This window comes from Bacteroides sp. 1001136B_160425_E2 (assembly GCF_015559655.1).
Lineage (GTDB): Bacteria > Bacteroidota > Bacteroidia > Bacteroidales > Bacteroidaceae > Bacteroides > Bacteroides luhongzhouii.
Genome location: NZ_JADMQH010000027.1, coordinates 1 through 57,671 on the forward strand (window position 1 = coordinate 1; position 57,671 = coordinate 57,671).

Annotated in this window: 57 protein-coding genes and 1 pseudogene; 46 read left to right on the forward strand and 12 right to left on the reverse strand. The window is 47.2% G+C overall.

Features of this window, described 5'->3' with window-relative positions:
• Positions 1-743: 743 nt before the first annotated feature.
• Genes I2I04_RS21120 through I2I04_RS21135 form a run of 4 tightly spaced genes read right to left on the reverse strand, consistent with a single transcriptional unit; the run spans position 744 to position 3,143 of the window.
• On the reverse strand, positions 744-1,205 hold the full coding sequence (locus I2I04_RS21120; protein ID WP_008650602.1) for a lipocalin family protein: 462 nt from the start codon (positions 1,203-1,205) through the stop codon (positions 744-746).
• Between the two features lie 20 nt (positions 1,206-1,225).
• Positions 1,226-1,552: a DUF5640 domain-containing protein gene (locus tag I2I04_RS21125; RefSeq protein ID WP_229127023.1), complete on the reverse strand. Its 327-nt coding sequence runs from the start codon at positions 1,550-1,552 to the stop codon at positions 1,226-1,228.
• Positions 1,553-1,585: 33 nt separating this feature from the next.
• Positions 1,586-2,044 carry a lipocalin family protein gene (locus I2I04_RS21130; RefSeq protein ID WP_117808984.1) on the reverse strand — a complete coding sequence of 153 codons (459 nt, stop codon included), beginning with the start codon at positions 2,042-2,044 and terminating at the stop codon, positions 1,586-1,588.
• A gap of 28 nt (positions 2,045-2,072) precedes the next feature.
• On the reverse strand, positions 2,073-3,143 hold the full coding sequence (locus I2I04_RS21135; RefSeq protein ID WP_229127024.1) for a hypothetical protein: 1,071 nt from the start codon (positions 3,141-3,143) through the stop codon (positions 2,073-2,075).
• Between the two features lie 577 nt (positions 3,144-3,720).
• Between I2I04_RS21135 and I2I04_RS21140 the strand changes: the two genes are divergently transcribed.
• Positions 3,721-4,854, forward strand: coding sequence for a site-specific integrase (locus I2I04_RS21140; protein WP_151928107.1), 1,134 nt, complete (start codon positions 3,721-3,723; stop codon positions 4,852-4,854).
• Between the two features lie 304 nt (positions 4,855-5,158).
• Here the strand turns inward: I2I04_RS21140 and I2I04_RS21145 are convergent, their stop codons facing one another.
• Both I2I04_RS21145 and I2I04_RS21150 read right to left on the reverse strand, forming a co-directional pair.
• Positions 5,159-5,914 carry a LytR/AlgR family response regulator transcription factor gene (locus I2I04_RS21145; protein WP_195655823.1) on the reverse strand — a complete coding sequence of 252 codons (756 nt, stop codon included), beginning with the start codon at positions 5,912-5,914 and terminating at the stop codon, positions 5,159-5,161.
• Complete coding sequence (locus I2I04_RS21150) at positions 5,895-6,986, reverse strand: sensor histidine kinase (protein ID WP_195655824.1); 1,092 nt, start codon at positions 6,984-6,986, stop codon at positions 5,895-5,897. The genes I2I04_RS21145 and I2I04_RS21150 overlap by 20 nt, the downstream gene beginning before the upstream one ends.
• 289 nt (positions 6,987-7,275) lie before the next feature.
• Here I2I04_RS21150 and I2I04_RS21155 point away from each other — a divergent pair, with 289 nt between their 5' ends.
• From I2I04_RS21155 to I2I04_RS21370, 44 genes and pseudogenes are all read left to right on the forward strand, one after another.
• Positions 7,276-7,806, forward strand: coding sequence for a sigma-70 family RNA polymerase sigma factor (locus I2I04_RS21155; protein ID WP_229127025.1), 531 nt, complete (start codon positions 7,276-7,278; stop codon positions 7,804-7,806).
• A 64-nt stretch (positions 7,807-7,870) separates the two neighbouring features.
• Entirely contained in the window at positions 7,871-8,689 is an 819-nt protein-coding gene (locus I2I04_RS21160) for a FecR family protein (RefSeq protein WP_195366357.1), read from the forward strand.
• The gene (locus I2I04_RS21165; RefSeq protein WP_195366356.1) at positions 8,686-11,286 is read left to right on the forward strand and encodes a TonB-dependent receptor domain-containing protein; all 2,601 of its coding nucleotides are present in this window, start codon (positions 8,686-8,688) and stop codon (positions 11,284-11,286) included. The genes I2I04_RS21160 and I2I04_RS21165 overlap by 4 nt, the downstream gene beginning before the upstream one ends.
• Positions 11,287-11,292: 6 nt before the next feature.
• Positions 11,293-12,270: a DUF4249 domain-containing protein gene (locus I2I04_RS21170; RefSeq protein WP_195366355.1), complete on the forward strand. Its 978-nt coding sequence runs from the start codon at positions 11,293-11,295 to the stop codon at positions 12,268-12,270.
• Positions 12,271-12,297: 27 nt separating this feature from the next.
• Positions 12,298-12,945: a hypothetical protein gene (locus I2I04_RS21175; RefSeq protein WP_195366354.1), complete on the forward strand. Its 648-nt coding sequence runs from the start codon at positions 12,298-12,300 to the stop codon at positions 12,943-12,945.
• A gap of 30 nt (positions 12,946-12,975) precedes the next feature.
• Positions 12,976-13,650 carry a porin family protein gene (locus I2I04_RS21180; RefSeq protein ID WP_195366353.1) on the forward strand — a complete coding sequence of 225 codons (675 nt, stop codon included), beginning with the start codon at positions 12,976-12,978 and terminating at the stop codon, positions 13,648-13,650.
• Between the two features lie 32 nt (positions 13,651-13,682).
• Positions 13,683-14,510 carry a hypothetical protein gene (locus tag I2I04_RS21185; RefSeq protein WP_195366352.1) on the forward strand — a complete coding sequence of 276 codons (828 nt, stop codon included), beginning with the start codon at positions 13,683-13,685 and terminating at the stop codon, positions 14,508-14,510.
• Between the two features lie 5 nt (positions 14,511-14,515).
• The gene (locus I2I04_RS21190) at positions 14,516-14,668 is read left to right on the forward strand and encodes a hypothetical protein (RefSeq protein ID WP_167371343.1); all 153 of its coding nucleotides are present in this window, start codon (positions 14,516-14,518) and stop codon (positions 14,666-14,668) included.
• Between the two features lie 205 nt (positions 14,669-14,873).
• Positions 14,874-15,446 carry an Ig-like domain-containing protein gene (locus I2I04_RS21195; protein ID WP_007655484.1) on the forward strand — a complete coding sequence of 191 codons (573 nt, stop codon included), beginning with the start codon at positions 14,874-14,876 and terminating at the stop codon, positions 15,444-15,446.
• 432 nt (positions 15,447-15,878) lie between these two features.
• Positions 15,879-16,016 (forward strand): hypothetical protein, encoded by a 138-nt coding sequence (locus I2I04_RS23340; RefSeq protein WP_229097317.1) that lies wholly within the window; start codon positions 15,879-15,881, stop codon positions 16,014-16,016.
• A gap of 266 nt (positions 16,017-16,282) precedes the next feature.
• Complete coding sequence (locus tag I2I04_RS21205; RefSeq protein ID WP_195655825.1) at positions 16,283-18,565, forward strand: outer membrane beta-barrel family protein; 2,283 nt, start codon at positions 16,283-16,285, stop codon at positions 18,563-18,565.
• Positions 18,566-18,723: 158 nt separating this feature from the next.
• Positions 18,724-20,517: an LTA synthase family protein gene (locus I2I04_RS21210; protein ID WP_195655826.1), complete on the forward strand. Its 1,794-nt coding sequence runs from the start codon at positions 18,724-18,726 to the stop codon at positions 20,515-20,517.
• Between the two features lie 246 nt (positions 20,518-20,763).
• A pseudogene (locus tag I2I04_RS21215) lies at positions 20,764-21,303 on the forward strand (GNAT family N-acetyltransferase); the annotation flags it as partial.
• Between the two features lie 464 nt (positions 21,304-21,767).
• On the forward strand, positions 21,768-22,625 hold the full coding sequence (locus I2I04_RS21225) for an IS3 family transposase (RefSeq protein ID WP_195655827.1): 858 nt from the start codon (positions 21,768-21,770) through the stop codon (positions 22,623-22,625).
• A gap of 319 nt (positions 22,626-22,944) precedes the next feature.
• Positions 22,945-24,066 carry an efflux RND transporter periplasmic adaptor subunit gene (locus I2I04_RS21230; RefSeq protein WP_195366349.1) on the forward strand — a complete coding sequence of 374 codons (1,122 nt, stop codon included), beginning with the start codon at positions 22,945-22,947 and terminating at the stop codon, positions 24,064-24,066.
• Entirely contained in the window at positions 24,063-27,176 is a 3,114-nt protein-coding gene (locus I2I04_RS21235; protein WP_195366348.1) for an efflux RND transporter permease subunit, read from the forward strand. Before I2I04_RS21230 ends, I2I04_RS21235 begins: the two co-directional genes overlap by 4 nt.
• The gene (locus I2I04_RS21240) at positions 27,177-28,535 is read left to right on the forward strand and encodes an efflux transporter outer membrane subunit (RefSeq protein ID WP_195366347.1); all 1,359 of its coding nucleotides are present in this window, start codon (positions 27,177-27,179) and stop codon (positions 28,533-28,535) included.
• 176 nt (positions 28,536-28,711) lie between these two features.
• Positions 28,712-29,431, forward strand: coding sequence for a hypothetical protein (locus I2I04_RS21245; RefSeq protein ID WP_195366364.1), 720 nt, complete (start codon positions 28,712-28,714; stop codon positions 29,429-29,431).
• A 150-nt stretch (positions 29,432-29,581) separates the two neighbouring features.
• Complete coding sequence (locus I2I04_RS21250) at positions 29,582-29,977, forward strand: helix-turn-helix domain-containing protein (RefSeq protein WP_229097315.1); 396 nt, start codon at positions 29,582-29,584, stop codon at positions 29,975-29,977.
• Positions 29,955-31,055 (forward strand): AAA family ATPase, encoded by a 1,101-nt coding sequence (locus I2I04_RS21255; RefSeq protein WP_195366346.1) that lies wholly within the window; start codon positions 29,955-29,957, stop codon positions 31,053-31,055. Before I2I04_RS21250 ends, I2I04_RS21255 begins: the two co-directional genes overlap by 23 nt.
• A gap of 37 nt (positions 31,056-31,092) precedes the next feature.
• Positions 31,093-31,980: a toprim domain-containing protein gene (locus tag I2I04_RS21260; protein WP_195366345.1), complete on the forward strand. Its 888-nt coding sequence runs from the start codon at positions 31,093-31,095 to the stop codon at positions 31,978-31,980.
• 257 nt (positions 31,981-32,237) lie between these two features.
• Entirely contained in the window at positions 32,238-32,684 is a 447-nt protein-coding gene (locus tag I2I04_RS21265; protein ID WP_195366344.1) for a hypothetical protein, read from the forward strand.
• A 1-nt stretch (position 32,685) separates the two neighbouring features.
• Positions 32,686-33,012: a DUF4134 domain-containing protein gene (locus I2I04_RS21270; RefSeq protein WP_195366343.1), complete on the forward strand. Its 327-nt coding sequence runs from the start codon at positions 32,686-32,688 to the stop codon at positions 33,010-33,012.
• Between the two features lie 54 nt (positions 33,013-33,066).
• Positions 33,067-33,444 carry a DUF4134 domain-containing protein gene (locus tag I2I04_RS21275; protein ID WP_195366342.1) on the forward strand — a complete coding sequence of 126 codons (378 nt, stop codon included), beginning with the start codon at positions 33,067-33,069 and terminating at the stop codon, positions 33,442-33,444.
• 9 nt (positions 33,445-33,453) lie between these two features.
• The gene (locus tag I2I04_RS21280; RefSeq protein WP_195366341.1) at positions 33,454-33,750 is read left to right on the forward strand and encodes a DUF4133 domain-containing protein; all 297 of its coding nucleotides are present in this window, start codon (positions 33,454-33,456) and stop codon (positions 33,748-33,750) included.
• 1,303 nt (positions 33,751-35,053) lie between these two features.
• Positions 35,054-36,571, forward strand: coding sequence for a hypothetical protein (locus I2I04_RS23705; RefSeq protein WP_410489795.1), 1,518 nt, complete (start codon positions 35,054-35,056; stop codon positions 36,569-36,571).
• Positions 36,572-36,582: 11 nt separating this feature from the next.
• Positions 36,583-39,129 (forward strand): hypothetical protein, encoded by a 2,547-nt coding sequence (locus I2I04_RS21290; RefSeq protein WP_195655828.1) that lies wholly within the window; start codon positions 36,583-36,585, stop codon positions 39,127-39,129.
• Complete coding sequence (locus I2I04_RS21295) at positions 39,126-39,851, forward strand: hypothetical protein (RefSeq protein ID WP_195366338.1); 726 nt, start codon at positions 39,126-39,128, stop codon at positions 39,849-39,851. Before I2I04_RS21290 ends, I2I04_RS21295 begins: the two co-directional genes overlap by 4 nt.
• A gap of 18 nt (positions 39,852-39,869) precedes the next feature.
• Positions 39,870-40,637 carry a DUF5045 domain-containing protein gene (locus I2I04_RS21300; RefSeq protein WP_195366337.1) on the forward strand — a complete coding sequence of 256 codons (768 nt, stop codon included), beginning with the start codon at positions 39,870-39,872 and terminating at the stop codon, positions 40,635-40,637.
• A 12-nt stretch (positions 40,638-40,649) separates the two neighbouring features.
• Complete coding sequence (locus I2I04_RS21305; protein ID WP_195366336.1) at positions 40,650-41,783, forward strand: hypothetical protein; 1,134 nt, start codon at positions 40,650-40,652, stop codon at positions 41,781-41,783.
• A gap of 40 nt (positions 41,784-41,823) precedes the next feature.
• The gene (locus tag I2I04_RS21310) at positions 41,824-42,219 is read left to right on the forward strand and encodes a hypothetical protein (protein ID WP_195366335.1); all 396 of its coding nucleotides are present in this window, start codon (positions 41,824-41,826) and stop codon (positions 42,217-42,219) included.
• Between the two features lie 3 nt (positions 42,220-42,222).
• Positions 42,223-42,837 carry a conjugative transposon protein TraK gene (traK, locus tag I2I04_RS21315; protein ID WP_195366334.1) on the forward strand — a complete coding sequence of 205 codons (615 nt, stop codon included), beginning with the start codon at positions 42,223-42,225 and terminating at the stop codon, positions 42,835-42,837.
• A gap of 12 nt (positions 42,838-42,849) precedes the next feature.
• Complete coding sequence (locus I2I04_RS21320; protein ID WP_195366333.1) at positions 42,850-43,230, forward strand: hypothetical protein; 381 nt, start codon at positions 42,850-42,852, stop codon at positions 43,228-43,230.
• A gap of 10 nt (positions 43,231-43,240) precedes the next feature.
• Entirely contained in the window at positions 43,241-43,723 is a 483-nt protein-coding gene (locus tag I2I04_RS21325; RefSeq protein ID WP_195366362.1) for a DNA N-6-adenine-methyltransferase, read from the forward strand.
• A gap of 10 nt (positions 43,724-43,733) precedes the next feature.
• Positions 43,734-44,879, forward strand: a complete 1,146-nt coding sequence (gene traM / locus I2I04_RS21330) for a conjugative transposon protein TraM (RefSeq protein WP_195655830.1) — start codon at positions 43,734-43,736, stop codon at positions 44,877-44,879.
• Entirely contained in the window at positions 44,866-45,045 is a 180-nt protein-coding gene (locus tag I2I04_RS23580) for a hypothetical protein (protein WP_317192953.1), read from the forward strand. Before traM ends, I2I04_RS23580 begins: the two co-directional genes overlap by 14 nt.
• A complete protein-coding gene (locus tag I2I04_RS21335; RefSeq protein ID WP_317192952.1) occupies positions 44,969-45,691 on the forward strand; it encodes a site-specific DNA-methyltransferase in 723 nt (240 codons plus the stop codon). Before I2I04_RS23580 ends, I2I04_RS21335 begins: the two co-directional genes overlap by 77 nt.
• 59 nt (positions 45,692-45,750) lie before the next feature.
• Positions 45,751-46,602: a conjugative transposon protein TraN gene (gene traN, locus I2I04_RS21340; RefSeq protein WP_195366331.1), complete on the forward strand. Its 852-nt coding sequence runs from the start codon at positions 45,751-45,753 to the stop codon at positions 46,600-46,602.
• Between the two features lie 14 nt (positions 46,603-46,616).
• Positions 46,617-47,123, forward strand: coding sequence for a hypothetical protein (locus tag I2I04_RS21345; RefSeq protein WP_370648493.1), 507 nt, complete (start codon positions 46,617-46,619; stop codon positions 47,121-47,123).
• Positions 47,124-47,152: 29 nt separating this feature from the next.
• On the forward strand, positions 47,153-47,809 hold the full coding sequence (locus I2I04_RS21350) for a DUF1566 domain-containing protein (RefSeq protein ID WP_195366360.1): 657 nt from the start codon (positions 47,153-47,155) through the stop codon (positions 47,807-47,809).
• Positions 47,810-47,822: 13 nt separating this feature from the next.
• The gene (locus I2I04_RS21355) at positions 47,823-48,560 is read left to right on the forward strand and encodes a DNA-directed RNA polymerase subunit alpha C-terminal domain-containing protein (protein WP_195366329.1); all 738 of its coding nucleotides are present in this window, start codon (positions 47,823-47,825) and stop codon (positions 48,558-48,560) included.
• Positions 48,561-48,563: 3 nt separating this feature from the next.
• Positions 48,564-50,750, forward strand: a complete 2,187-nt coding sequence (locus tag I2I04_RS21360) for a type IV secretory system conjugative DNA transfer family protein (RefSeq protein WP_195366328.1) — start codon at positions 48,564-48,566, stop codon at positions 50,748-50,750.
• Between the two features lie 204 nt (positions 50,751-50,954).
• Entirely contained in the window at positions 50,955-51,152 is a 198-nt protein-coding gene (locus I2I04_RS21365; RefSeq protein ID WP_195366327.1) for a helix-turn-helix transcriptional regulator, read from the forward strand.
• Positions 51,153-51,163: 11 nt separating this feature from the next.
• On the forward strand, positions 51,164-52,747 hold the full coding sequence (locus tag I2I04_RS21370; RefSeq protein WP_195366326.1) for a Fic family protein: 1,584 nt from the start codon (positions 51,164-51,166) through the stop codon (positions 52,745-52,747).
• Between the two features lie 109 nt (positions 52,748-52,856).
• Here I2I04_RS21370 and I2I04_RS21375 read toward each other — a convergent pair whose 3' ends face one another.
• The 3 genes from I2I04_RS21375 to I2I04_RS21385 are packed head-to-tail and all read right to left on the reverse strand — an operon-like array spanning position 52,857 to position 53,825.
• Positions 52,857-53,237, reverse strand: coding sequence for a hypothetical protein (locus I2I04_RS21375; protein ID WP_195366325.1), 381 nt, complete (start codon positions 53,235-53,237; stop codon positions 52,857-52,859).
• Positions 53,238-53,269: 32 nt separating this feature from the next.
• Positions 53,270-53,542 (reverse strand): hypothetical protein, encoded by a 273-nt coding sequence (locus I2I04_RS21380; RefSeq protein WP_195366324.1) that lies wholly within the window; start codon positions 53,540-53,542, stop codon positions 53,270-53,272.
• A gap of 7 nt (positions 53,543-53,549) precedes the next feature.
• A complete protein-coding gene (locus tag I2I04_RS21385; protein WP_195366323.1) occupies positions 53,550-53,825 on the reverse strand; it encodes a hypothetical protein in 276 nt (91 codons plus the stop codon).
• 14 nt (positions 53,826-53,839) lie between these two features.
• On the opposite strand from I2I04_RS21385, the gene I2I04_RS21390 reads away from it, so the two are divergent.
• Positions 53,840-54,040, forward strand: a complete 201-nt coding sequence (locus I2I04_RS21390; RefSeq protein ID WP_195366322.1) for a hypothetical protein — start codon at positions 53,840-53,842, stop codon at positions 54,038-54,040.
• A 232-nt stretch (positions 54,041-54,272) separates the two neighbouring features.
• On the opposite strand, the gene I2I04_RS21395 is transcribed toward I2I04_RS21390, so the two are convergent.
• From I2I04_RS21395 to I2I04_RS21405, 3 genes are all read right to left on the reverse strand, one after another.
• Positions 54,273-55,979 carry a ParB/RepB/Spo0J family partition protein gene (locus I2I04_RS21395; protein WP_195366321.1) on the reverse strand — a complete coding sequence of 569 codons (1,707 nt, stop codon included), beginning with the start codon at positions 55,977-55,979 and terminating at the stop codon, positions 54,273-54,275.
• Between the two features lie 432 nt (positions 55,980-56,411).
• Positions 56,412-56,666, reverse strand: coding sequence for a hypothetical protein (locus I2I04_RS21400; protein WP_195366320.1), 255 nt, complete (start codon positions 56,664-56,666; stop codon positions 56,412-56,414).
• Between the two features lie 7 nt (positions 56,667-56,673).
• Entirely contained in the window at positions 56,674-57,429 is a 756-nt protein-coding gene (locus tag I2I04_RS21405; RefSeq protein ID WP_195366319.1) for a ParA family protein, read from the reverse strand.
• Between the last annotated feature and the right edge of the window lie 242 nt (positions 57,430-57,671).

Below are 57,671 nucleotides of genomic sequence, written 5' to 3' on the forward strand. Positions count from 1 at the left end.
TATACCATTCTTTATTTTTAGATTATGCAAACTAACAGGGTAGATTTAACATACCCACAGGGTTTTCGGACTGACCCGTAATTTGAGGTGATTTTGCTGCAATTTGCACCATAATCAGAGAATCTATACCAAAAGAAAAGTCCTCATAAACAGCTGTCTATGAGGACTTTCTTTGTGGGCCATCTTGGGCTTGAACCAAGGACCTCCAGATTATGAGGCTCTAATTTTTATTCTATTAAATAACAGTATGTCAACCTATTAATAATCTCATTGTAGGTTATCAGTCAACAATTAGTCAACATTGAACTTACCCTGCAAAGTTAATAATAATTCCTCATATCAAGAATTAAATCACTGTTTCTTATTATACCCAAATGCAGAATTTTATTTATATGTGTACCTGCCCTGCAATATTTAAAACTTCGCTCCATGTATTATGTTCTTCCCCTGCTTCTTAGTACCTTTACTGTAGATGATTCAATTACCAACCTATTTATTGCTACACAAATATGCAAGTAACGCCAAAGAAGACTAACACAATTCATTATTTACCACAAGAGATTAAAGAAACCAAACTCACAGAAGTCACATATTTACCTATTACAAGGGAAATGTTAGAACAGCTATTCTCAAATTCAGCTAAGAAGGATAAGCATAAATTAGTTAAGAAGAGAAGGAGGTAATTAATAAGGCAGCAAGTGAATGTTACTTCAAATGCTGCCTTTATTTGTTGGACTAAGAGGTCAACCTCTCTTATAGGTCATTTTAGCATAGTGTTCAGATGCTTCATCTTTATCATGAAATTCAAGTACTAGCTTATTGGAACTGATTTCAAGAACCTTTAAATCATACTGTTCATATTCATCTTCAATAAGAGTTATAACATCACCATTCACTTCCCATTTCTCAATACTCTGCGGGTTACTTGTACCGTCCAAATCATATTCACTATAAGTACCGTCTTCCCTAAAGGTGAAGTTACCGAAATATTCACATTCATCTTTAGGCGCATGGCTCCATGCTTCATCATATTCAGGGTGTTCAAAGTCCTTCTCAAACCCTTCCTCATAAGTAAGTACCCAGTGCCCTATAAGCTTCTCCGCAAGAGGTCTGTTATCGTTTTCATCGTCATCACTACAAGCAATAAAATTCAGACTCATCATTATAACCATGATTACTGAACCTATTAATCGTAAAGTCCTCATATATCGTTGGATTTTATTATTTACTGCTTGGTATAAGTTTCAGAATCTTCATTATCTTTAATCGTTAAACGATTGCCAGAAATAGAGAAGGTAGATGTATATACCTCATCTGTCCATGTAAATGTAATCTTATCACCGTCTACAGAATATTTAAATGATTCAGAATCAGTTTGTTTGTTATCTTTAAACTCTTGCCATATACCACTTCCGTCTGCATTGAATGTATATGAATCACTATAACCATAGTTATCCACTTCACTTCGCCATGTACCAACAATGGGGTTGTCATCATCGTCATCACTACAAGCTACAAAGTTCACACTCATAATAATGGCTACTAAAGCCATACCAATAAATCTTAATGTCTTCATAAAATGTATTTACTTCTTTTGATAAGTCATTTTAGAGTATTCCTTGTCACCATCTGTCTTCTCTTCATAACATTCAAGTACCAACTTTGTAGAAGTCAATTCTGTAACTTTCAAATCATACACATCTGTATCTGAACCATACCGTAAAGATAAAAGACCATTACTTAACGTCCATTTACCATTACCAATGATAGAGTTATCTAATTCATATTCAGTGAATGTTCCGTCTGCTCTAAATGTCAAATGTCCATAATCATAACATTCTCCTTCGGGGACTCTCGACCATTCTTCATCATATTCGGGATATGCAGGATTCTTCTCATATCCTTCTTCATAAACCAATATCCACTGACCTACAAGTTTCTCGGAAGTAGGAGTATCATCATCGTCATCATCACCACAAGCGGTAAAGTTCAAACACAACACAACCATTAACAAGGTCGTTCCAATAAATCTTAATGTCTTCATCTTTAAATTGTTTTAGTTAATTAATAAATTATACATTAGGGTTCACCTCATTATCATTTAAATCACCACCATTGAAATTCATATCAACATTCTCATTTCCCATTGGAGTATCATCCTCTTTAACTCCTAAAGAAGAATCTGTAGTACTGCCATTCACATTTACATTGACAGTAGTCATTACATTGCGTTTTACAGTAATTGTCTTACTAAATGTTTGAGTTGCTCCATTAGCCCGTTCCCATTTTAACTGTATGGTGAGGTCTTTAGTATAGTCCTCTGCTTGCCAACATTTATAAACCTCATAGAAAGTACACATAAATGATGTTTCTAATACATTCTCACCTGCTGATACCTCAACATTGGAATTTATGGAGTTAGATTCATTGTTTATTGTAATGCTGTTAATATACAGTTTACCGTCTACAGGTGGAGTTACTATAAATTTAAGCCCAAAGGCTGTACGCTTTAAATCTATATTGGCAACTCCGTCTTTTGTAGGAATATAATCGGTTAGCTCGCCATAGAATCTATCAGTTTTAGGATAATTGCTTCTAACAAAATTTGATTCCGTACATACGTCCGTAGTACCATATTCAATGTAATCTAAACATTGGTAATCCGTTGTTGAGACATTAAATTTATTAGTCAGTTGAGCTGTACTTCCGTTATAATTTCCATTATAACTGCTTCCAGACACAAAAGGTCTTCCATAATATCCATTCTTATCATGATAAATCATATCATTGTCATTCTGTATCATGGTACATTCAAACTTATACTTATATCCACTAATCAGAGATATAGTCATATCTTGAATATTGTCAAACAATCCATAGGCATATTTATCATACCACGTATCTGTTGCATCCTTCTTATAGTACACATTAATCCCATATATCTTCTTTGGTGTAACTTCTGTTCTGCTTAAAGGAGTTTCAGAAGTGGAGATAAATTCTCCGCCCAAATTGAATGAGATAGTGTAAGTTTCTTGGTTAGTTTGCTCCTGTTCTTTAGGTGGTAGTTCATCCTCATTATTACTACAAGAGAATAGAGTACTACTTCCTATGAGAAGCATACCAATTAATCTGAATATCTTCATTGTAATAATCTGTTTGTGCTTCTACGTTCCTAATAGAGAGCGTTAATAATTGAGATATAAGTGTGAGGAACACAACATAGAGTTGCACACTTCTTTGATAAAGAACTGTTGAGTAGTAAAATAGACTGTCTGTTTCTTATATACCTGTATTTATGCCAACTTGTTCCCTATAGTTGGCTACTACATGCAAGAAGCGTGGGAACTATTGAATATTACCTAATCTGAGGCTCTGGACTGCCCTAAGTCAAGTAATAAACAATAGCCCACGCCAATATAGTATATAGTTCATCTTTCGGATGAGTATATAACATTGACGTGAGCGTTCTTGCTTATTATCCTTGACTTATGAAATTTTCCAGATTTATAGAATACACATCTAAAATGAAAATAATAACCAAACAAATGAAAATAAATACGCTGTTTTATAGCTATTTATAAAGATGTATTTCTTTTCAGTTGCTTTCATTGTTTTCGGTTGTTTGGTTCTTATTCGGTACATTTTTGTTTCTTGTTTGTTCCTTGTTTCGGATTATTATTTCTACCTTTGCAACAGAAATAACGAAAAAAGGAATTGCTTATGCCACGAGTAAAGAAGCCGACGAAAGTCAAAGAACCAATCCGTCTTCGGATGAAGCCGTTGAGTGACGGAAGTAAGAGTCTGTATCTGGATATATACCGCGACGGAAAGCGGACATACGAGTACCTCAAAATGTATATCATCCCGGAAACGGACAATAATGCCCGGAAACGGAATCAGGTTACGATGGACGCAGCTAATGCCATCAAATCGAAGCGCATCATTGAATTGACGAATGGAGAAGCGGGTATCGAGAACAGGGAAAAGGTATTCCTGCTCGATTGGATGAATACGTATAAAGAGAATCAGGCAAAGCGGGGAAAGAAAGACGGAAACCAAATCTCGGTTACCATTCGCATCTTGAAAGATTATGCAGGAGAGCGGATGACAATGGATCGGATAGACAAGGCATTCTGTCAGGACTACCTCGATTATCTGATGACGGAATATCGCCCCAAAGGGAAACGAGTGTCGAACTTTACGCTTCACACCTACTACCGCATTCTGAACGGAGCTTTGAATGCTGCCGTTCGTGCGGAGATTATAAAGGTTAATCCGTTTACCAAGATCAATAATTCGGATAAGATTCGTCTGCCGGAGAGCAAACGTTCATATATGACTATCGAGGAAGTCCGGGCATTGATTGCCACTCCGATGAATAATGAGGCTGTGAAGTCCGCCTATTTGTTCTCCTGCTTCTGCGGATTGCGCGTGAGCGATATTGTCAGATTGAAGTGGAAAGATGTTTTCGTTGATAGAGGACAATATCGGTTGGCGGTGTCCATGCAGAAAACTAAGGAGCCGATTTATCTGCCGCTTTCTCCCGAAGCCTTGAAGTGGATGCCGGAACGAGGAGAAAAGACAGCAGACGATCATGTGTTCGATTTACCCAGTCCGTCGATGATGAACTTACTTATCAAACCTTGGGCGAAAGCCGCAGGTATCGACAAGCGATTTACATTTCACACAGCCCGGCACACGTTCGCCACGATGATGCTGACCCTTGGAGCAGACCTTTATACGACCTCGAAACTGCTCGGTCATGCCGATGTGAAAATGACACAGGTGTACGCAAAAATCATCAATCAGAAAAAAGATGATGCAGTCAATCTTGTAAACGGGTTGTTCGATTAGTCCGATGTAAACTTTGACATTGTTAAATAGTATAGAATGGGCATATTTTTACATCTACATATAGCAGGATTGCAAACAGGATTAGGTTTACTTTAATCCGGGTGCCTATAGAAAAAAAATAAAGTAAAGTGATTATATGATAAACTGTAATAATCGAGATTTGTTATAGCGTTTGTTTCACTATCGAATAAAATGCTTGTTGCGAGTTACGTGACTTTATTACAATTTTACAACCGAATGAGATTTTATCAGTCTCATTCGGCTATATGAAATGAATGAAAATTTCGCCAAAGTATGCTGATTACTACCTGTCAATCCATTCTTTAAGCCTCTGCGCCTTTTCCTTACTCACTTGTATTTCCGTCTTCGGATAACCTTTCAAACGGATAATCAACTTTCCTCCAAAATAATTACCGAGGAACAAAACGTGCTCTACATTGATAATATATTGGCGGTTTGCCCGGAAGAAATAGTCGGGATTCAGTTGGTGCTCAAGTTCATCCATTGACACATTGACCACTTCGGAAGTGCCGTTGTTAAGACGGAGATATACAATCTTGTTTTCTGTTTCGATGTGGTTGATGTCCGAAACGCGCACGGTCTTATATCCGTCACGGTAAGGAAGCAAGAAACGCTCCCGATAACGGAACTTGTTCTTCTGTAAGGCATCGAAAAGCTGCTGTAGGTTTTCGTCGGTGTAATTCTTACCGGCTTTGGCCGCCTTGTCAATGGCCGCTTCAAGTTCATCCGAATCCAACGGTTTCAGAAGATAGTCGAAACTATTGAACTTGAATGCCTGTACCGCATATTCGTCGTATGCGGTGGTAAATATGATGGGTATGGTTGCCGGGGCATATTTTAGAGCCTCGAAACTCAAACCGTCAGTCAAACGGATATCCGCAAGGATGAGGTCTGTGGTTTTGCCGGATTGAAAGAATTCGACTGTCTCTTTGATGCTGGCAAGAGGGCCTTCGACAATAAATGTTCTGTCAATGTCGCTCAGCAGCCTTATGAGGCGTTTGGCATTGCGTGGCTCGTCTTCAAGAATCAGTATGTTCATAGGAGATGGTGTTTTTTATGATGGGCAGACTTACCGAATAGAAGTTTTCGGCATTCTCTATCTTGACCTTTTTGTCACAAAGCAAAGCATATCGTTCTGTGATATTTTTAAGTCCTAAACCGGTTGATTCGATTGGGGACATCAAAGGTAGTTTCAGGTTGCAGACGGTTATGTAATCATCGGACAGCTTTATGTCAATGACCAGCGGATGTTCAGATGAAAAGCTGTTATGTTTTATTGCGTTTTCCACAAGAAGTTGCAACACTGCCGGAGGAAGAAAACCTTTGCATTGTCTGACGTCCGGACTTACTTTTGCAATGACTCCTTCATCGTGACGCACTTTCATCAAGTACAAATATGAATCAAGAAACTTGATTTCGTCCGCGACAGGTATCAGATTCCTGTCCAGATTGGTGATGATGTATCTATACACTTTCGACAAATGGCTCAGGAATTTTCCGGCAAGTCCGCTATCCTCCTCAATCAGCTCCAGCAGGTTGTTGAAGTTGTTGAACATGAAATGCGGATTGATTTGCAGTTTCAGGGAATTGAGCTGTGACTGCAAGGCTATCTCCTTTTCTTTCATCAGTGCCATTTCAAGTGTCTGTTTCTCATCGCGTGCCTTGATGTAAGACTGAAGATAGAATGTGTTGGCATAGACGCTCGACAAGAATGTGGAAATCATGGCAAAAGTATATGCGCCTTTCATATTGAGGAGTTCGTCAAGAAGCCCGTTCCCGTTTTCACCCCATAAGAAGTTGAACAAAGAAATCATGCCGAATGCGACAACGTTGTTCAGGGTAAAAAGGCAGGATGCATAGACAATCACCCACACGTAGGATGTCTTGAATGGCAATATCCTAAAGACCAAAAAGGAAAATCCTAAAGAGATGTAGGTAAATAGCATACACAACAGATAATCGATGATATAATCGGCTATTGCCATCTCCGGCAATTGGTCGGCGGTTTCATCATCGAGTATAAACCACAGAATGAGGTAGAGTATATAGGAAACGGTCGATAACAACAGACCGTTCTTCCAATTCATTATTTTCATTTTCTCGTTGGTCATATCGGATACAAAGTTACTTCATATTCTGCAAAAATAGGGATTTACTTCTTTAGTTGATAGGATAAAACCGACTGAAACGGATAAAATCACCCTTGAAGTGATGAAAATGAATGTTGAAACGAATGGAGTTGCACTTTATGTTTGCCGAAATGCCACTTAAAAAATCTGTTTTTCAAAATAAACAGCCTATTTAGGCGGTTCAGATATAAATTTATCCGTTTCAGTCGAATTTTACTGTTACAGCCAAAGCAACACGGGTAATTTTGCATCCATATAGGGTAAATACCGCATGATAAAGTCTGAATCAACCAAATTTGAAAGAATAGATTTAGATAGTATTTTTCGGAGATACTATCGCCCATTGTGTCTGTATGCACTACATTACCTGCATATAACGGAGGATGCGGAGGATGTCGTACAGGACTGTTTGACTGAATTTCTCGAACGTTCCGAGAAAGGCTATCTCGTCTCAGATGTTAAATCCTATCTGTATATAATGGTGCGCAACAGATGCTTTCTTGTCCTGAAAAAGGAAAGCCTGATTGACCGTAACCGTTTCATTTCAGAGTTTGAGGAAACTCTTATCGATACAGAATACAAAGAACAATCATTCATGGAAGCAAGAATGTGGACTGCCATAGATTCATTGTCTGACCGTTGTCGTGAAGTTTTCCTGCTGTGCAAAAGGGACGGGTTGAAATATGAAGAAGCTGCAGACAAACTTGGAATCTCCGTAAACACTGTCAAGAACCAAATCAGTAAGGCACTTAAAGCCATCAAAGGTGAGAGCCTGAAAATTTATTTTTTCTTTTTCGGATAATTTTTTCAGTTTGGAATAGTAGGATTTCGGTTGATTGTACTCTTAGCTAAAAATAACATCGCAAATGGACAAAGAAGAATTAAAAGGATTACAGTTTGTTTTAAGGTATTATTCTCCTGGAGTGTTTGATACCCGAAAAGCTATACGCAGATATAAAGAAACACATCCGGTAAAAGAGCGCACGTGGCTTCGATATATATCGGGGATTGCCGCCTCTGTTGCGGTATGCCTGTTTACTGCATATTATCTTATAGGGGAGAAAAAATCTCCTGTTTGCCTATATTCTTATGCTGACGCCACAACATTCATACTTCCAGACAGTTCAGAGGTTACGCTATTTCCTAATTCAACGCTCAGTTATCTGCCAGACAAGTTCAATAAAAACAAACGGGAAGTTGATATGACCGGAAGAATCGGTTTTGATGTGCGCCGCAACCGGCACACTCCGTTTATTGTATCAGGGAAATATGCTAAAATAAAAGTGCTGGGTACACAGTTCGAGGTAAACGAGAACAATGACGATTCCGTTACCGAAATTCATGTATCGTCAGGCAAGGTGTTGTTCTCTTCCCAAAACGATAAGAATGGCATTGTACTTACCAAAAATATGCAGGCTGTTCTGCCATTTGGATCGGACACACAACTGGTGAAGATACAAAACTCTGATAAAGATCATTCTGACAAATTCGGGAGGTTCGTTTATGAAAACACCCCTTTGTCTGAAGTGCTGAAAGAATTGTCCGAACACTTCCATGTCAAACTGACTTGTGTTTCTACCGGAAAGACACTTACGGCAAAATTTGATACAGATAATCTGGATGAAATTATTTCCATGATAGAAAAAACACTGGATGTAAAGATAAGGAAGGAGGTCGTGAAATGAGTAGGCTGACAATCTTCATATTGACCTCGCTCATATTGCCACTTTCGCTCCACGCACAGCATAAGGTTCATTCATGTACCGTCAGACAACAGATGGAGGCAGTTAAAAAAGAGTATGCCGTAAATTTCGTGTATGATGCCTCATTAAAACTGGATATACCCTATATAGGCAAACTCTTAAAAGGACGTGACTTGCACTCCGCTTTGAATGAATTATTCCATCATACGGATATAAAATGGGAAGTAAACGGGAAACATGTCCTATTAAGTAGGAAAAAGGAATACACTTTGAGTGGCTATGTCTATCAGCATGATGGTGAAACAGTCATAAATGCCACCATATGGGATGTCACGACAGCAACAGGTACGTTGAGCAACGAACACGGCTTCTTCAGTATTACACTTCCAGAAGGACATCACACCATACGCTTTTCATCCATAGGCTGTGGCGAACATACAGAAAATGTGGTTCTCCGGCATGATACAACCTTGAAAGTTCATCTTAAAGAGGGGCATCAATTGGAAGAAGTGGTTGTGACCGCCGATTTGAATTCTCCGTTGATGACGACCCAAACAGGAAAAGTTTCATTGACTTCCAAAGAACTGAATACTGGATATGCGCTTATGAGTTCGCCGGATGTGGTAAAGACATTACAGAATCTACCGGGTGTGGCGGCTGGTACCGAACTCATTTCCGGGCTGTATGTACATGGTGGAGGGAATGATGAGAACCTTTTTCTGTTGGACGGCACACCTCTTTATCAGGTGAACCATTTGGGAGGTCTTTTTTCTGCATTCAACACGGATATTGTAAAAAATATTGACTTCTACAAGAGCGGCTTCCCTGCACGTTATGGCGGAAGACTCTCTTCTGTTGTGGATGTGCGCACTAACGACGGGAACATGAAAAAATACCACGGCGCGGTAAGCATAGGGCTTTTGGACGGGCGAATCCAATTTGAAGGTCCCATAAAGAAAGACCAAACCTCGTTCAACATTGCAATGCGTCGCACATGGCTCGATGTCATCACAGTACCGGCATTGGCCATACGCAACAGTTCAAAGACCGATAAGATAAATATGCGCTATGCCTTCCATGACATAAACGCTAAAATAACGCACCGCTTTTCGGAACGTAGCCGCGCAGACATCAGCCTATATTCTGGCAATGATATCATGAAAGTAAACAACAAACAATTTGAGAAAGAGTATGGCACGGACTACAACAGGGAAGAAGATCATACCAAGTTCAACCTGCAATGGGGTAATCTGACAGCGTCCCTGAATTGGAAGTACCAATTCTCTCCAAAACTGTATTCCATATTTACGGGTGTCTATACCCATAACCGTTCCTGTCACGATTACCTTTCCGAAGAAAAAGTTTTTGATGAAGGGCAACTATCTGGAATTACCCATAGTGAGCGTAACAACCGTTCCACTATTGATGATATTGGCTACCGTATGGAGTTCGATTATCGGCCAAATCCTGCGCACCGCCTGCGCATGGGGTCAAATTACCTGATGCACTTTTTCCGTCCACAAAGCGCACGTACATGGGATTATTCCGGGACTGACAACCGGAAAGACACCCTGTCACGACAGGCATCAGGTTCTTATAACGGACAGGAATTTTCATTGTATGTGGAAGATGACATTGCTTTGGGAAACCGTCTGAAACTGAATGCCGGACTTCATTACACTCTATTCCATATAACAGGTAAGACATACCACTCCATAGAACCCCGTGCGTCCATCCGTTACCAATGTAGTGACCGTGTGACGTTCAAGGCTTCCTATACGGAAATGAGCCAATTCATGCATCAGCTTTCCAATACATACCTGAATTTGCCGATGGATTTTTGGGTACCTTCCACAAAAAGGATTGCACCAATGCGCTCCCGACAATATGCGGTTGGAATGTATCTGCAACTACCTTTCCGTGTCCGGTTGAATATGGAGGGATTTTATAAAACGATGAATCACATTGTGGAGTATGACGGTGGCAACAGTCTCACGCCCTCTGCAGATGATTGGGAAGAAAAAATCCATGAGGGCAAGGGAAAGGCATACGGACTGGAATGGGAAGCCGGCTACGGCAATAGCCGGACATACATCAGTGCGGCTTATACCTTGTCATGGAGCAAGCGTAATTTCCCGACATTCTATAAAGGATGGTATCCCGACAAATTTGACAATCGCCATAAATTGAACCTTAGCATTCGCCATAATTTCTCTTCCCGGATAGAAGCATACGCTTCATGGAGCTACCATACGGGAAACCGTATGACCGTGCCGCAACAACAGGTCAATGCTCCTGCCATACCCGGCATCGGAGGCGAGCCTGTTTCGGAATGGATATACGAGCAGCCGAACAATGTGTCGCTTCCGGCATATCATCGGCTTGACCTCGGCATTAATTTTCGCAGTATCACCAAACGGGGATATGAGCGTATATGGAACATCAGTGTTTATAACGCCTATTGCCGTATGAATCCCCTTTATGGCAAGGTGAAAGAAATGCCCGATGGCAGTTTCAAAGGGAAAGCCACGGGTATGTTCCCTATACTCCCTTCATTCAGTTACACACTAAAATTCTGACAGCAAATGAAAATAAAAAATCTGACATTCTGGATGATGGCGTTGATGTTCTCTTCGTGCAGTTATGAGTTCGAATTGAATGATATAAATGCCCGAGAGAAAATAGTTCTCTATTGTATGCCTTGCGCCGACAAGGACACCACGTTGATACAATTGTCACGCAGCGTACCGGTTTCCAATAAAGGGGAACTGCAAAAGGGCATTCCTGATGCCGGAATTAATTTTACGGTGAACGGCAAGGAACAACCGGTGTATTGGAACGAAAATGCGACATCTTCTCTCCCTGCCCGGTGTTACTATGTGCTTGGCAGATACAATGAAGCTGACAAGGTGGATATAAAGGCATCTGCCGACGGACTCCCGTCTGTAAGTTCTGAAACCGTATTGCCGTCTTCTTTCCCGTTGAAGAAATTGGATATGAAGTTAAAACGTGAAATTGATACAAAGTTGCATTTCCTTGTTACATTTCAGGACAATGCCGACACGGAAGATTATTACGGAATACGAGTAGTGCGCAGATGTATTTATACCAGTACGTCGGACAATGAAGTTACGGACATAGAATACCACGATATTGAATTTGAAGTGGGTGACGAGCCGCTGTTGTACAATAAGAGCGGATTAAACTCCGCATTTGATCTTTCCAATGATTTCTATCAGAATCTCTACATCTGGAGTGATGAACGGATAAGAGGAAAAGAATACATCTTGCGTCTGAAAACCTATTACTCTCCAGACTATGTATCCATGTGGGACGGCAGTAATTATAAATACTCCTACAAGGTGTATTTATACAAATTGTCACGGGAACTTTTCTGCTATCTGAAGTCAGTGAACGATGTCAAAAACAATGATTTGGGACATAAAGGGCTGGCACCCATAAGAAGCCATTATTCCAATGTGGAAAATGGTATTGGCGTTGTAGGAGGATGCCGGATTACGGAAACGGAGTGGATGGATAATGTATCAACAGATATAAATTAATTATTTACAAACTAAATTTTAAGTAACATGAAACATTTAAGTTTTTTGAGAAGACATGCCAATATAGTATTCTGCTTACTTTTGTGTCTTGTCTATCAGAGAGCTGAATCTAAAGAATTGTTTTCAAACAATTCTTTAGATACTTGCTATGTGTTAGCTATTGCAAATGTCGATTTAACAACGGATTTGCAAAAAAAATATGAAGAGAGGAACATTGCAACGTTTGCGATTGTCGGATACAGTTTTAGTGATGATGAGGTGAAAATTTATTTGTTGGATGACAGGTATGATTTTGATCTGTATTCTATCCAGAAAGGAGATAGCATAACTTTACATTATCCTCATACGTCACAAGAGAAAGAGAAGAAAGCAATAGCTATACATAATCACAGTTTCCAAGAACGTATCAGAAAGAATGATAGCATCTATATTGATATTGATTTTTGGAATATTGAGAAGAAATTGAGTTTGCCCCCTTCTTTGGACGATGGCCTGTTCCTTAAATGGGAAATCGCAAAACGACGCTTTATAAAGCATATAGTAAAAGATAGCCAAGGCTTCCATAAATTAGATGTTGAGAACGAAGATGATTTACGTTTGTCCAAGCGTATATTCGGCCAATTATATTGTATGTACATATTAGCACATAATGAGACCATAAGGCATGGAAAGTAACTTATTTGTTTTTTTATAAATGATTTTTGTATGAAGAAAATTCTATTGACATTGCTTCTCGCACTGCCATTTTGCATGGTGGCGAAAGCACAAGATTTCAGAGTGGGAATAACGGGAGGTTACAACCTCAGTTCCCCGAGTGGCTACGATTCACAGTCCGGTTTCCACGCCGGAGTAAAGGGAGAGTTTGGGCTTCCGCAAGTGACAAAAGGCCTTTACATGGATTTCGGACTGATGCTCTCTTCTCATGGATGGAAGAGTCCGGGGTACTATTACAACGGTAACTATAATCCCTCTGCAGAAGAAAAACCTGACAAGCCATCATCGGGCTATACTTCGGACAATAAGTGTACCCCTTACTATCTGAATATTCCCGTCCATATCGGCTACAAGTTTTCCGTAGGACGGAATGTCAGCTTGTTCGTCAATGCCGGACCGTATTTTAACATCGGTCTGTTTGGCAAGGCAAAGGAAACCATTGCTGCCAATAATGGAACAGTAACGACAAAAGAAAAGGCAGGCAATGTGTTCAGCGACAAGATGCTCAATCGCTTCGATTGGGGACTGGGATTCCGCGCCGGAACGGAGATTACCCGCCATATTCAGCTTTCCATCGGGTATGATTGGGGGATGAAGAATATAAACAAGAGTGGTGTGGACAGCAAGAACAGGACATTTGTGGCATCTTGCGCTTACATGTTCTGAAAAGGGTATAAGTTTATAATATAAGAACCGTTATGTGGAAACAGAAATTGAAAATATGCGGTATTAATCTGGCGGCATATAGTGTGGTTCTCATTATCATGGCTATGTTGTCCGTTTGCTCCCGATTGTACGGGCAAGAAAGCCTTACGCTGTCCCTTGACCGTACAAAACGGATTGTATCAAACATAGACACCACCAAACAGCCATTTTTTGAATATGGAAAATCATTTCTGTCTCCACATTTTGGTATCATTCCCCAAAAGCCTGAAATGCTTTTGAATTTTAGCCCTGATTACACGTTAGGAATCCCTATTGACCGTTCATCCTTACATAAAGGCGAATATCGCGTTGGCGGAGTTATTCGTCAGTTTGACAAAGTGAATATTTGGGGACGTGGCAGACAGGAAAACATCATAGGTGTTGGCGTATCGAACTATGCTGAAGTTAAAACGGCATATTTTCCAAACTACAAGTGGAAATTGGGCATAAGCCTCTATGCGCACAAACTGAGTATTCCTCGTTCGAGTAGCAATACATTCGGGATTGGAGCCGATGTTTCCTATCAATTCTATCCCAAAACATCGCTTCATCTCTTTGGTACATACTATCGCACATACCTGTTGGATATGAAACCGAAGAGGTGTTTAGACGGCTATCATTATGGCGGTTATCTGTCTTTTGATTTGGCAGAACGATGGTCAATGGATGTGGGCATGAGAAGTTATGGCAACAACTTGTTCCACCAGCAATGGACTGTGCCGATTATACGTCCGTCGTATAAGCATAACGGCAGCGAAATAAACGCTGATTTTGGTGGGATGTTCCAGCAAATCCTGAAAGGTTTATTCTTTAATCATTGACAAGTATGAAACAGAAAAAAAGCAAAATAACGATTATTGCAGTATGGATTCTGCTATGCGGATGCGTGGTATGTATGAGTTCATGCAGCCATTTGCTATACAATCCGTCCAACAAGGCAGAACAAGTGACGGTGACTATTAAACAGCCCATAAAATAAAGTTCACATGATTATGCGATAATCTAAAACAAGATTGCAAAACCCATAAGAAAGTTATTTCAAATAATAAATATGGCGTTTCGGATGCTGTTTTCGCCGTTTTAGATAAAATGTAATTGAAGAGCTTACACTGAAGTACTACTTTTGTTTTGCAATTGCATAAAAGAGCGTTCAACAAAACAACAAGGTTTTAAAAAAAAGAACAATGAAAAAAGTAAAATTTATCAAATTCACTATGGCGTTTTTCGCCTGTGTTCTTGCAGTAACCATGGGTTCCTGCGATAAGAACGATGACCCCAAAGTTCCAGATCTCAAGTGCACCCCTTCTAAGGTAGAAGTGGCTCCCGGTAAAACAGCAACGGTGACTGTAAGCGGTGGCACGGCTCCATTTACAGTGACCTCAAGTGATAGCAAGATTGCAACAGCTAAAGCAGACAAGAACACTATTACAATTACCGGTGTCAAAAATGGTACAGCGACCATACTCATCTCCGACTCAAAGAAACTTACAGGAAAGGTTCCTGTGATGGTCAAAGATATGGCATCCGAACTTGATTTCGATAAAAAGTCTATATCCGTAACTGCCGGGAAGGAAGAGACTGTCACTGTAAAAGGTGGTTCCGCTCCTTTTACAGCAACCGCCAAGGACACGAAAATTGCCACAGTCACAATCAAAGATGGAAAGATTATTATCAAAGGCGTCAAGGCTGGCAGCACTTCAGTGACTGTTACTGATAAGGATAAGAAAGCTGGAACTATTTCAGTTACAGTAAAATAAAGTGTTAAAAAACCTATTGGGAAGGAAGAAGAAACGCATGTATTTTTTCTTTCCAATAGGATTGTTATGTATTATGGTTTGCTAACAAAAATGAATGGAGTAATGGGATATCGAAAAAGGAGTCGTATTGACAATTGTCTTTTTATTAGTTATTTGCATGACAAATTGCCGTTCATGCTGCTACGGATAAGGGTCAGTAATAATTTTGGAGATAAATACGGATTATATAAGACCCCGTTATTGTATCCTTACCTAAGTTTTGGATATACTATTAAATAACGTCAATAGTTCAAAATGGAAAATCCACTTCCTTTGAAACTCATAGAAGAGCAAGAGTTATTTGAAAAACTGTTGGAACTTCTGGTTTTATCAACGCATTCTCCCAAAGGCTGATTTTCAAAAGATAATAGTTACATTATATTTAAGAAAAAGATGGAAACAACAAAAGATGGGAACACTGTAAAATTGGTATTGCCTTTCCCTCATTTTTTGTGGATACTTGCCAACCAACCTGAGATCCTCAAAGGAAAAGCAAATAAAGTCAATAAAAACGGAGAGGATAATAAGTAATATTGACATATTGTGAGGCGTTGTCTTTATTCAGATCATCATGTTGCCCCCAATTAATTATTAATGACTGCATTTACATGTGGGCTCGGTGTATTCACTTCATCCTTATGTTTTCTGAAAATTATTATGAAGTGGGATAATCTTGCGTTTTATCTGGGGATAAATTACTGGAATGCAAACATTAATGGCAGCAGTAAATGGGGAAAGAATATGGCTGACAATCGGATACGGTTCGTTATTTTGATAACATAAATATTTTGGCAAAAATGCATAGTAAGAAATCAAATATTGGCATGGCGGCAAAGGCATTCCTGCTAACAGCTATAGGATTACCTATGGGGGTAAGTGCACAGGGGGTAATCGAGGAAAAGGCAGATACGATAGTTGTTTATCCGACACAGCACCTTGAGGAGGTTGTCATCGTGCATCAGGTCCCGATAGTCAAACTAAAAACCGACAAGGTGACTTATCAGGTGAGTAATGATGTGGAGTCAAAGACACGCAGTGTATTGGACATACTGCGCAAGGTTCCTATGGTGACCGTGGACGGACGAAACAATATCATGGTAAACGGCTCCGCACAGTTCAAGGTTTATGTGGACGGAAGATTGAGTACTGTCATCACTCGCAATCCAAAACAGACGTTACGCAGTATGCCTGCCAGTCACGTGAAGAACATTGAAGTTATCACCAATCCAGGTGCCCAGTATGATGCAGAGGGAACTGGAGGTGTCCTTTGCATCACCACCAAGAAAGGTGGAGCCAAACAAGCATTGGCATTAGAAGACGACGGGTATGACGGAGCCACAAGTGGCTCCGTACACCTTCTGACAGGTATTCTGAGCAACGGAGTTGACGCCAGTCTCTCCGGTCAACAAGGCAAATGGTCGTATGACGTAAATTTGAACGGAGAATATATGTATTCAACGGGTACCATTGTAGAATCGGAGGTGACCGGCAACGGGACACGTCAATGGATGCGACAAAAGTCCTCATCGAAGATGCCATTCTCAATGGGCGAAGTTGGTGTGGGATACGAGATTGATTCCGTCCAATCACTCCATGTTTCCATGTCCACGACTTGGTTTGCCACAAAAGAAAAGAGCCGTCCCTCCTATCTTTACTCAGGCGGTATGTGGGGACAGGAGATGGCTTTCAGTGGTAGTCAGAAGATGAATATGAACGAGATTTCGGTAGATGGAGGCATCGATTACCAACGTCAGTGGGGTGACAGGGGCAGGCTGTTTGCGAGTTATCAGATAAGCCATGCTCCCAACCGGAATGATACCGAGAACAGATACGATGGTCTTGACACCTCCTTGCACCCCGAAATCACTTCCACTGTGAAGGACATCCGGACAGAAATTTGTGACCGCACCACACAACACCACCTATCCACCGACCTTACCATTCCGCTTACCCGGCATCAACAACTCAACACCGGTGTGAAGTTCTCCTTCGACCGTGGAGAGAGTCAGGCTACCGAAATGCGCTTTTTGAATGGAGGTTTCGTGGAACAAAAGGCGGCTGCCATGCACTACCGAGAATATCAAAACATAGCCGCCCTGTATGCCGAATGGGAGGCTCAATGGGGATGGCTGGGCTTGAAGGAGGGCCTTCGCTATGAACATACCTGGCAGAAATCACGCTATCTGAAGGGAGAAGGGAGTAAATTCTCGCTTCACTATGGCGACCTCGTACCATCCGTCTCTCTTACTGCCAAAGCTAAGGAGAACAGCACATTTGGCGTGAGCTACACCATGCGTATACGTCGACCGAGAATCAATGAACTCGACCCATACGTCAATAAGTCCGACCCTACCCAGCTTTCGTATGGCAATCCCAACCTGAAAGCACAACATCTAAATAATCTGGCTATTGTACATACGTTGAGGGCAAATATGTTAGCAATGCGACTCAGCCTCAATCATTCATGGAGTAACGATGGTATTGTCCGGTATTCATCAATGAAGGACGGGCGTATAAATACCACCTTTGGCAATATAGCCAGAAATCGCAAGACATCGCTGAATGCTTATGCCTCATGGAATGCGACACGTTCAACCCGCTTGATGCTGAATGGAGAGGTGGGCTATAGTGACATGCGAAGCCGGGAGATTGATGCCCGTAACTATGGTTGGCATGGTAACCTGAATCTGGGGTGGCAACAGAATCTGCCTTGGCAGTTGAAATGGAGCAGTAATCTGGAATGGATGTCGCGTCGGTACTCTCTCCAAGGTTACGATTCGGGTATGATGATGATAAGCGCAACACTCGCACGCTCCTTCCTCAATGACAAACTGGATGTGGCTATCAGTGGCATGAGCGGTTTAGGTCATGGTGGTAAAATGTATTGGGAGTCGGTATCTCGCGCCAAGGACTTCACGAATATATCACGATTCATTGAACCCATGCAGGACATCACCATAGGTATCACTTATACGTTTGGTGGAAAAAGTAGGAAATATACAGAAAAAACCGTATCGGATTCATTTGAAATGGGGGACAGTCGTATCGTAAAACAGCAGACAAAACGAAGAGGAAAATGATGAATCGTATTTAGCATGAATGCAACTGTCCGAACTGTTCTGAGAGCGGCCAAGGTTGAAGTAATTGATGGTGACATATTTTATCTTATGAAACAAGATATTATCGTTCTCTGTGAAGTGAAAAATAATTAGGAAGAATCGCTAAACTGAATTAGCCAATGACTGTTGGTAAACAAGAAAGGAATGTCACGGACAACAAGATGCTGTCCGTCATTCCAGTAGCAGGAATATTTTTCAAGTTTCTCCTGTTCAATGCAATATGGTGTTATTACACCACCTTTACACCTTTTTCATGCTGGGAATCGTATGCCACTGCTTTTGTGGCAACCCTTCTGTTGTCTGTCCCTTATATATTGACAAGGCATATTGCGACAGGCGTGCTTGTCTTGGCTGTGCTGGATATATGGATGGTTGCCAACCTGATGTATTACCGTACCTATTTTTCAGCCATTCCTCTGTCAAGTTATATGTTGGCGGGAAATCTTGCAGACTTTCTGCCAAGCGTGACCGCCTCATTACGATGGTGCGATTGGTTGTTCCCCGTTTCGACTGTTGTTACCGTATTCTTTACATTTCGGATAGGTTGTCGGCAGAAAATCACATTCCGATTTAGCAGACGGACATACTTAGTTTTGCTGATTTTTTCATGCGCCCTGTTAAGTATCAATTTATCCGTCCGGGGAGGTTTCATTGCGATATACAGGGCATTGAGATCATCCGCACATCAACACGCCAGTGGCCCGCCACTCTACACGCTGTTCGGCACACTTTATTTTGATTATGCGGAGGAGTTGCCCGAACTTACAGAAGAACAGGAGCGTGAGATTCATGCCTGGCTCTCCGGGAGACCGCCGCTTGTTCCCGTACCGGACATTGAATGCAGGGACAACTGCATCCTTATTCTGGCTGAATCACTGGAAAGTTGGGTATTGAATCTTACGGTCGAAAACCAGGAAATCACACCTTACCTTAACAGGCTCCTCAAAGAACCGTCTACGCTGTATGCGCCCCATGTGCTTACACAAGTCAACGGAGGGCGTTCCATTGACGCCCAGTTGCTTATGCTTGTCGGTCTGTTGCCATTGCAGACCGGCGCATACAGTTGCCGTTTCCCTTTCAATACATACCACACTTTGCCCAAAGCTATGAAGGAGCTGAAAGGCACACGGAACTATCTTCTCACGGTGGACAAGACAAAGACATGGAACCAAGGAGCAGTGGCACGGAGTTTCGGGATAGACACAATTATCTCTTATCCCGATTTCCGAATGACGGAAGCATTCGGAAATCGGAAGCGACTGGGTGATAAGGCATTTTTTGCCCAATGCAGGGAAAAGATTGAAAAAGGAGAAGTTTGGCACTCCGGTGAAAACGTATTTATCCAGATGGTCACTTATTCCGGTCATTCACCGTTCAAGATGCCCGAATCGCTTAAAACCGTTCATTTCTCCAATCGGGTTCCCGAAATCATGGCAGACTATATGACAGTAGCGCATTATACAGACGAAGCTATCGGGAAATTCGTGGAATATCTGAAAACCCGTCCCGAATATGAACGTACAATGGTTGTAATAACCGGTGACCACGAGGGCTTGGCAGACCACCGGAAAGAACTGTGCCATACAAGGGCTGGGAAAGGAATAATTTCCGAAGACGAGTTCACACCATTCATAGTATTGAACTCTCCTGTTCCGATTCACTATCTCAAAGTTATGGGACAGATTGACATATATCCTACGCTTCTAAACTTGCTTGGTTTGGAAAAATTCCGATGGAGCGGTATTGGTCAAAGCATTCTTGACCCTCGGAAGCCGGGCATTGCCATCAGTCCGAAAAGAAAAATAGACGGTGACACCTTGCATATATCTGCGGATGAACTTTTACGGATGCAGCAATCTCAAGTAATCTCTGACCGGATAATACGATTCGATAAATTGAAAGATCTACGATAGCCGATACTTCGGAAGTCATTTTTGTTGTTTCAGGCGTGTTTTTCTCCGTTTCGATTGTATTCCGATTGTAACGACCTCGGATACGAAATAATTTTGCACCTAAAAAATGAATAACATGATTATCGAAACGATTAAACGGCTGTCAATAGATATGTTCATTGCAATCATGGCGATTGAAGCAATTGTCATGATTGCAATCGCTTTGTCGCTTTTGATTGGTACGTTTTGCAAATAATCCCACAGGACATGGAGCAAAAGGAAATATATATCGAAACCGAACGAATTATCATTCGGAATTTCAAGCAGAAGGATGCCGAAGGGTTGTTGGAGTATCTTTCCCATCCTCGTGTGAATTGCTTTGCCGGAGACCTCCTTTGTTCCAGAGAGGCGGCATTGGCATATATGCAGTATTCCCCGAAAGACATGCTGCGCTATGCGGTGAGTCTGAAAAAAGAAGACTTTATTATCGGTGACGTGTTCGCTTTGCGTGAGAATGAAGACACTTATAATGTGGGGTGGCATTTCAACAAACGTTTTGAAGGCAAAGGATTCGCTTGTGAAGCGGCTACCGGATTGTTGGATTATCTTTTTCGGGAGGCGGGCGCACGGCGTATCTATGGGTTTGTGGAAGATGACAATATCCGTTCCAAACGCTTATGCGAACGCCTTGGTATGCGTCGCGAAGGATGTTTCAAAGAGTTTGTGACATTCGTAAACAATCCTGACGGCTCCCCAAAATATGAAGACACCTGTGTTTATGCCATTCTCGAAAAAGAGTGGAATACCATCTGTAGTGTACTAAATAAGTTGACACTTCTTAAATGCGAAATTCCCATGAAAGAATTAAAAAAGAAGTACACTCCTTACACAGAATCCGAACGAATGTCTTATATTCGTGAGTATTTATCCACTTCGGAAACGAAGTATCAGTTTGCCAAACGTACCGGTATTTGCCGTCGTCTGCTGAATCTTTGGCTTGATAAGTATCATATAAATGATAAAGTTATGAGTACAGCCCACCCCTCTTTCAACAAATACTCTGCTGAGTCTCTCAATGAACTGGAGAAAGAACTCGCTGCATTGCGTGCCGAAAATCGCAAACTTCAGCGTGCTCTTCAGGAGGAAAGTCTTCGTCATGAAGCTTGTGAGGAATTAATAAATCTTGCTGAGTCAACCTATCACATCAAGGTTCGAAAAAACTCCGATGCCAAGTAATCGATACCTTGTCACAGGGGAACTCTGCCCGTCATATGCGCGGTAGTCTACAGTTCCTCTGTGATTACTTCGGCATAACCAGACAAGGTTATTATAAGCATGTCAACAGAAAAAAGGAAATAGACATCCTCACATCAAGCATTGTGTTGTATTGTAATGAGTTACGTAAACTTATGCCTAAGGCTGGTATGCGTGAACTCTATGCATGCTGTCTCCGCAAGTTTGGTGTCAGGATGGTCATTGGGCGTGATCAATGCTATAATATTTTTCGTGCTAATGACCTTTGTCAACGTGTCAGACATGTGAGACCAAAGACAACAAATTCTAATCATAATTATTACATTTATCCGGACTTGCTGAATGTTACTCCTAAATTTGTAGCTGACACATTCGGTTCAATGGTTGTAGCGGACATAACCTATGTTGCCACGTGCCAGGGATGGGCTTACCTGTCTCTTCTTACCGATGCGGGCAGTCGGGCGATAGTTGGATATGCCCTGTGCAAAACACTTGAAGCGGAAGGTCCCTTAAAGGCACTGAGGATGGCTATAGACTTTTACAACAGATACAATGTCGATTTGAGTAGTCTCATACACCACTCTGACCGGGGAGTGCAATACTGCTCAAACATGTATGTGGATATGCTCAAGAAACATCATATCAATATTAGTATGACGCAGTGTGGAGATCCGCTACATAATGCCCTGGCTGAACGGATGAATAACACGATCAAGAATGGGTGGTTGTTTGACTGCGAAGATGACAGCTTTGAACAGTTGGATAAACGTATAAGCGACGCCATATATGCATACAATTATGTTCGACCCCATCAAGGCATACAAATGAAAACACCGATGGAACATATTCGTAAGTACGCGGAAAAAGGTAGTTGAAGTCCCGCTCGTCGGGACGGGTGCTCCCGCCCCTTGCCGCGAGGGCGATCCCCGAGCGAAGAGTTTTTGTTGTTTAATGAAGTTTACAGCCCCAAGTCTTGCATTTATAAGAAAAGATACATATATTTGCAACATCTTTAATATGACAACTTATTTAGGAATTACAAAGGGACAAGTAAACTTATTTAGGTTTTAAAATATATTGAGTTAACTAACTTAGGTATAACAAACGAAGTTGTCAACTAAATCCAGTACAGTACAATCTGTCAGTGGTGACACACCAAACCTATTATGAATTAATACAAAACAAGAAGAAAATATGAACAAGCAATTCATTATCACGAATTTCGCCGCATTTGCCTTCATGCTGTTCCTGCCGACCGGATGCAGGCAGGCGGACGGCAAACAGGATGCGGTGCAGAGTTATCGGGTCATAAAGGTCGCGGCAAGTCCGGTGGAAATCTCCGAGTCCTATTCTGCCGCCATACGCGGACGGCAGGATGTGGACATCATGCCGCAAATATCCGGGCGCATTATCCGGTTGTGCGTGAAAGAGGGTGAACGGGTGAAGACCGGTCAAGTATTGGCAGTAATCGACCAAGCTCCCTATCTGGCTGCATTGCGCACGGCTTCGGCCAATGTCAGCGCAACACAGGCAAAAGCGGAAACGGCACGAATCGAGTTGCGGGGCAAGCAGGCGTTGTTTGACGAGAAGGTCATATCCGACTACGAGCTTTCTCTCGCCCGGAACCAACTGGCAGTGTCGCTTGCCGAACTCGAACAGGCAAAGGCACAAGAAGCGGATGCACGCAACAACCTCTCCTATACGGAAATCAAAAGTCCGAGCAACGGAGTGGTAGGCACATTGCCCTATCGTATCGGTGCGCTTGTCGGTCCCAATATGGCGCAGCCTTTCACGGTCGTGTCCGACAATGCGGAGATGTATACCTATTTCTCCATTTCGGAGAATATGCTACGGCGATATTCGGCTCGCTATGGCTCGATTGACAGCATGATAGCAGGGACGCCGGAAGTGCGCCTGCAACTCAACGACGGCAGCCTGTATAAGGCGAAAGGACGTATCGAAACCGTAAGCGGCGTGGTGGACCCGGTTACCGGAACGGTGCAGATCAAAGCCCTGTTCCCCAATCCCGACCGCGAACTGTTGAGCGGCAGCATCGGCAATGTCATCCTTCAAAACCCGAAAACGGAGGCCGTAACCATCCCCATGACCGCCACCGTGGAACTGCAAGACAAGATTATCGCTTACCGTCTGAAAAACGGACAGGCGGAAGCCGCCTATCTCACGGTGGACCGCCTGAACGACGGCAACCGGTTTATCGTAAGAGAAGGGCTCTCGGTCGGTGACACCATTATCGCCGAAGGCGTGGGACTGGTGAAAGAAGGTATGAGCATAACCCCTAAAAACGAAGCGAAATGAACTTGCGATTTTTTATAGACCGCCCGGTGTTTTCGGGCGTTATCTCGGTGGTAATCGTACTGTTGGGTATGATTTCCATGTTTTCCCTGCCTGTGGAACAATACCCCGACATCGCACCTCCGACCATCAACGTATTTGCAACCTATCCGGGTGCAAACGCCGAAACCGTGCAGAAGGCAGTGATAACCCCTCTGGAAGAAGCCATCAACGGAGTGGAGGACATGACCTATATGACTTCCACGGCATCGAATACGGGAGATGCTTCCATCAACATCTATTTCAAACAGGGAACCAACGCGGACATGGCAGCGGTAAACGTACAGAACCGCGTGAACGGCGCACTGAGCCAGCTTCCGGCAGAAGCCACCAAAACCGGTGTCACCACCGAAAAACAGCAGAACGCCGAACTGATGACTTTCGCGCTCTATTCGCCCGATGACCGCTTCGACCAGACATTCCTGAACAATTACGTGAAAATCAATGTCGAGCCGAGGCTGAAACGTATCAGCGGCGTGGGAAAGGCGCAGTTGTTCGGTTCCAACTACAGCATGCGACTTTGGCTGAAACCCGACAAGATGGCGCAATACGGGCTTATCCCCGATGACATATCCGCCGTACTCGCACGGCAGAACATCGAGGCTGCCACCGGCTCCTTCGGTGCCAATCATCCTACCGCCAATGAATACACGATGAAATACCGTGGGCGTTTGTCCGGTGCGGAAGAGTTCGGCGAGTTGGTCATCAAGTCACTACCGGGTGGCAATGTGCTTCGGTTGAAAGAGGTTGCCGATGTGGAACTGGGCGATGAATCCTACAACTACTCCTCCGAGGTGAACGGGCATCCGGCAGCCATGATGCTCATCAACCAGAAAGCCGGGTCCAATGCATCGAGCACCCTCAAGGAGATTCACGAAGTGCTTGACGACCTCAGCAGGGACTTGCCCGAAGGGACGGAATTCGTGGTGCTTACCGATACCAACAAGTTCCTGTATGCCTCCATTCACTCGGTCCTCCGTACCTTGCTGGAAGCGATACTTTTGGTTATCGTAGTGGTGTATGTGTTCTTGCAGGATATCAAATCGACGCTTATCCCTACCATATCCATCTTCGTTTCCATCATCGGCACATTCGCCGTGATGTCCATGATCGGATTCTCCATCAACCTGCTCACCCTGTTCGCCCTTGTACTTGCCATCGGAACCGTGGTCGATGATGCCATCGTAGTGGTGGAGGCGGTGCAGGCGAAGTTCGACGAAGGCTATCAGTCGGCGGTTCTCGCGGCCGATGATGCCATGAAGGGGGTATCTTCGGCAATACTTACCTCTACCATCATCTTTATGGCAGTGTTTTTCCCCGTTGCCATGATGGGCGGAACTTCGGGGGCTTTCTACACGCAATTCGGTATCACGATGGCTGTTGCCGTGGGTATCTCGGCAATCAATGCCTTCACACTCTCACCGGCACTTTGCGCACTGTTACTGAAACCCTATATCGACGAGCACGGCAACACCAAGAACAATTTTGCAGCCCGTTTCCGAAAAGCGTTCAATGCTGTTTTTGAGCGTCTGAGCCGACGCTATGTACGTGGGGTGATGTTCATTATCCACCGCCGGTGGCTGTTGTGGAGCATTATAGGCGTCTCTTTCGGGTTGCTGGTGCTGCTGGTCAATATCACGAAGACGGGACTTATTCCCGAAGAGGATACCGGGACGGTCATGGTGAGCATGAACACGAAGCCCGGCACGTCCATGGCTCAGACAAGTAAGGTGATGGAGCGTATCAACAGCCGTCTCGACAGTATCAATGAGATTGAATACAGCGGTGCGGTCACCGGTTTCTCTTTCAGCGGCTCCGGCCCGTCGCAGGCGATGTATTTCGTGACACTCAAAGACTGGGAGCAGCGCAAGGGAGAGGGGCAGTCGGTCAATGATGTCATCGGAAAGATTTATGCCGCCACCTCCGATATTCCCGATGCCACGGTGTTTGCCATGTCGCCCCCGATGATAGCCGGATATGGCATGGGGAACGGCTTTGAACTCTACTTGCAAGACAAGGCGGGTGGAGACATCACCGCTTTCAAGGAAGAGGCGGACAAGTTTGTCGAAGCCTTGTCGCAGCGACCAGAAATAGGCGAAGTCTATTCCTCCTTTGCCACAGACTATCCACAATACTGGGTGGATATTGATGCCGCGAAATGCGAACAGTCGGGAGTGTCGCCCGCAGAGGTGCTTTCCACCTTGTCGGGCTATTATACCGGACAATATGTTTCCGATTTCAACCGTTTCTCCAAGCTCTACCACGTCACCATGCAGGCTCCGGCGGAATACCGTGTGAATGCGGAATCCCTTCACCACATGTATGTGCGCACCTCCGATGGCGGTATGTCGCCTTTGAGCCGGTTCGTGCGCCTGACCAAGACCAACGGCCCGTCAGACCTCACCCGCTTCAACCTGTTCAATGCCATATCCATCAACGGATCTCCGGCCCAGGGTTACAGTTCGGGGCAAGTGCTTGAAGCCATCGGTGAGACGGCACGCGAAGTGCTTCCGGCAAATTACACCTACGAGTTCGGCGGTATCTCGCGTGAGGAAAGCAAGACAACCAATAATGCTACGCTTATATTCCTGCTCTGCATGGTTCTGGTCTATCTGATTCTGTGTGCCTTGTACGAAAGCGTGTTTATCCCCTTTGCGGTCCTGTTGTCGGTGCCTTGCGGATTGATGGGCAGTTTCCTGTTTGCGTGGCTCTTCGGTCTGGAGAACAACATCTACATGCAGACCGGATTGATTATGATTATCGGTCTGCTTGCCAAGACAGCCATCCTGCTTACCGAATATGCAGGCAAGCGGCGGTCGGAAGGCATGACGCTGGCACAGTCGGCGTACAGTGCGGCAAAAGTCCGTCTGCGCCCCATACTGATGACCGTGTTGTCTATGGTGTTCGGTCTTATACCGCTGATGCTGGCTCACGGGGTGGGTGCCAACGGCAGCCGTTCGCTTGCCACAGGTGTAATCGGCGGAATGATTGTCGGTACTTTGGCTCTGTTGTTCCTTGTTCCGTCATTATTTATTGTATTCCAATATATCCAAGAACGTATTAAGCATAATTAAATGAAGAAGACAGCCATATATATCATATTGTCAGGATGGATGCTTACCGGTTGCGGCACATACAGCCGGTATCATCGCCCCGACCTCTCGATGGAAAATCTGTATAGCAACCTGCCGACAGACGCCGATACCACCACTTTGGCCTCCCTATCGTGGCGTGAGATGTTTACCGACCCGAAACTTCAGTCCTTGATTGAAATGGGACTTGAACGGAACACAGACCTCAATGTGGCACGGCTACGGGTGGAAGCGGCAGAAGCCGCCTTGCTGACGGCCAAACTGTCCTATCTACCATCACTCGGACTGAATGCCGAAGGTAATGTCAGCAGGCAAGATGGAGCAACGGCAAAGGCATATAATGTAGGAGCGTCAGCAAGCTGGGAACTGGACATCTTCGGCAAACTCACAGCTGCAAAGCGTGGTGCCGCTGCCGCCTTGCAAGGAAGCCGTGATTACCGGCAAGCCGTACAGACACAGCTTGTCGCCACGATTGCCGACAGTTATTATACCCTTGCCATGCTCGACGCGCAAATGGCAATAAGCAACCGCACCCTTGAGAACTGGCAGACTACCGTACGCACTCTCGAAGCATTGAAAAAAGCCGGAAAATCAAACGAAGCCGGTGTATTGCAGGCAAAAGCGAACGTGATGCAGCTCGAATCATCCCTATTATCCATTCGCAAGAGCATCTCCGAAACAGAAAACGCTCTGTCTGCAATACTTGCCATGCCGTCACACTCGATTGGACGAAGTAATCTGGCCGAGGCTGCTTTCCCCGATACCGTCTCTATCGGACTCCCCTTACAGTTGCTTTCCAACCGTCCCGATGTGCGTCAGGCTGAAATGGAACTGGCGCAGGCGTTCTACGCCACCAATGCGGCCCGTGCCGCTTTCTATCCCAATATAACCCTTTCGGGGGCTCTTGGGTGGACTAATAATGGAGGTGGTGTAATCGTAAATCCCGGACAATGGTTGTTCAATGCCATTGGCTCCCTGACACAGCCGTTATTTAACCGAGGTACAAACATCGCCAACTTGAAGATAGCCAAAAGCCGTCAGGAAGAAGCCAAACTGTTGTTCCGGCAATCATTGTTGAATGCAGGAAAAGAAGTGAACGATGCTCTGACCGCATGGCAGACGGCAAAATCGCAAATTGAAATCAATGCCCGGCAGGTTGAAACATTATGCGACGCTGTGCGAAAGACAGAATCGTTGATGCGTCATTCCAATACCACCTATCTGGAAGTATTGACCGCCCAACAGTCTCTTCTCGAAGCGGAAGTGCAACAGTTGCAAACTCGTTTTGAACGCATACAAAGTGTAATCAAACTTTATCATGTGTTAGGAGGAGGAATGTAACTTTACAACATTTATAACCTAATACTGAACCATGTTGTATAATTTTTATATTTCAGTCGTCATAAACTTATAAACAAGTAATTTAGCATGCAAAAACAAATCAAAAAGTCTTCTCTTTTTTTGAAAGGAAGCAACACCTAACCCACTTTGCTACTGAACAGAATGTAGCGGAAGAACTGTATGAATTACTCTCCGAAGCGAGAGAACTCTATCTTCAGGATGTAATTGTGGATGGCAAGCGGTATAACCGCTATGTGGATGACTTCATCAACAGTCACCGATACATAAACTGCGATAGTGCAGTTTGCCGGAACTGCCACGAAATGAACATCCATATCGCCAAAGGGCTTCTGACCGAATGTGCCCACCTTATCCAGCCTCTTTTTGCAGCATCCGACTTCTCCTTTGAGAAGTGTATGGAGTTGCGAAAGAAGTATGACCGGTCAGAGCCGTTGCCGCCACCTATCGCGCATCATACCGATGGTTTTATAAAAGCCCCGCCGCTTTCTTTCGGCTGCAATTTCACCCAAGAACAGATGATAGGTATTGTGTCTTGTGCCAATACTTATCATCTGTTTTGCGTTTCAGAAGTTTGCATCGAGGATATGGAAGCTCTCTTTTCCTGCAAAGAGGGCTTTCATATTCGGGTGAACAATCTTCGTCATGTGGTTGCCTTTTTCGATGCGCTACTCGAAAACTCCTTCATCCAATCCCGCTGGCAGTCCGTTCTGGACAAAGGGCGGTTCCTGCAATCCAAGGACGGCACACGGTTCATTTCCGCTTCCAATCTTTCATCGGCACTTTCCGCTGTCAGAAACAACAAAACAGCGGTCACTTACAGTATCAGACGATTCATCGGTCAGTTGAAAGAAAGTGTGAACAAATCCACCATGTGAAAGATAAAAGAGTGAGAGTTAGAATAATACTTGCATAGTATCACGCCGATAATTCTCACTCCTTTATCGGCATATCATACCTTTGCCCTCCGTTATCAATACGTTGATAGCGGAGGTACAATTCCATTGTCAAACTTTAATTAAAAACATATGCCGAACAGACTAACCTTCATGGAGCGGATGAGCGAACGGATTACCGCCCTTGAGTCGGTTCTTAAAAAATTGGAACCGGTTGAAAACATCTTGGAACGGATGGATTTGTTGGAGAAAAGCATTTATTCGACAAAGCGTGTCTTTACGTTTCAGGACGCCTGTATGTATATCGGGGTTTCCGAGAGTATGCTATACAAACTCACGGCGAACAAAGAAATTCCACATTACAAACCACGTGGCAAGATGATTTATTTCGCCAAGGAAGAACTGGACGAATGGCTTTTACAGAACCATGAACCGACTGCAGATGAAGCCATACGCATGGCGACCGAAGCAGCAGTAACACAACCATTCTTAAAGCAAAGACGCTATGGAAAACGAAAAAAGGACTGATTATAACACAGGTGCAGGAATAGAGGAACATAAACTGTTGGATATTCTTGCCGCTTCCCAAATTAGGGCTACTGATACCTACGAAACGCCCCCACAAATCATCTGGATAGATAATTCAACGATAGCCACCCTCGGCAATTTCAGTGCATCGACCGGTAAGGCCAAAGCAAAAAAGACATTCAATGTCTCGGCTCTCGTTGCCGCATCGCTGGCCGGGAAACAGGTATTGAACTACCGTGCGCACCTGCCAGAAGGCAAGCGGCGGATTCTGTATGTAGATACGGAGCAGAGCCGTTTCCACTGCCACACGGTACTGGAGCGTATATTACGATTGGCCGGATTGCCTACGAAAACCGATAATGAGAACCTCGACTTTATTTGTCTAAGGGAATATACTCCGGCAGTGCGCATTGAGGTCATAGACTATGCCCTGCGTCAGAACAAAGGTTATGGTCTGGTCATCATAGACGGTATCCGCGACCTGATGCTTGACATCAACAGTACCGGTGAATCGGTAGAAGTTATCAACAAGATGATGGAGTGGTCTTCCCGGTATGACCTGCATATCCATTGCGTACTCCATTTGAACAAAGGGGATAATAATGTGCGAGGACACATTGGTACAGAAATGAGTAACAAGGCAGAAACCGTATTGGTTATCAGCAAAAACAATGATAACCCAAGCATCAGTGAGGTTCACGCGTTGCATATCCGTGAAAAAGAGTTCAAACCCTTTGCTTTTACCGTTGATGATGACGGTCTGCCTGTTATGGTTGAAAACCATTCGTTCAACGGAAATATCAAACAGAAATCCCGGATGAGTTTTATGGATTTGTCCATAGAACAGCATAGGGAAGCTCTTGCCGCCGCTTTTGGAGACAAGCCCATAAAAGGTTTCGAGAATGTATTGGAGGCTCTTATGGCTTCCTATGCAGCTATCGGGTTCAAACGAGGGCGAAGTGTTATGGTAAAGCTGTTACAATACCTGACCGATAACCTTAAACTCATTATCAAGCGGGATAAACTTTTTTATAATGACATGACACCTACAGAGGTCTTGCTTTTCGATGAAGAATGAGATTGATAAATACGTTTTGGTATATAAATGAGCGAAAATGACCATAGCAGAAGCAAAACAAGTGCGTATCGTGGATTTTCTGGCACGTCTCGGCCACCATGCGCAACACATAAAATCGGGACAATACTGGTATCTCTCGCCGTTGCGGAACGAGCGTACCCCGTCGTTCAAAGTGAATGACCGCATCAATGAATGGTACGATTTCGGTGAGGCCATCGGCGGCGACCTTGTGGAACTGGTGAAACACCTTTGCCGGGCGGACAGCGTGAGCGAGACACTGGCGTATATCGAGCGGCACACGCATGGCGTACCGTTGCAGAAAATCCATGCACCGACCGTCCCGTCCCGACCGGTGGAGGCGGAAATGAAAGAGGTAATGGTAATTCCGCTCCGCCACCATGCGCTGTTCTCCTACCTCCAGTCCCGGCTTATCGACGCAGACATCAGCCGTATGTATTGCAAGGAGGTACATTATGAATTGCGGGGCCGCCACTATTTCGCCCTTGCGTTCGGCAACATTTCCGGCGGTTACGAGGTGCGCAACGCCTATTACAAGGGGTGTCTGAACAACAAGGACATCTCGTTGATAAGACATGAGGGGGAAGGAACACAGGAAAGCGTCTGTGTATTCGAGGGATTCATGGACTTTCTCTCTTACCTTACGCTGAAACTGGCAGGCGACCGGACGGTATGCCTTGCCATGCCGTGCGACCACCTTGTGATGAACTCGGTGAACAACCTGAGAAAGACACTGGTACACCTGCAGGAGTATTCGGATATCCACTGCTATCTCGACAATGACCTTGCCGGGCAAAGAACCGCCGAGACCATTGCCGGGATGTATGGCGGACGTGCCAGCGATGAATCCTGCCGCTATGCGGAATACAAAGACCTGAACGACTACCTGCGCGGAAAGAAACGCTGACATTCTCCCTGTCGCTCCTGCCCCTCCTGTGCCACTTGAAGCCCTCCTGTGCGGAGGGCTTTTTTTATGCCCTGATTTCCCTTTTTTCTCTGTTGAAGCAACGATATAGTACGATTTAATAGTACGATTTTGAGAACTTGAACAAATCTTATTGCTGGAATAGCTGTTTATTGCTCAATTATTTTACAGTTTGAAATATCGTCCGTTTATTTGCAAAATCATACTAATACAATTTTTATAATTCATACTAAAAAGACATGGACGCATATTTCATTTTTGCCATTGTACTGACGGTCGCATACGTCCTCTACTACGCCGTAGTCATTGCGCATGACCTCTACGGGAAAAAGGGGACGGACAAACCGGAAGAGGAAGTTTTCGATGTAGGCACATCGGAGGAAGAAGAGAGCGTGACGGTCACGGAAAGCGAGACGGGCTTCAACATCGGTGGCGAGAGCTACGAGACGGAAACCACGGCCGACACACCCGGAGCATCGCCGGAAGAGGGCGGCACGGAAAAGCCGGACACGGCGCAGGAGAAACTGGAACGGCTGAAGGCGGAAGCGGAGGAACGGATGGAAGAGACCGAGCCTTACCTGTCGGACGCCCGCACGTCGGAAGATATGTACAAGGCGATGATTGCCAAAGGACGGTCAGGCGACCGCCCCGAAATCAAGTGGAAACCCATTCAAGACCGGTTGTGAAATGTCGAAAGCTAAGAAGATTCTATGTGCGCTGTGTTTCTCGCTCCCCTACGCGGCTTTTGCCAAGAGCGGCAGCGTGAACTACAGCTGGGGAGCGGATGCGCTGGCCACGATGCACGACTATGTGGTCACGATGATGCTGTATGTCCAGTATATCTGTTGCGCCATAGCCGGAGTATGCGTCATCGTGTCCGGCTTTCAGATTTATGTCAAGATGAACACGGGAGAGGACGGCATCACCAAGTCGATCATGACGCTTGTCGGTGCGTGTCTGTTCCTGATCGGGGCATTCTACGTCTTCCCGGCCTTCTTCGGCTACCGCATATAAACTTAATCCGTATCAGGTCGCAGATAAATAAAGTATTCACTAAAAAAGTAAAGTATGTTTCAGAAAACCAAACAGATGTGCCGCAAGGCACTGGGATTCGTCAACAGAATCGCCAACAAAGTAACGATGTTCATCCTCATGCTGCTGTCCGGTGCGGTGGCAAGGGCGCAAAATTCGGCAGGTGACTATACAGCCGGTACGAACGCGCTGTCCACCGTCGCCGAGGAAATCGCCAAGTATGTGCCTATCATGGTCAAGCTGTGCTACGCCATTGCCGGTGTCGTGGCGATTGTGGGTGCCATCTCGGTGTATATCGCCATGAACAATGAGGAACAGGATGTCAAGAAAAAAATGATGATGGTGGTGGGAGCCTGCATCTTCTTAATCGCGGCAGCCAAGGCGTTGCCCCTGTTCTTCGGTATCACCGCTTAAGCATCAGGCATGAAAGGCAAGGACGAACGCTATCCGGGCTATCCGTTATTCAAGGGGCTGCAACGGCCTCTTGAATTTCTGGGCATCCAAGGCCGCTACATCTACTGGGCGGCAGCGACGACGTGTGGGGCCATTGTCGGCTTCATAATCGCCTACTGCCTGCTCGGTTTCGTGGCCGGACTTGTCGTACTGGCAGCCACCGTATCGGCCGGCATCGTGCTTGTCCTGCTCAAGCAACGGAAGGGACTGCACAGCAAGAAGGTCGCTCCTGGTGTGTACATCTATGCCCACTCGCGCAAGATCTGACGAAAGAGAAACCATCACGGCAATGTGCATGGCTATATTGATTGTTGAACTGCGGGCGGGTTTGTCTTGAAGCAAGGCGAACCTGCCCCTATTTAATTACACGAATATCGAAATGACCCTATACATCATATTATGCTTTGTCGCCCTGTGCGCAGGCATGGCCCTGTCGGTCTATGCGTTCGGTACGGGCGGCAAGCGCAAGCGAATCTTTCAGGACATCTATTTCTCGGCGGAGGAAACGGACGGTGTGGGTGTGCTGTACACCAAGACCGGCGAATACTCCGCCGTGCTTAAGATAGAGAACCCGGTACAGAAGTATTCGGCGGACATAGACAGTTACTACGACTTCACGCACCTGTTCACCGCCCTTGCGCAGACCTTGGGCGAAGGGTACGCCATCCACAAGCAGGACATCTTCGTGCGGAAGAAGTTTGCAAGCGAACCGGCTGACGGGCAGGAGTTCCTGTCGGCGTCGTATTTCCGCTACTTCAAAGGGCGTCCCTACACGGACAGCCTTTGCTACCTGACCATCACGCAGGAGGCGAAGAAGAGCCGCCTGTTCTCGTTCGACAACAAGAAGTGGCGCGACTTCCTCGTGAAAATCCGCAAGGTGCATGACCAACTGCATGACAGCGGCGTACAGGCCCGGTTCCTGAACAAAGCCGAGGCGAGCGAGTATGTCGATCGCTACTTCGCCATGAACTTCAAAGACCGCACCGTGTCGATGACGAACTTCAAGGCAGACGATGAAACGGTGTCAATGGGCGACAAACGCTGTAAGGTGTACAGCCTTGTGGATGTGGACTGCGCCGCACTGCCCTCGATGATACGTCCGTACACGAACATCGAGGTGAACAACACGGAAATGCCGGTCGATCTGGCTTCGGTGGTGGACAACATACCGGACGCCGAGACGGTGGTCTATAACCAAGTCATCTTCCTGCCCAACCAAAAACGGGAACTGGCAATGCTCGACAAAAAGAAGAACCGCCATGCGAGCATTCCGAACCCGAACAACCAGATGGCGGTCGAGGATATCAAACGTGTGCAGGAGGTCATCGCCCGTGAGAGCAAACAACTGGTATATACGCACTTCAACATGGTGGTGGCCGTATCTGCCGGAGCAGACCTGCAAAAGTGTACGAACCACTTGGAAAACGCATTCGGGCGCATGGGCATCCATATCAGCAAGCGGGCGTACAACCAACTGGAGCTGTTTGTCGGTTCGTTTCCGGGAAACTGCTACGCACTCAACGAGGAATACGACCGTTTCCTGACCCTTTCGGATGCGGCGATGTGCCTGATGTACAAGGAACGTGTGTTGCACAGCGAGGAAACGCCGCTGAAGATTTACTATACAGACCGTCAGGGTGTGCCGGTGGCTATTGACATTACGGGAAAAGAGGGAAAGAACAAACTGACGGACAACTCCAATTTTTTCTGTTTGGGGCCTTCGGGCAGCGGCAAGAGTTTTCATATGAACTCGGTCGTGCGCCAGCTCCATGAGCAGGGAACGGATGTGGTCATGGTCGATACGGGTAACTCCTACGAGGGGCTGTGCGAGTATCTGGGCGGCAAGTATATCAGCTATACCGAGGAACGACCTATCACGATGAACCCGTTTCGCATCAACCGGGAGGAATACAATATCGAGAAGATTGACTTCCTCAAGAACCTTATCCTGATGATTTGGAAAGGGTCGGACAGCCAAATCCCCGAAATCGAGTTCCGCATTGTCGAGCAGATAATCATCGACTACTACGATGCCTATTTCAACGGATTTACAAGATACACCGACGAACAACGGGAGGTGCTGTTGAAGAACCTGTTTGCAGCGGCCAGCCGAAAGAACCCGAACAAGCCACCCAGGGAAGTGGATGAGATGGTGCGCAAACAGATAGAGGTGCTTGAGGCACGTCGTGCCGCACTGAAGGTTACTGAACTGAGTTTCAATTCATTCTTTGACTACTCGTTCGACCGTCTGGAGCAGATCTGCACTGAAAATGACATCACGACAATCAGCTACTCGACCTATTCGACCATGCTGCAGCCCTTCTACAAGGGTGGCGCGTATGAGAAGATTCTCAACGAGAATGTGGATTCGGCACTGTTTGACGAGACTTTCATTGTCTTCGAGGTTGATGCGATCAAAGAAAATAAAAAACTGTTTCCCATTGTCACACTGATTATTATGGATGTGTTCCTGCAAAAAATGCGCATCAAGAAGAACCGCAAAGTCCTTGTCATCGAAGAGGCGTGGAAGGCCATCGCCAGCCCGCTCATGGCGGAATACATCAAGTTCATGTACAAGACCGCCCGTAAGTTCTGGGCATCGGTCGGCGTGGTGACGCAGGAGATACAGGACATCATCGGCAGTGAAATCGTGAAGGAGGCCATCATCAACAACTCAGACGTGGTGATGCTGCTTGATCAAAGCAAGTTCAAGGAACGCTTTGACGAAATCCGGAAGATTCTTGGTCTGACCGAAGTCGATTGCAAGAAGATATTTACCATCAACCGCTTGGAGAACAAGGAGGGGCGCAGCTTCTTCCGCGAGGTGTTTATCCGCCGGGGTACGACCAGTGGCGTGTATGGCGTGGAAGAGCCGCACGAGTGCTACATGACCTACACGACCGAACGGGCGGAAAAGGAGGCTCTGAAGCTCTACAAGAGGGAACTTCGGTGCAGCCATCAGGAGGCTATCGAGGCGTATTGCCGGGACTGGGACAACAGCGGTATCGGAAAGTCCCTGCCTTTCGCACAGAAAGTAAACGAGGCCGGACGGGTGCTGAATCTCCGTCCCACACATGAATCCAAATAAACATTGCAGCCATGAAACGACTACTCCTTATCCTGACCATCGCCTCGGTCGCACTCTGCCAGCCGGTTCACGCCCAGTATTACAGCGTGAACTACGACACCCGTACCGTTGCGGCGATGGTGGCCGCTTTCGGCACGGAGGCAGTCGCCGAAGGGTACTACCGGGAGCAGGTCGATGACATCCTCAAGCACTACACGGCAGCGGAGGTCGCCACTGCAGGGATATTTGCCGCCAAGTTCTTGGAACATAAAGCCCTGAGCGACCTCGGCATCTGGAACAGCCGCACGGAAAACTATTACTACCGCCGCATCTACCGGATGGTGGCGGAGAAAATCATGCCGAAAATATGGGTGGTGGCGAAACAGATGCTCCACTCGCCGCAGACGGCGGTCTATTGGGGCAGTTATCTGATGAAGATATGCGATGACACGAAAAGCCTGTGTATGCAGTTCGAGAGCGTGGTGACCAACAGCACGCTGACCTTTTCGGACATCGCATTCCTCGAAATCAACCGGGAGATAGCCCCCTTGCTGAAACTTTCGGAAATGGGGAATATCGACTGGCAGCGGATGATGGACGACCTTGCCAATGTGCCGAACCGCTTTACCCGTGAGCATCTGCAAAGCGACCTCGACAACCTCTATAACATGGGGGTCGGCCTTGCGACGGCAGGCATCGCCAACCTCGGTGAAGCCTTGCTGCCGCAAAGCGCATTCCATGACCTGATAAACGGCAAGCTCGGAGCAATAGCCACTTTGTACGACCATTACGGCAGCCTGCTGGAGCAGGCGGAGAACGGTATCGGGAACCTGCTGCTTGACAAAATCGGCGGCAAGGAGAACGTCGCCGGACTGTTCGGCTTCGGGGATTACGACCTTGCCGGGTGGATGAGCGACTACCTGAGCGAGAATGCCGGAAGCTACTACACACAGCGGTGGTATATCGCCCGTCGAGACCAGGGAGAGGTATCGCTGTGCGACTATTATCCGCCGACGGACGACAACAGCATCCTGAACGGGGGCGCATGGGTGCGGTTCAACACAAGCGATCCGAACTTCTATCCCGACGCCTCGCAACGTGAGCAGGTACTCGCCAACTCGGAAAGCCATGCCGGATGGTCGAGGAACCGGGTACAACAGCTGAACAATGCCAATGACGGTTTTCATTACAGCATCAGCTATTGGATGTCCGCCTACGTCATCAATCGCGGGAACAAGCAGACCAAGAAGGCATACGCCTATGAAATCCATGTAAGCAAGAGCTGGAACAAGGAAGAGGTGGTCTATGAAGAGGTCTTCGATTCCTACTCGATGGACTTGAACACGTTTCGGGCGCAACTGAATGTCCGGCTCGCGGAGTTCAACGAGAATGAGGACGGCTATACCTATTATATATCCTCCGATGGACGGAACTATTATCAGGCGACGGATGCCGCCAAACTGAAGGGGTGCGAGAGCGTGACTATCAGTGTGACCTGCTCCGACGGCGTTACGCTCGGACAAGGTTCGACGCAATACAAGTGCCGCAAGTGCGGCAGTTCGCTGAACACCCACACCAAAGAGTGCGCCATGCAGACCTCAGTGACGGAAAACGACCTCGACCTGTCGGAACTGGATGCGCTGTTGAACGAGGCGAACAGTCAGGTCGCCAACCTTGAAGCACGAATCGGGACGTTGGAAAACGAGAACGCCGCCCTGCTGAAGAAAATCAGTACGGCAAGCATCGAGGATGCGGCGGCCTACCGCCAACAGTACAATGCGAACAAGACGGAGATAGACCGGATGAAAGGCGAGCTTGCGGAGTGGAAGAAGAAACAGTCCGATTATACTCAAGCGAAATCGGAAGCCGCAGACGACAACAGCGTGGCGACGGACGACTATTACCGCATCCCAGCCATCATGCAGGACTGCAAGGCGGCCTACGGCCTGACATGGCAGGACGGCGGAGCGTGGAACGGCTATTCGTATGTGCGCAAGGCGACCATGCCGAACATCAACGGCATCATCACATTCAAGGCTACGGTCTCGATTGCCCGCAAGCCGAAATATTTTCTCGGCATCAAGATTCACCGTGCCATCATCCAAATCCAATGGGAACTGACCTCGGCCTATACGGACACGCACGTCGCCGATGTGCTGACACTCGATCCGGGGCTTTCGGATGCGGAGAAAACCCAATTGGTGAACGACCGCATCGCCGAAATCGCCCGTGAACACCCTTCCTGCAAAATCACGACGGAATACGCCCGCAGCACACCGACGGAAGAAACACCGTCCGGCGATGTGTACCACCTGCTGTGGTCGAGCGACCGCCTCGAAATCGCAAGGGAGGTGGACAGCAGAATCACAAGGATATACGCCGACTTGGTATCGCTGGAAAAGATGATGCACTACAAGCGGAGCATCCTTGACGTGATGAAGGACGTTCTGCCCGGACTGAATACAGACGAAGGGCGCAGGCTGACACTTGTGGAGGAATGCCATGACCGCTGGGTGGAGAGCGCACGGACACTTCGGAACGGTGGCGGCAGAAACGGCGGAAAGGAGGTGCGGCCATGAAACGAACCTTACAGATAGCCGCATTGCTGCTCTTGCTGCTGCCCGGTATCGCCAAAGCACAGTGGACGTTCGATATAGTCTCTGTTGAAGCCTACATCAACGACCACAAGAAGCAACGCAGTTTGCTGTTGGCCCGCAGCACCTTGGAGTACAGCAACAAACTGTTGCATGAGTACAGCCGCAAGGAGGTCGGGAACTACAAGGAACTGAACATCGACCTTGACCGGTACACCCGTGCGTTCGATGTCATCGACGTCATGTACCAGTCGTTGCGCACGGCACTGAATGTAAAGAACACCTATACGTCGGTCAGCGACCGCATCGGTGACTATAAATCGCTGTTAGAGGATTTCAACGCAAAGATTCTGGCACGGGGGCGCATCGAGACCGCCGACACCCTGATTATCGCCATCAACGCAAGGGGGTTGAGGGCGATTGCCCGTGAGGGGGAACAGCTCTATAAGTCCGTGAGCGACCTCGTGCTGTACGCCACCGGTGCGGCGGCCTGCTCGACCTCCGACCTGCTGATGGTACTGGAGGCCATCAACCGCTCATTGGACAACATCGAGCGGCATCTGAACCGGGCGTATTTCGAGACGTGGCGGTACATACAGGTGCGCATCGGTTATTGGAAGGCAAAGGTATATCGCTCCCGTACCATGCGTGAGATTCTTGATGACGCTTTCGGGCGGTGGCGCGGAGCCGGAAGATTGGACTATTAACAACAAAAAGAGAAGAATATGAACAGGAAACTATTACTCATGGCGGTAGCGGTCGCCGCAACGACGGCCGCACACGCACAGTATGTAACGTACAACCATGATTCGCCGAAACAGAACCAGGTTACGGTCATGGAAACGGGTACGGGCGCACTTTCGCCCGACCTCTATTATACCTTGTTGCACAACAAGTACAAGAAATCGGCGGCCGCCAAAAACAAGCTCTCGTTCCGCACCCTCGCCGGCATCAACCTGTACGGTCAGGTGGACGAAGCGGAGGCTATCGACTCGGCTTTGGTCAAGCGGGCGAAAATCGAGGCGTTGAACGTCGCCGACCGGCAGGTGGATATCGCATGGCTCGCAGAGGGCGATAAGGTCAGCGGACAGATGGAACGGTTCCAGCGCAACATCGACCGCATCCTCCCGTCCGGCGGCACTCCGTCCGACAAGGAGCGGTGGACGGAATACTACCATGTCTATCAGTGCGCCATCGACGCTACGAAAGACGCCTATATGCCCAACGCCCAGCGGAAGAAGGAGTATCTGCGCATCTACGAGGATGTGGCACGGCAGAACGAGATTTTGGTGGGCTACCTCGCCAAGCGTCAGAATGCAGCGGTAACGAGCGCACTGCTGAACGCTACGGACAACCGCACCTTGCACAAGGAGGGCATTGTCCGCAACGCCATGAGCCGGTGGCAGGAATCGCGTCTTGCGGTGCGAGGCTCGCAACCGGGCGGGAACGGTGGAGAGGGAGATGACAACGAGAGTGTAAACAGAGGGAACTAAAAAGAGGAAGCTATGGCAAACGGAGATATACTTTCGGATTTCGGCATCAACCTGTTGGAAGAAGAGATAGATGACGTGATTTTCCAGACCAACGAGTTCCTGACGGACGCCACCTTCACGGGGGCGCAGGGGCCGTTCTGGTGGATATTGCAGATGTGCATGGCTCTCGCCGCCCTGTTCTCGATCGTCATGGCGGCAGGTATCGCCTACAAGATGATGGTAAAGCAAGAGCCGTTGGACGTGATGAAGCTGTTTAGACCGCTCGCCGTGTCGATCATCATCTGCTGGTGGTATCCGCCTGCGGACACAGGCATGGCAGGCAGCCGGAACAACTGGTGCTTTCTGGACTTCCTGTCTTACATCCCGAATTGCATCGGGTCGTACACCCATGACCTGTATGAAGCCGAGGCCTCGCAGATAGCGGACAGGTTCGAGGAAGTGCAGCAGCTCATCCATGTGCGTGACACGATGTACACGAACCTGCAGGCACAGGCCGATGTCGCCCACACGGGCACGTCCGACCCGAATCTGATAGAGGCGACGATGGAACAGACCGGCGTGGACGAGGTGACGAGCATGGAGAAGGATGCGGCGAAGCTGTGGTTCACCTCGTTGACGGCAGGTGTCATCGTGGGGATAGACAAAATCATCATGCTGATTGCCCTCGTGGTGTTCCGCATCGGGTGGTGGGCGACAATCTACTGCCAGCAAATCCTGTTGGGTATGTTGACGATTTTCGGGCCGATACAGTGGGCGTTCAGCATCCTGCCGAAATGGGAAGGTGCTTGGGCGAAGTGGCTGACACGCTACCTGACGGTACATTTCTACGGGGCGATGCTCTACTTCGTGGGCTTCTATGTGCTGCTGCTCTTTGACATTGTGCTGTGCATCCAAATCGAGAACCTGACGGCGATAACCGCCAGCGAGCAGACGATGGCCGCCTACCTGCAAAACTCGTTCTTCTCGGCCGGTTACCTGATGGCGGCTTCGATTGTAGCCCTCAAGTGCCTGAACCTCGTGCCGGACTTGGCGGCATGGATGATACCGGAGGGCGACACGGCATTCTCTACCCGAAACTTCGGCGAGGGTGTGGCACAACAGGCGAAGATGACGGCAACCGGAGGGTTGGGCGGCATCATGAGATAATCCACGAATGACAATATAAACCAATAAAAATCATAAGTATATGAAATTGCAAGAGAAAATCAAGAGCTGGTGCAAGGATGAAAAATTCATGTCCTATGCACAGGAACGTGTGAGAAAAGAGCTTTGCGAAGTGGCGGAGAACCACCGCATAGATCCGCAGTACGAGGAACTGGACGAAGCCTTCGACTACGACGACCGGTACATCGTCCCCTTGGTGACGTACCTGACGTACAAGCTGCGTCTTGCCCTGCTGCAACGGAACGCCGGAAAGCGCAAGAGAGGAATCTTCTGGGTGCTTGTCCATGTGGAGATGCAGGGATTTTATGTGGAAGTGTTCTCGGAGGAGTTCGAGGGGATTCTGACGGAACTGCGTGATGCGGTAGTGCCCATACTGCACGGCGAGTATGTACAGATGTTGAACAAAAAAAGGGAGTAACGGATGGTTATCAAGAATTTGGAAAACAAAATCAAGCTGGTGGGTATCATCTGTACTGCCTTTCTCGTGGGATGTGTCATCATCAGCTTATCAAGCATCTGGACGGCACGGACGATGGTCACGGATGCGCAGAAGAAGGTGTATGTACTGGACGGCAACGTGCCTATCCTCGTGAACCGCACGACAATGGATGAAACGCTCGACGTGGAAGCCAAGAGCCATGTAGAGATGTTCCACCACTATTTCTTCACGTTGCCGCCGGATGACAAATACATCCGTTACACGATGGAAAAGGCGATGTACCTGGTGGATGAGACGGGATTGGCGCAGTACAACACGCTCAAGGAAAAGGGCTTCTACTCTAACATTTTGGGTACGAGTTCGGTGTTCTCCATCTATTGCGACAGCGTGGCTTTCAACAAGGAGAAAATGGAGTTCACCTACTACGGACGGCAGCGCATCGAACGGCGGAGCAACATCCTCATGCGTGAACTGGTGACGGCAGGACAGCTCAAGCGTGTGCCCCGAACAGAGAACAATCCGCACGGGCTGCTCATCGTGAACTGGCGCACCCTGCTGAACAAGGACATCGAACAGAAAACGAAAATCAACTATTAAACATCGGAATTTATGAATATCAAGGGATTCAGGCGGATGCTGTTCGGTGAGAAAATGCCGAACAAGCATGATCCGCAGTACAAGGAACGCTACGAACGGGAGGTGTCGTTCGGACGGAAATTCGCCCAAGTGACACGCATCGACAAGGCGGCCGCCAAGGTACAGGGATTCGCCAACGCACACCGGACACTGTTCTTGGTCATAGTCTTCGGCTTCGCCATCGGTGCTTTCACTTGGAACATCTGTCGTCTTACGACGGCATACCGTAACAGCCGGCCGACACGCACGGCGACGGAAATGCAGGATTCGGTACTGCGGGAAAGGCACAAGAGGCTACAAGGTGGTGAAATGAGGGAGAGTAGAAATGAGAACAGGAAGAATGAACCGCAATGAGGACGTGCCTATGAATACACGGTTTGAAAAATCAGTCCGCTCGTCGGACGAATGGTACACCCCGAAGGAGGTACTGGAAGCATTGGGCCGGTTTGACCTTGATCCTTGCGCCCCTGTCCGTCCGTTGTGGCCGACCGCCGAGGTCATGTATGACCGGAACATGGACGGATTGTCCCGGATATGGGAAGGGCGTGTATGGCTCAATCCTCCGTACTCACGTCCCCTTATCGAACAGTTTGTCCGAAAGCTGGCGGAACACGGTAACGGCATTGCGCTGTTGTTCAACCGTTGCGATTCCAAGATGTTTCAGGACATCATTTTCGAGAAAGCTATGGGCATGAAATTCCTGCGCCACCGTATCAGGTTTTACCGCCCGGACGGAACACGCGGCGATTCTCCCGGTTGCGGCAGCATCCTGATTGCATTCGGGGAGGACAACGCAGAAGTGCTGAGAAACTGCAGCATTGAAGGCAAGTATGTACGACTTAATTAAAAAATGTATGATGAAGATATTTGATAAAATCAATTTCAAGGAGCCGAAGTATATGCTCCCGGCTATCCTGTATGTTCCGCTTTTGGTCGCATCGTACTTCATCTTCGACCTGTTTCACGCTGAAACGGCGGAGATACCGGACAAGACGATGCAGATGACGGAGTACCTGAACCCCGACCTGCCGGACGCCCGAATCAAGGGCGATATAGGCAGCAAGTACGAGAACATGGCTAAATCGTGGGGTAAGATTCAGGACTACTCCGCAGTGGATAACATAGAACGAGAAGAATCCGATGACAACAAGGAAGAATATGAATCGCAATACACGATGGACGACATCGCCCTGCTGGACGAACAACAGCAGGAAAAGGCTGCGGCAGCGCAAATTGCCGATGCCAAGACGCGCGAGCAGGAAGCCCTCGCGGAACTGGAGAAAGCCCTTGCCGAAGCAAGGCTGAAAGGGCGCAACGAGGTTTTACCACCGACCGATACGGACAGTACCGCAACGGCAGCACAGACACCGGCGGCAACCATAGAGGTCAAGGGCAAGATAGAGGAAGAGAGCCGTTCGGTAAAAGCCCCGTCGGAGAGTGAACCGCCCAGCGAGGTGGTGCGCAAAGTAAAGACGGCTTCGGACTACTTCAACACACTGGCGGTCAATGAACGTGAGCCGAAGCTGATAAAGGCCATCATTGACGAGAACATCAAGGCGGTGGACGGCTCGCGTGTGCGGCTTCGCCTGCTCGACGATGTGGAGATCAACGAGTGCGTGGTCAAGCGAGGGTCGTACCTGTATGCCACCATGAGCGGCTTTTCGTCGGGACGTGTGAAAGGGAACATTACCAACATTCTCATCGAGGACGAACTGGTAAAGGTCAGCCTTTCGCTGTATGATACGGACGGCATGGAGGGGCTGTATGTCCCGAACAGCCAGTTCCGGGAAACGGGCAAGGATGTGGCAAGCGGTGCGGTGTCGGGAAACCTGAACATGAATACCGGGGCTTACGGCAACAGTCTCTCCCAATGGGGTATGCAGACCGCCACGAACGCCTACCAGAAAACGAGCAACGCCATCAGCAAGGCCATCAAGAAGAACAAGGTAAAACTGAAATACGGGACTTTCGTCTATCTGGTTAACGGACGTGAGAAACAATAAAGACGGAAGCCATGATAGAGACAGACAACATATACAATATGGATTGCATCGAAGGCATGAAGCTCATAGCGGACGGCAGTGTCGATGCCGTGATAGCGGATATGCCTTACGGTGTGCTGAACAGAAACAACGGGGCGGCACACTGGGACAGGCAGATACCGCTTGATGCGTTGTGGGAACAATTCCGCAGGATTACCAAGCCGGAAAGCCCCATCATCCTCTTTGCGCAGGGTATCTTCTCGGCGCGGCTCATGCTCTCGCAACCCAAAATGTGGCGGTATAACCTCGTGTGGCAGAAAGACCGGGTAACGGGTCACCTGAACGCCAACAGGATGCCGCTGCGCCAGCATGAGGACATTATCGTGTTCTACGACCGGCAGCCGGTGTATCATCCGCAGATGACCTATAAGCCGGAGAAAAAGAACCATCCTCGCGGTATGTTCAAAAGAATGACCAACCGATGTTACGGTGCGATGAAACCGACTCCCTCCCATATCTCGGACTGGAAATATCCGACTTCGGTCATTCCCATTCCCAAGGAACACAAGACAGGTGCATTCTATCACCCGACACAGAAGCCGGTTGCCTTGATGGAGTACCTGATATGCACTTATACCAACGAGGGCGATGTGGTACTGGACAACTGCATCGGTTCCGGCACGACCGCCGTCGCTGCCATCCGCACGGGACGGCATTACATCGGTTTCGATATTGAACAAGAGTATTGCGAGATTGCCCGGAAGCGGATTCAGGAGGAACGGGAACGAGGAAGTGAGACGAAAGAAGGCGAAATAAGGGAAACAAAGAAATAAACGAGAGCAAACAGAATAAAAACAGAATCAATAATATCAATCGGAATAGTGATATGAATATGAACAAGAAAGGAATCGTAACAGCATTTCTTCTGGCGGCGGGATTGTTTGCCGCACGGGATGCACAGGCTCAGCGTACATACGAAGAGATGGAACGGCTGACGGTCAATGAACAGGTAACGACCGTCATCACAGCCTCGGAGCCGGTCCGCTTTGTGGACATTTCCACCGACAAGGTGGCGGGCGACCAGCCCATCGAGAACATCATCCGTCTGAAGCCCAAGGAGACGGGACACGAAGACGGCGAGGTGCTTGCCATCGTCACCATCGTGACGGAACGCTACCGCACCCAGTATGCGCTCATCTATACCACACGGATAAGCGAGGCGGTGGCGGACAAGGAGATTCTGCTACAGGAACGGGATGCCTACAACAATCCGGCGGTCTCGATGTCCACCGCCGACATGGTGCGTTTCGCAAGGCGTGTGTGGAACTCGCCCTCGAAAGTCCGCAACGTGGCGACCAAAGCGCACCGTATGGTGATGCGCCTGAACAACATCTATTCGGTCGGCGACTACTTCTTCATCGACTTCTCCATCGAGAACAAGACGAACATCCGTTTCGACATCGACGAGATACGGGTGAAACTGTCGGACAAGAAACTCTCGAAAGCAACCAACGCACAGACCATCGAACTGACGCCCGCACTGGTGCTGGAGCGTGGAAAGACGTTCAAGCACGGCTACAGGAACGTGGTTGTCGTGAAGAAGATGACCTTCCCGAACGACAAGCTGCTGACTATCGAGATGACAGAGAAACAAATCAGCGGACGTAATATCAGCCTGAGCATCGACTACGAGGATGTGCTCTCGGCCGATTCGTTCAACACCGCTTTATTGGAGGAGGAATGACGATGGGAAAGAAGATGAAAACAGCTTTGTTGCTGATGCTTGTCTGCATGGGGATTGCCACCGATGCCCATGCGCAGCGCAACAGCGGCCGCCTCTCGCTCGGCGTGGGGCTGCTGTACGAGAACGGTATGGATGTGACGCTCGCCTACGAGCATGAGATGAACTACCGCCATATGTGGGAGTTCTTTGCCAACGGCTACCTGAAATGGGCGGAATGCGGCTCGTGCGGCCATGTCTGCCCGGAATCCTTCTGGCGCAATTACCGCACTTACGGCTTCGGAGTGGCATACAAACCCTGCGTGGTGCGTGGACGTAACCATTACGGGAATCTGCGTATCGGTGCATCTGCCGGGAGCGACACGAAAAAGTTTCTGGCAGGCATCCACTTGGGTTATGAGCATAATTATGTGTTGCGGTCGGGCTGGACGCTGTACTGGCAGGTCAAGGGCGATATGATGATAAAAGGGGCGGACTTGCTGCGGACAGGCGTCGTGCTGGGTGTGAGACTGCCGATAAAATAAGGGAAAAATAAAAAAGGAATAAGATGATTATGATACGAAAGATATATTTGGCGGTAGCGGCGACGGTTGTGTTGCTGTGCGCTGCCTGCGACGCCCATATCGACGTGCCCGACACTGCGGTGCGTCCGGGGCATATTCTCTGCGAGGACGGCACGGCATTGTCCTACGCACAGTATGAACAATCGGGGAAACGGGCGATAGCGGTTGTCTTCGATACCGAACGCCGTGAAGGTACGGAAGGTAACGGTTATGCGGTTTACCTGTGGGACATCGCTCCGGCGGCCTTTGCCGACAGCCTCGGTGTCGCACAAGGGACGTCGGCCGACATCGAGGCTCTGGACGGGAACATGAACACCTTTGCGCTGTACGACACACGGGAGACGGCTTCGCCTATGGCGGAAGCGGTCTTCGACCTGTGGCGGTACGGACAGAGTGCCTATATCCCGTCGGTGGCACAGATGCGGTTGCTGTATGCCATCCGGGAAACCGTCAATCCCGTCATCGAACGGTGCGGCGGCCATCCGCTGCCGTTGGATGAATACGATTGCTGGTACTGGACATCGACGGAAGTCGCCGGACAGGAAACGGCGAAAGCGTGGCTCTACTCGACAGGGAGCGGCGCGATGCAGGAGACACCTAAGACACAGGCGCACAAGGTGCGGCCTATAATTACCATGAACAAATAAAATGTGCAACGATATGAATGAAATAGATATGCTTTTCTGTATAGTAGCGATGGTATTGGGAGCTTTCCTCATATACTATCCCATGAAAGATGAATCACCTCGGCAAAAAGTGAAAAAACTTGCCGATTCCGTTGCGTCTGATAAAAAGAACATTGATTATCAGATTCAACGCTTCAGCTACCTTTTGGACAACATGGCAGCCGACAACGGGAAAGGTTCGGCTCTGAAATGCCAGATTGCCAGATTGGAGGAGGTTGTCAAGGAGTTGAACGGCAAACGCAAGGAACTTGAGTCAAGCAACCGGTCGATGACGGATGTTAATGACGAATTGACGCAAAGCAATGCTGAACTTTTAGAGAAGGCTTCTGAATTGCGTGATGAGATACAGCAGCAGGAAATTAAAATCCAACAGCAGGAAGAATACATCAATTCTGTCCAGCGGGTCAAGGAGGGGCTTGAGATAGCCTTGGACAATATTCAGGCAGAAGAGGTGCATTATCTCTCACAGCCGATATTCAGCATGAAAATGACGCCCATAGTCAGAAGCAAACTCGAATCTCACGGGATATTGTATATCGGCGACCTGATTCAGCTTAACGAGGAATACCTCATGGAAATCTGGGGTATCGGGCCGGTGGCACTTGAAAGAATAAAGACGAAACTGAACGAGAACGGTGTGTGGTTCGGTATGGATGTCATACGAATCAACGACCGTTGGTATCGTAGAAAACAAGAATTAACAACGGATTGATTCATGGAAGAGAGCAAAGAGTTACAAGGGTTCTACAAGATATTCCGTGCGGTCATATATGTCTCCGTGCTGATGGAGTTCTTCGAGTATGCCATCGACCCGGCCATGCTTGACCACTGGGGCGGCATCCTGTGCGATATCCATGTGCGCATCAAACGATGGATGATTTACAATGACGGCAACCTTGTGTACAGCAAGATAGCGACGTTCCTGCTAATCTGCATCACCTGCATCGGCACAAGGAACAAGAAACATCTGGAGTTCGATGCCCGGAAGCAAGTGCTGTATCCGCTAATCAGCGGACTGTTCCTGATTGTGTTTTCCGTGTGGTTGTACCATCATCCGATGGAAACGAGGCTGTACACGTTGCCGTTGAACATCATCCTCTATATGGTTGCCACGCTTGCCGGTGTGATACTGGTGCATATCGCTCTGGACAACATATCGAAGTTCATCAAGGAGGGACTGGGGAAAGACCGCTTCAACTTCGAGAACGAGAGCTTTGAGCAGAGCGAAGAGAAAACGGAGAACAAGTACAGTGTGAATATACCGATGCGATACTATTACAAAGGCAGGTTTCGCAAGGGATGGGTGTCGATAAGTAACCCATTCAGAGGGACTTGGGTAGTCGGGACACCGGGCAGCGGTAAGACATTCAGTATCATTGAGCCATTCATCCGGCAGCACTCTGCCAAGGGTTTTGCGATGGTAGTTTATGATTACAAATTTCCGACGCTTGCTACGAAATTGTACTACCATTACAAGAAAAACCAGCAACTCGGCAAGCTGCCCCAAGGATGTAAATTCAACATCATCAACTTTGTGGATGTGGAGTACAGCCGCCGGGTGAACCCCATTCAGGCGAAGTATATCAATAACCTTGCGGCGGCGAGCGAAACGGCTGAAACACTGCTGGAATCGTTGCAGAAAGGCAAGAAAGAGGGAGGCGGAGGCAGTGACCAGTTCTTCCAGACTTCTGCCGTTAACTTTTTGGCGGCTTGTATTTATTTCTTTGTGAACTACGAACGTGAACCCTACGATGCCAACGGCAAGAAGCTGTATGCCGAGAAGCGGCAAGACCCGCAGACGAAATTCTGGAAACCTACGGGTATCGTGCGAGACTGTGAGGGCGGCAACATCGTGGAACCTGCCTACTGGTTAGGGAAATACTCGGATATGCCGCATATCCTTTCGTTCCTCAATGAGAGCTACCAGACGATTTTCGAGGTGCTGGAAACAGACAACGAGGTCGCACCGTTACTCGGTCCGTTCCAGACGGCCTTCAAGAACAAAGCGATGGAACAGTTGGAAGGTATGATCGGTACGCTGCGTGTCTATACCAGCCGTCTGGCGACCAAGGAATCGTATTGGATATTCCACAAGGACGGGGACGACTTCGACCTGAAAGTAAGTGACCCGAAGAATCCGAGCTATCTGCTGATAGCCAACGACCCGGAGATGGAAAGTATCATCGGGGCATTGAACGCATTGATATTGAACCGACTGGTTACCCGTGTGAATACCGGACAGGGCAAGAATATCCCGGTGAGCATTATCGTGGATGAGCTACCGACACTCTACTTTCATAAGATTGACCGATTGATTGGAACAGCCCGAAGTAATAAGGTAAGCGTAACGCTTGGCTTTCAGGAACTTCCGCAGTTGGAGGCCGACTATGGTAAGGTGGGGATGCAGAAAATCATTACGACGGTGGGTAATGTGGTAAGCGGCTCTGCCCGCTCGAAAGAGACATTGGAATGGCTATCGAATGACATCTTCGGTAAGGTGGTACAAGTCAAGAAGGGTGTGACTATCGACCGGGACAAAACGAGCATCAACCTGAACGAGAACATGGACAGCCTTGTGCCTGCCTCGAAAATATCGGATATGGCGACGGGATGGATTTGCGGACAGACGGCGAGGGATTTCGTGAAGACAAAGACCGGGACAGGCGGCTCGATGAACATTCAGGAATCGGAAGAGTTCAAGACCACCAAGTTCTTCTGCAAGACGGACTTCGACATGAGGGAAATAAAGGCAGAGGAAGAGGCGTATGTGCCGCTGCCGAAGTTCTACACGTTCCAGTCGAGGGAGGAACGGGAGCGCATCCTGTACAAACTATTCGTACAGGTGGGTCAAGACGTCAAGGAGATGATAAAAGACGTGCAGAACCAGCGCAATGCGAAATAAGTAAAAATCCCTGCGATAACCACGAAATTATTGCAGGGATTTTTGTATTTGCGTTCCGTTGCCGAAAATCTTTCGGACGTAGAACCGGTTTTTGCGACCTTAAACAAACGATAGAAAATCCGGTGTTTTTTACATAGTTGCTATTTAAGACTGGTTTATAAATAAAAAACATTATCTTTGCATTCAAAAACAATTTATTAGTAAATGATAAAGGAGATAAACCGTATAAAAGCTGTGTTGGCAGAAGTTGGAAAAACGAATGTTTGGCTGGCTGAGCAACTGGGCGTAAACCAGACAACGGTATCGAAATGGTGTACGAATACCTGTCAGCCGGATTTGTACACTCTTTCCCGGATTGCAGAACTGCTCAATGTTAGCCGCCGAGAGTTATTGCGTCCTTAAATATAATCATCATGGCAGAATATACAACAGATACATATCAAAGAATCAAGGCATTGATAAGCCAAGGCGAGACCTCGGAGATTGAGTTCAAATCGGCGCGTGGAGGATTCCCCGGCAGTTTTTGGGAGAGCTATTCGGCTTTTGCCAATACAAATGGTGGTACGATTGTACTTGGGGTGGTGGAAAAGAACAACCAATTTTTCTTTGACGGACTTACGGAAGAAACCATCGTCCGCTATAAAAAGAACTTTTGGGATTGTGCCCATAACAGAGGCAAGATAAGTGTTTGCCTTCCACGTGAATCTGATGTAAGGATTGAACAAGTCGAAGATTCATATATTCTGATATGCGATATTCCTCGTGCAAGTTATGAACTGCGCCCTGTGTATATCAGTTCCAATCCGTTCGGAAATACTTACCGGAGAAACCATGAGGGAGATTATCTCTGTACCGATGCGGAGGTAAGACGAATGTTTGCGGATGCTGAACATGACCGCCATCCGCAGGACGGGCGCATCCTTGTGGGCTTTGACTTTGAAAGGGATATAGATATAGAATCTTTGCATCAGTATCGACAAACACTTGCCAGCTTGCAACCCTCCCATCCTTGGGTGGGTATCGACGACATGGATTTCTTGAAAAAAATAGGTGCATACGCTACAGAATATGAAACCGGAAAAGAGGGATTCACGCTGGCCGGTATTCTGATGTTCGGAAAATACGACAGTATTACCAATAACTCTGGCGACCCGATGTATTTTGTGGACTATCGGGAAAAAATTGCGACCGACAATCCTGATATAAGGTGGACAAACCGTATCTATCCGGACGGTTTGTGGGAAGCCAACCTTTATCAATTCTATGTAAGGGTATATAACCGGTTGATACAATCGTTGCCTCGCCCCTTCATGATGAAAGACGGAGTGCGTCAGGAAGAGACACCTGCCCACGATGCCGTGAGGGAGGCACTCATCAACTGTATTATCCACCAAGACGTTAATGCACAAGGGCATATCATCGTGGAGCGTACCGATGAGAGCCTTATCTTTATGAATCCGGGCATGATGCTGGTTTCACGGCAACAGTATTTCGAGGGAGGCCGTAGTATTTGCCGTAATCCAATCCTGCAAAAGATGTTTATGCGGCTGGGGCGTGCCGAAAAAGCAGGCAGTGGTGTGGATAAGATTGTGAACGGCTGGCAATCTTTGGGGTGGCCGCTTCCTACTGTCGCTGAAGAAACACGTCCGGACTATGTGGTGCTGACTATGCAGTTAGGCACAACCACCGTTAAGAAAACAACACAAGAAAACAACACAAGAAAACAACACAAGAAAACAACACAAGAAAACAACACAAGAAAGCCCAATAAGCAGGATGTAAGAAGACAGCAGCTTTTGGAGTTTTGCTCCGAGCCGAAGTCTTTGCTTGATATTATGCAGCATTTGGGATTGAAAGCCCGGAAAAATGTAATGAATGTCTATATCACTCCAATGATTGATACAGGGGTATTGAAAATGACGGAACCAAATAATCCAACAAGCCGTAACCAAATGTATGTAACGGTAAAAATGGAACAGGGGTCTCAAGAAGTATAAAAGAGGATATATAACAGGATATTGCGATTCAGCGTATCAAATCGACATACAACAACACTGCCCACATTTTTCGTGGGCAATGTTATGTATTTAATTGTCGTTATTTCACTTAGGCTCGTGCAGCACTTAGCAGCATGGCGAGCTGTTGGTCGCAGAAATTATCGTATTCCTCCTTGTCCGCACCACTTTCGATAGCCCGGTCGATAACATCGCCCAGTTCGTCGAAGCAGACTTCCTCATTGACACACTTGGCATTGTCATCATCTTCTTTCTGTAGATAGACCTCGTAGTAGTCGGAGCCGTTGAGTGCGATAACGACATATCCGGCGTGTAACCGTCCGTTTACTTTCAGCCGCAATGCCGGCAGTTCCCGGAATACCGTAGCGACAAATTCACTGACTCCCCACGACATAAAGACAGGCATGGGTGTGAATGATAATAACTGTTCTTTGATGGTCTGTGCGATGTGCATTACATACTCTTTATCCATGATATTGAATTTTAGATAATTATTGACTTGTGTTAGTTGAACCATTCGGGATTATCCGCTTTCAGTTCCGTGATGAGTTCATCGTCCGGTAATTTGAGGGTTCTTGCATCGGTGAAAAAGAACACTTCATCGTAAAGTCGTTCAGCTTCCTTGTTTGCAAAACCTTCGTTCTCGTCCTCGAAGCTACCCGGATGAAGTGCATCGAGCAGAGCGGTCGAACCGATAAGGAGTTCTTCGCCCTCGTTGGATTTAACGATACGGCAGATGTAGGTATTGCCGTCAAATTGTAACTCTTTCGTTTTCATACGCTTGTTATCTTAATGGGATGTGTTTCCCGTGAGCCTTGAGGTATTCCATGATGCACTTCGCTTCCTCGTGCGATGCACGGTTGCGGTCGTCGTAGTTGCGTGTCTCGTCTGCCATGACCACAATACACTCTTTGACCAGCCGATAAAGGCTTTGCTGCAGCGTGGGGTGCATATCGGGAATTGCCGCCGCAAACCGTTTCGGGTTGAAGTTGTAGCTGTTCACTGCTCTTTCCCAGTCTTTGGCGAGTTGGTACTCTTTGCTTTCCTTGATGTTGTCCATAATCTTGAATTTTAATGATTTGTTTTTTCTTCCCTCCGTTCGATTCCTTTCTGTCGGAACCGCTTTGGGATTTTATGGATGCGGTACACGGCTGTCGGTACAGCTTCATACGGAAGGCTTTTCCTGCCAATTACTCTTTCTTAGGAAAGGAAGAATTTGCGGGAAATACACTTCAAGCCGCCGGATCAAGCGCGACGGCCGACCTTTGCATCTGATAAAACCAAACCGGGAACGGCAGGGAATGAAGCCGGGAAAAACGCTATAAAAGGGAGGTCGAAGATGGTAAAAAAGAGAGGGAACGGAATCTATGAATGGAGGTGGGCGGGTGGTGACGGGTTCGTTAGAAAGTTAAAAGAGGTACTGGGGGCTTGTTTATTTTGAGGGCATACAAAGAAGAAGAATAGAGGGCGGATTTCTCCGTCCCCCTATCCGTTATGACAACATTTGTCAGGCAGCTATTTCTTCCGTTTGCGGTTCATCGGGTTGTTCCGCTTCCTGCTTTGCCTGTTCTTGCACAAGCAAAACGGCTTTCTTTTCCTCGATGCGTTGGTGTCGCTTTTCGTACACTTCATTATATCCGTCTTGGATATTGGCAAGTTCTTCGGGCATATGCTTTTTGGCGAAGTCAAGCAACAGTGAGGCGGTGGCGTTGTTGCCGAATGCTTCCTTGAAATTGGCAATCAGATAATCCCTGCGGATAACGGCTTTCTGCTTGGCGGTAAGGTTCTCGATGATGCGCATTTTGTCCTCGCTCGTAAGGTAGTAATAAGAGCCTTTATCCTCAATGCCTACCTCATTGAAATGCTCTCTGCGGAGTGAGGAGAGCAGGAAGAAATACACCATTTTCTCCTCGTCCTGCCCAAACTTGCGCTCGGACATATCGACCTCCAAAATACGCTTTTTGGTGTCTTCAACGGTCTTTTCGAGGGCAATCTCCTTGTTGCGCTTGTCCTGCTTCTCCAACTTCTCGATAGGCGAAAGTGGCATTTCGGTTGTCGTACCGTTTGCGGTGGTAGCGGTATTTGCAACATAGCACAGTGCAATGTCGTTGCTCTCGATACGGAGATAGAGGGAGATTTCTCCTGCTTCGCTTCTGGTGCGGATTGCTTCGCATTTCTCGGTGTAGCCGTTCAATTCCTGCCCGTAATCCTTTACTGCTTCCTCGTATTCCTCGGTGGTATCGTAATCCTCTTTTTGAGGTGCTTGGGGGCATTCGGGGTATTTCGTTGCATAGGTTTTAAGGCTTTCCACCTCGTAACCCATAGCGGTAAGGCGGTCGATGACGGCTTCATTGTAATTGTAGCTTTCGTGGCAGAGGGGAACGGCAGGGTGCTGTTCCATGAGGCGCATAGCCTTTTCGGTAAGGTGCGATGTGTTCATTTCCACAAGGCAAGCACGGTTGGCGCAATTTCCGCAACCACCCTCACAGAACAACATCATGTTATTGGTATTGTGAGGACATGAAAGACAGAGGGTTTTGTCGAATGAATAGCGATTGAGGTCTGTGGTGTATTGCCGTTCGATGCTCTGTGCCACCTCGGAGGCTTTCATGCCTCGCCAACTATTGTACTGCACCCCCTCTTTCAGATGTTGGTCGTACACCTCACGCTGTATCTCTTCCCCATAACGGCAGATTTCGCTTGCCACACTGATTGTGATTTCGTCCTGCTCCAACAGCACGGCGATTTCGGGTATCAAGGAAACGAATTTAAGGCGTGTACGGATATATGCTTCCGTCTTGCCGAACTGCACGGTCAAGGACTGTACATCGTGGCGACCGCTGTCTATGAGCTTTTGGTAGGCGTTGGCTTCCTCAATCGGGGTAACGTCCTTGCGCTGCAGGTTCTCGGTGATTGCCATTTCCTCGGCGGTCTCGTCCGAAATTTCCATGACGATAGCCGGAATTTCCGCCAATTCAGCCATGAGGGAAGCACGGTATCTGCGTTCTCCAAAGACAATCTCGAAACGGTTGTCCGCAATGGGGCGCACACCGATAGGCTGAAGCACTCCCTGCTGACGGATGCTCTCGGCAAGTTCCGCAAGGCTTGTCTCGTCAAAGTTCTTGCGTGGGTTGTAACTGCTCGGCTGAATATTTGCCAATGCTACCGATGTGATGTTCTTCTCTACTGCTTGGGTTGCTGCTGTTGTTGCCATAATCATAAAATTTAATTGTTATTGAATTGATTTTCTTTTTTATCCCTCTTTTCGGTTCTTTTTCTGCCTGAACCGCTTGGGATTTACAGATGCTTTATAGGACTGACGAACAAGCTGTTTTCAACGCTTTTTCCGGAAAATTACTCTTTCACGGAAAGGAAGAATTTTACGAGAAATGCACTTCAAAGCGATGAAATCAAGCGCGGCAGTCCAAATTTGCGTCTGGAAAACCAACCGGCGATGGCAGGAACGAGGCCGGACAAGCGGTAAGCGGAATGGATAGAAAGGGGGAAATGCAGCCTTGCAGCTATAAGAGGCGAATAGAACAGGAAAACTGCCAGGGGATATAAACGGAAAAACCGCTACCTTGTGGACGTGTGCCATAAGATAGCGGTATGGTATAAAAGTCGATTGGGCGGATTGCCGCCTCGGTTATTTCTCGTGCTTCTCCAGATATTCCTTCATCGCCTCGTTCACAATATTTCGGAGCGACATATTCTTTTCGATGGCGAGGTATTTCATCCGGGTATGGATGCTCTTGTCGATGACGAAATTGCAATGCACGGCAGGCTCTTTTTCCGTCCTCGCCGGTGCGGGTTCTTTCTTCTGTACGGATTTCCCTGTGGATGACAGCAAACCGTCCAGTCCGCTTCTCATGCCGTTTTTCAATGAATCACTTTTGCCCATATCGTTTTTACTTTAGTTTCAACACTTCCTTTGCCAACCCCATGTAATCCTTTGCCCCGTTGCTGTTCTTGTTATACTCAAAGATATTCATGCCTTTTATCGGAGCTTCGGCCAATGATACATTGTCCCGGATGACGGTCTTGAACACCTTGTCGCAGAACGATTCGTTGATGAGTTCCGCTACACTCTTGTTGAGCGTCTTGCGCTTGTCAAACTGGGTGATGACAATGCCTCCGATGTTCAGGTTCGGGTTCAGCCGTGCCTTGACAATCTCGACCACATTTGTAATCTTCGCCATTCCACGCATAGCGAGGAACTGCGCCTGTACCGGGATAATCAGGAAATCTGCCGATGTAAGGGCGTTGAGCGTCAGCAAACCCAGCGAGGGAGGGCAGTCAATGAGGATATAGTCGAATTTCCGGGTTTCAAGCAATTTTGCAATCAGCCCTTTCAGTATCAGTTCCCGTCCCGGTTCGTTGATAAGCTCGGATTCTGCCGCCGACAAATCAAGGCAGGACGGTACAACGGAAAGACCATTATTTAACTCGGACACGGGTAAGGGATATTCACCTTTCATCGCTCCGTACACCGTCCGTTCCTCTTCGATAGAGAGGCCGCAGGATTCCGTGAGGTTCGCCTGACCGTCCATGTCGATGAGCAGTACCCGCTTTTTCTTCTGCTGCAATGCGGCAGCGAGGTTGATGGTGGTGGTCGTCTTTCCAACACCGCCCTTGTGGTTCAAAACAGCGATTATTCTTGTCATAATTTCCTATCTTTATTTCTGATACAAAGATACTACTATTTTTAGTATTTACTATGATTAGTGCGTACTATTTTACTACTTAATTATATTTTAGTATCATAGTATTTACTACTCTACTAAAATACTGATTGACTAAATGTAGTGCATATTATCCTTTGCAACGGGAGATTTCCTGATATCCTACTTTACTAACATTAGTATGTACTATATTTAGTATCGGCTGTATAACAGTGAAGTAAAAC

Excerpts from the sequence above, each read along its gene's own strand:
- I2I04_RS21250 (WP_229097315.1), top strand. The coding sequence starts at position 29,582 with ATGCCGAACAGACTAACCTTCATGGAGCGGATGAGCGAACGGATTACC.
- I2I04_RS21180 (WP_195366353.1), top strand. The coding sequence starts at position 12,976 with ATGAAGAAAATTCTATTGACATTGCTTCTCGCACTGCCATTTTGCATG.
- I2I04_RS21390 (WP_195366322.1), top strand. The coding sequence starts at position 53,840 with ATGATTTGTTTTTTCTTCCCTCCGTTCGATTCCTTTCTGTCGGAACCG.
- I2I04_RS21130 (WP_117808984.1), bottom strand. The coding sequence starts at position 2,044 with ATGAAGACATTAAGATTTATTGGAACGACCTTGTTAATGGTTGTGTTG.
- I2I04_RS21190 (WP_167371343.1), top strand. The coding sequence starts at position 14,516 with ATGAAACAGAAAAAAAGCAAAATAACGATTATTGCAGTATGGATTCTG.
- I2I04_RS21265 (WP_195366344.1), top strand. The coding sequence starts at position 32,238 with ATGGACGCATATTTCATTTTTGCCATTGTACTGACGGTCGCATACGTC.
- I2I04_RS21175 (WP_195366354.1), top strand. The coding sequence starts at position 12,298 with ATGAAACATTTAAGTTTTTTGAGAAGACATGCCAATATAGTATTCTGC.
- I2I04_RS21280 (WP_195366341.1), top strand. The coding sequence starts at position 33,454 with ATGAAAGGCAAGGACGAACGCTATCCGGGCTATCCGTTATTCAAGGGG.
- I2I04_RS21205 (WP_195655825.1), top strand. The coding sequence starts at position 16,283 with ATGCATAGTAAGAAATCAAATATTGGCATGGCGGCAAAGGCATTCCTG.
- I2I04_RS21310 (WP_195366335.1), top strand. The coding sequence starts at position 41,824 with ATGAAATTGCAAGAGAAAATCAAGAGCTGGTGCAAGGATGAAAAATTC.
- traM (WP_195655830.1), top strand. The coding sequence starts at position 43,734 with ATGAAGATATTTGATAAAATCAATTTCAAGGAGCCGAAGTATATGCTC.
- I2I04_RS21195 (WP_007655484.1), top strand. The coding sequence starts at position 14,874 with ATGAAAAAAGTAAAATTTATCAAATTCACTATGGCGTTTTTCGCCTGT.
- I2I04_RS21275 (WP_195366342.1), top strand. The coding sequence starts at position 33,067 with ATGTTTCAGAAAACCAAACAGATGTGCCGCAAGGCACTGGGATTCGTC.
- I2I04_RS21325 (WP_195366362.1), top strand. The coding sequence starts at position 43,241 with ATGAATACACGGTTTGAAAAATCAGTCCGCTCGTCGGACGAATGGTAC.
- I2I04_RS21305 (WP_195366336.1), top strand. The coding sequence starts at position 40,650 with ATGGCAAACGGAGATATACTTTCGGATTTCGGCATCAACCTGTTGGAA.
- I2I04_RS21375 (WP_195366325.1), bottom strand. The coding sequence starts at position 53,237 with ATGGATAAAGAGTATGTAATGCACATCGCACAGACCATCAAAGAACAG.
- I2I04_RS21395 (WP_195366321.1), bottom strand. The coding sequence starts at position 55,979 with ATGGCAACAACAGCAGCAACCCAAGCAGTAGAGAAGAACATCACATCG.
- I2I04_RS21255 (WP_195366346.1), top strand. The coding sequence starts at position 29,955 with ATGGAAAACGAAAAAAGGACTGATTATAACACAGGTGCAGGAATAGAG.
- I2I04_RS21210 (WP_195655826.1), top strand. The coding sequence starts at position 18,724 with ATGACTGTTGGTAAACAAGAAAGGAATGTCACGGACAACAAGATGCTG.
- I2I04_RS21240 (WP_195366347.1), top strand. The coding sequence starts at position 27,177 with ATGAAGAAGACAGCCATATATATCATATTGTCAGGATGGATGCTTACC.
- I2I04_RS21360 (WP_195366328.1), top strand. The coding sequence starts at position 48,564 with ATGGAAGAGAGCAAAGAGTTACAAGGGTTCTACAAGATATTCCGTGCG.
- I2I04_RS21150 (WP_195655824.1), bottom strand. The coding sequence starts at position 6,986 with ATGACCAACGAGAAAATGAAAATAATGAATTGGAAGAACGGTCTGTTG.
- I2I04_RS21370 (WP_195366326.1), top strand. The coding sequence starts at position 51,164 with ATGGCAGAATATACAACAGATACATATCAAAGAATCAAGGCATTGATA.
- I2I04_RS21405 (WP_195366319.1), bottom strand. The coding sequence starts at position 57,429 with ATGACAAGAATAATCGCTGTTTTGAACCACAAGGGCGGTGTTGGAAAG.
- I2I04_RS21165 (WP_195366356.1), top strand. The coding sequence starts at position 8,686 with ATGAGTAGGCTGACAATCTTCATATTGACCTCGCTCATATTGCCACTT.
- I2I04_RS23340 (WP_229097317.1), top strand. The coding sequence starts at position 15,879 with ATGGAAACAACAAAAGATGGGAACACTGTAAAATTGGTATTGCCTTTC.
- I2I04_RS21300 (WP_195366337.1), top strand. The coding sequence starts at position 39,870 with ATGAACAGGAAACTATTACTCATGGCGGTAGCGGTCGCCGCAACGACG.
- I2I04_RS21140 (WP_151928107.1), top strand. The coding sequence starts at position 3,721 with ATGCCACGAGTAAAGAAGCCGACGAAAGTCAAAGAACCAATCCGTCTT.
- I2I04_RS21120 (WP_008650602.1), bottom strand. The coding sequence starts at position 1,205 with ATGAGGACTTTACGATTAATAGGTTCAGTAATCATGGTTATAATGATG.
- I2I04_RS21230 (WP_195366349.1), top strand. The coding sequence starts at position 22,945 with ATGAACAAGCAATTCATTATCACGAATTTCGCCGCATTTGCCTTCATG.
- I2I04_RS21290 (WP_195655828.1), top strand. The coding sequence starts at position 36,583 with ATGAAACGACTACTCCTTATCCTGACCATCGCCTCGGTCGCACTCTGC.
- I2I04_RS21365 (WP_195366327.1), top strand. The coding sequence starts at position 50,955 with ATGATAAAGGAGATAAACCGTATAAAAGCTGTGTTGGCAGAAGTTGGA.
- I2I04_RS21345 (WP_370648493.1), top strand. The coding sequence starts at position 46,617 with ATGAAAACAGCTTTGTTGCTGATGCTTGTCTGCATGGGGATTGCCACC.
- I2I04_RS21185 (WP_195366352.1), top strand. The coding sequence starts at position 13,683 with ATGTGGAAACAGAAATTGAAAATATGCGGTATTAATCTGGCGGCATAT.
- I2I04_RS21380 (WP_195366324.1), bottom strand. The coding sequence starts at position 53,542 with ATGAAAACGAAAGAGTTACAATTTGACGGCAATACCTACATCTGCCGT.
- I2I04_RS23705 (WP_410489795.1), top strand. The coding sequence starts at position 35,054 with ATGTACAAGGAACGTGTGTTGCACAGCGAGGAAACGCCGCTGAAGATT.
- I2I04_RS21235 (WP_195366348.1), top strand. The coding sequence starts at position 24,063 with ATGAACTTGCGATTTTTTATAGACCGCCCGGTGTTTTCGGGCGTTATC.
- I2I04_RS21350 (WP_195366360.1), top strand. The coding sequence starts at position 47,153 with ATGATACGAAAGATATATTTGGCGGTAGCGGCGACGGTTGTGTTGCTG.
- I2I04_RS21355 (WP_195366329.1), top strand. The coding sequence starts at position 47,823 with ATGAATGAAATAGATATGCTTTTCTGTATAGTAGCGATGGTATTGGGA.
- I2I04_RS21385 (WP_195366323.1), bottom strand. The coding sequence starts at position 53,825 with ATGGACAACATCAAGGAAAGCAAAGAGTACCAACTCGCCAAAGACTGG.
- traN (WP_195366331.1), top strand. The coding sequence starts at position 45,751 with ATGAACAAGAAAGGAATCGTAACAGCATTTCTTCTGGCGGCGGGATTG.
- I2I04_RS21320 (WP_195366333.1), top strand. The coding sequence starts at position 42,850 with ATGAATATCAAGGGATTCAGGCGGATGCTGTTCGGTGAGAAAATGCCG.
- I2I04_RS21225 (WP_195655827.1), top strand. The coding sequence starts at position 21,768 with ATGCGCGGTAGTCTACAGTTCCTCTGTGATTACTTCGGCATAACCAGA.
- I2I04_RS21135 (WP_229127024.1), bottom strand. The coding sequence starts at position 3,143 with ATGAAGATATTCAGATTAATTGGTATGCTTCTCATAGGAAGTAGTACT.
- I2I04_RS21125 (WP_229127023.1), bottom strand. The coding sequence starts at position 1,552 with ATGGCTTTAGTAGCCATTATTATGAGTGTGAACTTTGTAGCTTGTAGT.
- I2I04_RS21400 (WP_195366320.1), bottom strand. The coding sequence starts at position 56,666 with ATGGGCAAAAGTGATTCATTGAAAAACGGCATGAGAAGCGGACTGGAC.
- traK (WP_195366334.1), top strand. The coding sequence starts at position 42,223 with ATGGTTATCAAGAATTTGGAAAACAAAATCAAGCTGGTGGGTATCATC.
- I2I04_RS21295 (WP_195366338.1), top strand. The coding sequence starts at position 39,126 with ATGAAACGAACCTTACAGATAGCCGCATTGCTGCTCTTGCTGCTGCCC.
- I2I04_RS21170 (WP_195366355.1), top strand. The coding sequence starts at position 11,293 with ATGAAAATAAAAAATCTGACATTCTGGATGATGGCGTTGATGTTCTCT.
- I2I04_RS21145 (WP_195655823.1), bottom strand. The coding sequence starts at position 5,914 with ATGAACATACTGATTCTTGAAGACGAGCCACGCAATGCCAAACGCCTC.
- I2I04_RS21155 (WP_229127025.1), top strand. The coding sequence starts at position 7,276 with ATGATAAAGTCTGAATCAACCAAATTTGAAAGAATAGATTTAGATAGT.
- I2I04_RS21260 (WP_195366345.1), top strand. The coding sequence starts at position 31,093 with ATGACCATAGCAGAAGCAAAACAAGTGCGTATCGTGGATTTTCTGGCA.
- I2I04_RS21270 (WP_195366343.1), top strand. The coding sequence starts at position 32,686 with ATGTCGAAAGCTAAGAAGATTCTATGTGCGCTGTGTTTCTCGCTCCCC.
- I2I04_RS21160 (WP_195366357.1), top strand. The coding sequence starts at position 7,871 with ATGGACAAAGAAGAATTAAAAGGATTACAGTTTGTTTTAAGGTATTAT.